The sequence below is a fragment of the Microbacterium xerophyticum genome (assembly GCF_053543555.1).
In genome coordinates, this window is record NZ_JBLVOB010000005.1 from 238,026 (window position 1) to 293,877 (window position 55,852).

Sequence of the window (55,852 nt, forward strand, 5' to 3'; positions counted from 1 at the left end):
ACTTCACGCTTCGGTCCGACATCTGGCGTGTCGGCCCCCCTGGTTGGTACAGTCCACAGTTCTGACGCGTTGACGAGTTGTCCACGGATCCTGGGATTGACCGGTTCCTCCGCCCGGCTGATGTCGGATGCTGGGCGGCATGTTCGATCCACAGCTCCTTCTCGCTCGCCTCGGCGGCATCGCCCACGGCACCACACTCCAGAAGCACGGTGTGAGCCGTCCGGAGTTGACGAAGGCTGTCCGCGCCGGACATCTCGATCGGCTGAGACCGGGCTTGTTCGTCACATCAGATCTGGACGACGATGTGCGGTGCGCCGCTGTCCATGGCGGAGCCTTGACGTGTGCAGTCGCCCTGCGGCTTCACGGCATCTGGGTGTTGAGTGACGACCGACAGCCGCACGTGTGGGTCGGGCGCCGCGGACGCGTGCATGAGCACAGCGCCTGCCGCTGCAAGACCCACTTCTTCCGTGGCCTTGTGCCTGTCGGGCTCGTGCCCGTGGAGACCGCACTGATCCACCTGCACCGGTGCGACGGTGACGAATCGTTCTTCGCGTCGCTCGAATCGGCGCTCCGCCTGCACAAGCTCTCACACGCGGCCTTGCTCAGGATCCGGGCCGCGTTGCCCTCGTACGCTCGCTGGCTCGTCGACTTCGCGCGCAGAGACGCAGACAGCGGACTCGAGTCGATTCTTCGGTTGCGCCTGCACATCCTCGGGCTGGTTCTCACCACCCAAGTCGTTCTGGGCGGCGTCGGGCGGGTCGACTTCGTGATCGGCGACCGGCTCATCCTCGAGGTCGACGGCAAGGAGAATCACGCCTCTGCTGAGCATCGTCATCGCGACCTGATACGGGATGCCGCGGCATCCGCTCTCGGATACGAGACTCTGCGATTCGACTACGCCCAGGTGATCCACGATTGGCCGTCGGTGCAGGCAGCAATCCTCGCAGCGTTGACCCGACTTCGCGACCACGCATGACACACGCCCAGGGAGCCGACACGCCACTTGTCGGACGCTTCGTATAAATCCGTCCTACATTTGGCGTGTCGGCCCCCGAGAGAGGCGGGCGACGCGGGCAGGCTCTCACCAGCTCAGTTGAGCTCCCCGCCCTCCAGCAGCTCCGTGACGAGGGCGGCGATCGCCGAGCGCTCCGAACGCATCAGCGTCACGTGCGCGAACAGGTCGTGGCCCTTCAGCGTCTCGATCACCGAGGCGATGCCGTCGTGGCGGCCGACGCGCAGGTTGTCGCGCTGTCCGACGTCGTGGGTGAGCACCACGCGCGAGTTCTGACCCATCCGGCTCAGCACCGTCAGCAGCACGTTGCGCTCCAGCGACTGCGCCTCGTCGACGATCACGAAGGCGTCGTGCAGCGAACGGCCGCGGATGTGCGTCAGCGGAAGCACCTCGAGGATGCCGCGTTCGACGACCTCCTCCATGACGTTCCCGGAGACCACCGAACCGAGCGTGTCGAAGACCGCCTGGCCCCACGGGCCCATCTTCTCGCCCTGGTCACCGGGGAGGTAGCCGAGCTCCTGCCCGCCCACGGCGAACAGCGGCCGGAACACGATGATCTTCTTCTGCTGCTGCCGCTCCAGCACCGCTTCCAGTCCCGCGCAGAGTGCGAGGGCGGACTTGCCGGTGCCGGCACGACCGCCGAGCGAGACGATGCCGACATCCGGGTCGGTGAGCAGGTCGATCGCGATGCGCTGCTCAGCCGAGCGGCCGTGCATCCCGAACAGCTCGCGATCACCGCGCACCAGCTTGTACTCGCCGTCGCCACTGATCCTCCCGAGCGCCGACCCGCGCTCCGAGTGGATGATGAGGCCCGTGTTGACCGGAAGCCCGCGCGCGTCCTCGCTTATTCCGACCTCGCTCTCGTACAGATCGCTGATCTCGTCGCCGGAGAGGTCGAGGTTCGCGATACCGGTCCAGCCGGAGTCCACGGCCTGCTCGGCGAGGTACTCCTCAGCGGACAAGCCGAGAGACGCCGCCTTGACGCGCATCGGGAGGTCCTTGGAGACGATCGTGACGTCCTGCCCGTCCTCTGCGAGATGCATGGCCACCGCGAGGATGCGGCTGTCGTTGTCGCCGAGACGGATGCCGCTGGGCAGTACCGAGCCGTCGGTGTTGTTCAGCTCGACACGCAGCGTCCCGCCCTCGCCGATCGGCACAGGGAAGTCGAGTCGTCCGTGCTCGATGCGCAGCTCATCCAGATGCCGAAGCGCCTGCCGTGCGAAATATCCGATCTCCGGATCGTGACGTTTGCCCTCGAGCTCCGTGATCACCACGACCGGAAGGACGATCGAGTGCTCGGCGAAGCGGAAGAACGCCTGCGGATCCGACAGCAGCACCGAAGTGTCGAGCACATAGGTGCGAAGGTCCTGATCCGGCGCCCCTGAGGATGCCCGACGCGAGGACTGACGGGTGGACTGCTGTGCTGTACGTGTGGTCACGACCCACTCCCGACCCGGGATGTTTCCCGGCTATGCCACGAGTCGACCAGGGGCCACGAGTCGTGATCCGAAGGCCGACTCGAACGGGCACCGTGCCCGATGCCTAGAACGTACGACCGCCCTGACGCCCCGCGCACGCGACACGCCCTGCGGGCATGTTAAGCGCAGATGAACTCTCGGCGGGCTCAGGCGCCGATCGTCCTGATCGCTTCGTCGAGCATGCGCAGCGTCTCGTCGCTCGTGCCGGCGTGGATTCCGAGCCGCACGGTGGTGCCGCGGGTCGTCGCCACGACCCCCGCGTTCGTGAGCGCGGCCGACAGCGCTGCCGGTTCCTCGGGTGTGAGCGTGATGATGCCGGCACGTCGATCCCTCGTGCGCGGCGTGATCACGGGGATGCCGTGACGATCCGCGATCTCGAACGCACGGTCGACGCGGTCGCCGATGGCGGCCTCGATCTCCGCGACTCCTGCGTCGCGCACGTCGCGCAGGCCGACGGCCAGGCGGGCCACGGCGAGCTGATCGGGGTTGTTCACCGCGTAGGCGCGCGCGGATGCCGCCGGCGCCGGCAGCTCGTCGACGGGCAGCCCGCCCTCCACGCCGGCGAAACCGGACAGCATCGGTGCGATGCGCTCGCGGGCCTTCGCCGAGAACGAGGTGAAGCCGGTGCCGCGCGCAGCACGCAGCCACTTGTAGCCGTGGCCCGCGACGACATCCGCCACGGCGTAGTCGTCGTCGACGACGCCGAACGACTGCACGGCATCGACGATCAGGAGACGATCCGGCCCCAGAACCTCGCGCAGAGCGGCCAGATCGACCCGATATCCGGTGCGGAAGTCGACATGACTGACGGCGAGCGCGGTCACGTCATCATCGAGAGCGTCGGCGACGGCATCCGGCGTCACGAAGGTGTGCTCCGGCTCGATCCAGCGCGGAGCCAACTCGCCGGCCGACGCCTGCGAAGCGCGTTCGAGCGTCATGCTGATGCTCGGGAACTCCGCCGACGAGGCGATGACCGTCCCCTTGAGGCCGTAGAGCGCGTGCATGAGTCCGTGCGTCGACGAGGGCTGCAACGTCACCGTCTCGGCGTCGACGTCGAGCAACTCGGCCGCGAGATCACGCGCTTCGTCGAACCGTTCGCTGACCAGCGCCAGTGACGACGGCCGGCCGCTGCCCAGCAGATCGGCGTCGGCGAACACCTCGGCGCGGACGGTCGGCGATATCGGCCCGAACGCCGCCCAGTTCAGATACCCGGGGTCGCCGTCGAATGTCGCGACGTACTCGTCGAAAGTGCTCACGCAAGGATTCTCCCACGCGGGCGCCCCTTCGACGGCTCAGCGCGTGAAGTTGCGGAAGCAGCCGCTCAGCGCCCGAAGCGCCGATCACGGTCGACGTAGTCGCGGATAGCCCGGAGGAAGTCGACCTGCCGCAGATCGGGACCGAGGGCTTCCACGAAATAGAACTCGCTGTGGGCGCTCTGCCACAGCAGGAAATCGCTGAGCCGCTGCTCACCGCTGGTGCGGATGACGAGGTCGGGATCGGGCTGGCCGCCGGTGTACAGATGCTCGCCGATCATCTCGGGCGTGAGGTGGGCCGCGAGGTCTTCCATCGTGCCGCCGGAGGCGTCGTGCTCGGCGATGATCGAGCGCACGGCATCGACGATCTCGTTGCGTCCGCCGTAGCCCACAGCGAGGTTCACGTGCAGTCCGGAGTGGCCGGTGGTCCGCTCCTCCGCGTCGCGCAGCACACGCGCGAGCTCATCGGGCAGGATGTCGGAGCGACCGACGTGCTTGACCCGCCAGTCGCCGTTCGCCGCGAGCGACTCGGCGAGCTCCGCGATGATCTCGATGAGGTCGGCGATCTCCCTCGAGTCGCGCTTTCGCAGGTTGTCGCTGGAGAGCAGATACAGCGACACGACACGCACTCCGATGTCATCGCACCAGCCCAGGAACTCCCGCATCTTCTCCGCACCTGCGCGATGGCCGTCGGCAGGGGATTCAAGACCGAGCTGCCGTGCCCAGCGCCGGTTGCCGTCGATCATCATGGCGACGTGATGCGGGACGGATGCCGGATCCAGCTGTCGCCGGAGCCTCTTGCCGTACAGCCGGTACAGCGGCCCCCGGCCCTCACTCGAACGTGCATTCACTCGCCTACGTTATCGCGAGCGTCCGTGCTCACCGTGTGAGCAGGCCGTGGACGCCGATATGTACAGCCAACGGAATGCGCCGCGGCTTAGAGTGAGCACGTGACCAACCCAGAGACGAACGCCGTCCCGGTCCCGAAGCTTCCCCTGCTGAAGGCCGCCACCGAGGACGCCGTCGTCGAGATCAAACCGACCTGGCGTGGATGGCTGCACGCCGGGACGTTCCCGGTCGCGATCGCCGCCGGCATCGTCCTGATCGTGCTGTCGGAAGGCGCCCCCGCGAAGTGGGCCTCCGCCGTCTTCATGGCGAGTTCTCTGCTGCTGTTCGGCAACTCCGCGCTATATCACCGCATCAACTGGGGTCCGAAGACCAAACTGGTGCTCAAGCGCATCGACCATGCCAACATCCTGCTGCTGATCGCGGGCACTTACACTCCGCTCGCCGTGAACGCCCTGCTGCCGGAGAAGGGCACCCTCCTGCTGATCCTGGTGTGGAGCGGGGCGCTGCTCGGCATCCTGTTCCGGGTGTTCTGGATCAACGCCCCGCGGTGGCTGTACGTCGCGCTGTATCTCGTGCTCGGCTGGGCGGCGGTGATGTACATGGTCGACCTGCTGAACGCGAACGTCGCGATGATGGTGCTGGTGTGCGTGGGCGGTCTGCTCTACACCGGCGGAGCCATCGTGTACGCGCTGAAGAAGCCCAACCCCTGGCCGGGCCATTTCGGATTCCACGAGATCTTCCACCTGTGCACCGTGCTGGCCTTCCTGTGCCACTGGACGGCGTGCCTGCTGATCTCGATCGCGCCGTACTCGCCGTCGCTCGGCCTTCCCGGCTGACAGCACCTTCCCCGGCTGATAGAAGTAGTACTGAACACCGCAACGACGAAGGAGATCCCATGGCCGAGGTCGAGAGCTTCACACTCGATCACACCGCTGTCCGCGCCCCGTACGTGCGTCTGATCCAGACCGAGCACGGCCCCAAGGGCGATGCGATCTCGAACTTCGACGTGCGCTTCGTGCAGCCGAACGAGGGCGAGATCCCCACGGCCGGTCTGCACACCATCGAGCATGTGCTCGCCGGTCTGCTGCGCGACCACCTCGAGGGCGTCATCGACATCTCGCCGTTCGGCTGCCGCACGGGCTTCCACCTGATCACGTGGGGCGAGCCGAGCGTGGCGGCGGTCGTCGCGGCCGTTCGTGTCGGCCTCACGGCGATCGCCGAGGACATCACGTGGGACGATGTGCCCGGTGTCGACGCGGTCAGCTGCGGCAACTACCGCGACCACAGTCTGCACAGCGCACGGGAGTGGTCCAAGCACATCCTCGAACAGGGCATCAGCCTCGACGCGTTCGAGCGCGTGGGAGTGTGATGTTCGACGAGCTCCGCTCGCGAGTGGTGTTCGTCACCGGTGGGGGCAGCGGCATCGGCGCCGGCATCGTCGACGCGTTCCTGGGCGAGGGCGCGACGGTGGTCAGCGCCGATCTGAGTGCGCCTGAAGGTCTGAATCAGACCGGTGAGCGCGCGTGGTCCGTCCGGCTCGACGTCAGCGATGAGAGCGCCGTCGAGAGCGTTCTGGATGCCGTCGCCGCCGCGGCGGGAACGATCGACGTCGTCGTGACGGCGGCGGGCACCTCGACCATCGGTTTCGCCGTCGAGACCACGAGCGCCGAATGGGACCGCAACATCGACGTCAACGCGAAGGGGTCGTTCCTCGTCGCCCGCGGCGTCGCGCGCAGGCTCGTCGAGGCCCGCACCTCCGGCCGGATCATCTTCATCTCCTCGCAGGCCGGCAAGAACGGCTATCGCGGCATGACGGCGTACGTCGCCTCCAAGCACGCGGTGCTGGGCGTCACGAAGACCATGGCCGTCGAGCTCGCACCGCGCGGTATCACGGTGAACGCGATCTGCCCCGGCATCATCGAGACGCCGATGAAGCACCGTGAGCGTATCGAGGGCGGCGCGATCCGCGGCATGACCGCCGAAGAGGTGGCCGCCGAGGACCGCTCGCAGGTGCCGCTCGGGCGCACCGGCACCGTGCACGACGTCGCAGGCGTCGCGCTCTTCCTCGCCAGTGATCTGGCGGGCTACATGACCGGGCAGGGACTCAACGTCACCGGCGGCATGACCATGCACTGAGCAGGCCTCAACGCCCGGACTCGTCGTTCCCGGATGCCGAGTCGCTGTCGTCGTCCGCATCCGCGGCGGTGCCGGCATCCGAGGCAGGCGCATCCTTGGCCGCGGCCTCCTCGGCATCGAGCTCCTCGCGCACCTCTTCGCGATAGCGCACGCGGCGGATGCGGCGATTCATGTCCCAGATCAGCAGCACGACCGCGACCACGACCAGCACGATCACGAGGAATCCGGCGGGTCCCGGCGTGACGGAATTCGGGTCGACGGTCATCGTCGGCGTCGGAATCGGAGTCTCAGTTCCGAACAGCACGATCATGTGTCCGCCTTTCCTGCGCAGGTCGCATAACCTGGAACCACAAGCCTAACGACCGAAAGCCCCCACCCGTGACGACTGCACTCGAGCTCGACGAACGATACGGTCGCGGACGCCGCACGCGGACGTCGTGGATCATCGGCGGGGCGATCGCTCTCGTGGTCGTGATCGTCGCGTCATGGATGACCATCGCGCAGTCGATGAACTCCGTGGACGCCGATGATCTGAGCTTCGAACTCGTCGACGAGCACACCGTCACCGTGCGTTTCCAGGTCACCGCACCGCAGGGACGAGACCTCGCCTGCGCCGTCGAAGCGCTCGACGAGGAGTTCGGTGTGGTCGGCTGGAAGATCGTCGAGATCCCCGCCTCGGGCGGCCACATGCAGCAACTGACAGCCACCGTGCCGACCGTCGCGGAAGCCACGACAGGTTTGGTGAACTCCTGCTGGGTCGCATAGACTCCCTGAGACGACCGACGCCCTGGCCAATTGCCGGGGCGTCTTGGCATATCCCCCGCGCCCTCGAGGGCGTTCGACAACACCGCCCTGAAGGGCGTTCGACTAAGGAGCACGCTGTGTCCACAGACGCTCAGGTACCCTTCCTCACGCAAGAGGCCTACGATCGGCTCGTCGCTGAGCTCGAGATGCTGTCCACGACCGGCCGCGACGAGATCGCGAAGCGCATCGAAGCCGCCCGTGAAGAGGGCGACCTCAAAGAGAACGGCGGCTACCACGCCGCGAAGGACGAGCAGGGCAAGCAAGAGGCGCGCATCCGCACGCTCGAGCAGCTTCTGAAGACGGCGAAGGTCGGCGAGGCCGTGGTCAGCCGCGGCATCGTCGAGCCCGGAACCGTCGTGACGGCGCTCGTCGCCGGTGGCGAAGAGGTCTTCCTGCTCGGCAGCCGCGAGATCGCGGCATCCGGAAGCGATGTCGACGTCTACAGCGAGGCCAGCCCGCTCGGTCAGGCGATCCTCGGCCTGAAGGTCGGCGAGAAGACCAGCTACGAGGCTCCTAACGGCAAGTCGATCTCGGTGGAGATCACGAACGTCGAGACCTACGCCGGCTGAGCCCGGCGCCGCCGCTCGCGATCAGTCCGGCACGACCATCGGGGCGTAGCCGGCCTGACGCAGCGTGTCGAGGGTGAGCTCAGTGTGCTCGGCTCCCCTGGTCTCGATGCTCATCTGCAGAATCACCTCGCTGATCTGCAGGCCCTGGCCGTGGCGGGTGTGCATGACCTCCATGACGTTCGCGCCGGCCTGCGAGACGAGCTCTGACACTCTGGCGAGCTGGCCTGGGCGATCGGGCAGCGGGATGCGGATGGTCAGATAACGGCCGGATGCCGCGAGCCCGTGCGACACGACGCGCTGCAGCAGCAGCGGGTCGATGTTCCCACCGGAGAGCACGGCCATGGTCTTGCCCGTGCCGGAGACCTTGCCCGCGAGGATGGCGGCCACGCCGACCGCACCCGCCGGTTCCACGACGACCTTCGCCTGCTCGAGCAGCACGAGGATCGCGCGGGCGATGTCATCGTCGGTGACCGTGACGACCTCGTCGACGAGATCCTGGATGATCTCGAAGGGCACGACCCCTGGCTTGGCGACCAGGATGCCGTCCGCGATGGTCGGATGCGTCTCGATCTCGACCGGATGCCCTTCGGCGAGTGAGGGAGGCATCGCTGCGGCGTTCTCGGCCTGCACGCCGATCACGCGGAGAGTGCGCCCCGCCTGCGCTGCGGCCGCCTTCGCCGCAGCCGCCACACCGGCGATCAGGCCGCCGCCGCCGATCCCCACGAGGATCGTGTCGACGTCGGGGGCGTCGGCGATCAGCTCGAGGCCGAGCGTTCCCTGGCCGACCACGACGTCGCGGTGGTCGAAGGGGTGGATCATCACCGCACCGGTGCGCTCCGCGAACTCGGCGGCGAGGCGCAGCGACGTCGCGACGGTCTCGCCTTCCAGCACGACCTCAGCGCCGTAGCCGCGGGTCGCGAGCAGCTTCGGGACCGGAACCCCGAGCGGCATGAAGATGGTGGCCGGGATGCCGAGGGCCTGAGCGGCGAGCGCGACGCCCTGTGCGTGGTTCCCCGCGGATGCCGCGACCACCCCCCGTGCGCGTTCTTCCGCGGTGAGGCGCGAGAGCCGGTACGCAGCGCCGCGGATCTTGAAGGATCCCGTGCGCTGGAGGTTCTCCATCTTCAGCACCACGGGTTCGCCGAGGATGTCGGACAGCGCCCTGGACGGCAGCGTCGGCGTGTGCGAGATCACTCGCTCCAGCCCCCGTGCGGCTTCCTCGAACTCGGCCAGACTGGGGACTGCACTCATGTATTCCTCCGTCGCCGCTCGCGCGGCACTGTACTCCAGATCAGATCACCGGTGGGCCTGCTGCCGGTCTTCCACGAACCGCTGCTGAGCGTCACCGCCACGACGTTCACGAACGCCGCGAGCGGCACCGCGAACAGAGCACCGGGGATGCCCGCGATCATCGAGCCGCCGGCGACCACCAGGACGACGGCGAGCGGGTGCACCTTGACGGCGGATCCCATCAGGATCGGCTGCAGGATGTGTCCTTCGACCTGCTGCACGCCGATCACGACGACCAGCATCCAGAACGCGTTGAGCGGATCGTTGTAGACCAGCGCGAGGAAGACGGCGACGGCGCCGGTGGCGACCGCACCGACGATCGGGATGAACGCGCCGAGGAAGACGAGCACGGCCACCGGGATCGCCAGGGGAACCCCGAGCAGGAAGGCGCCGATGCCGATGCCGATCGAGTCGATCGTGGCGACCAGCAGCTGCGTCTTGGCGTAGCTGACGACCGTGCGCCACCCGTTGCGGGCCGCCGCGTCGACGGCCGGTCGAGCGTCGCGAGGGAAGAGTTTCGTCGTCCAGCGCCAGATGCCCGCGCCGTCGGCGAGCAGGCAGATCAGGATGAAGATCGTCAGCAGCATGCCGACGACCACGTGGCCTGCCGTCGATCCGATGGCCAGGGCACCCGACCAGAGCAGTTGCGCCTGCTCCTGGATCAGCGCGAAGCCCTGATCGATGTAGTCCTGGATCTGGCCCGCGGACAGGTGCAGAGGCCCTTCCATCAGGTATTGCTGGAACTCCTCGAGGGCCTGCACGGTGCTCTTCTGCACCGACGGCCACTCGCGCGCCACCTGCCATCCGACCAGCCACAGCAGTCCGGCGACGATCGCGAGGGTGCCGATGAGCACGATGGTGATCGCGAGCCACCGTGGGAAGCGGTTGCGCAGCATGAGCTCGAACACCGGCCACAGCAGTGCCGTGATGAGGATGCCGATCAGCAGCGGGATCACGAGCAGCTTGAGCTGGATCACGAGCCAGATGATCACGCCGGCGGCCGCCGCGATCAGCAGCAGCCTCCACGCGTAACCGGCCGCGACGCGCAACGAGAGCGGTACGGCGTTGTCGGCCTCCGTCGTCATCGTGCGGTCTGTCGGCATGCGACCCCACAGAAGATCACGCTTGCGAGGGCGCTGCTCATCCGTCATGGCGTAAGTCTAGTTGCGGGGCTGGACGGATGCTGCGAGGGGTCGTCGTCCATGTCGGAGGCGGACGATACGCTGACGACGTGACCGAGACTCTCAGCGCCGTCCAGGCTCGACGCATCGCCCTGGCTGCTCAGGGGTTCACCCGGCGCCGCCCGACTGCGGTCGTCTCGGCCCGTCACGTGCATCGCACGATGCAGCAGCTCGGGGTGCTGCAGATCGATTCCGTCAACGTGTTCGCGCGCAGCCACTACCTGCCGCTGTTCTCCCGGCTCGGCTCCTATGATCCGGCATTGCTCGATCGGGTCTGCTTCTCGCGCACCACCCACTACGTCGAGTACCTCGCGCATGAGGCGACGTTCGTGCCGGTCGACGACTGGTCGCTGTGGCGGTTCCGTATGGAGGCGTTCCGCAACCGCTGGGAGCGCGATCCCGACTCGTGGCTGAGTCAGAACGCCCGCACGATCGCGTGGGTGAAGGACGAGCTGCGCACTCGAGGTCCGTTGCGACCGGCGCAGTTGCGAGCGGATGCACCGCGCGAGCGCGGCACATGGTGGGACTGGGACGATGTGAAGCTCGCTCTCGAGCATCTGTGGCGCACCGGAGATGTCGCCATCAGCGGTCGTCGCGGGTTCGAGCGGCAATACGCACTGGAAGAGCAGGTGATCCCGACCGAGGTGCGAGAGCGGGTCGTGCCGCGCGAGGACGCGATCCATGAGCTCGTCCGACGCGCCGCGGCCTCCTCCGGTGTGGCGACCGAATCCGATCTCGCCGACTATTACCGCATCCGCGATCGTGCGGCCATCCGGCGGGCGATCGACGATCTCGTCGACAGCGGTGAACTGCGGCCCGTGCAGGTGCGCGGATGGGAACGTGGCGGCCGTCCGGTGCCCGCATGGCTGCACCGCGACGCCGTGCTCCCCCGCCGGATCGATGCGGCGGCCATCCTGACCCCGTTCGATCCGGTGGTCTGGTTCCGTGAGCGCGCGCTGCGCGCATTCGACCTCGACTACCGCATCGAGATCTACGTGCCCGCGCACAAACGGCGCTACGGCTATTATTCGCTGCCAGTGCTGGTGGGCGACCGCATCGTTGCGCGCGTCGATCTGAAGGCCGACAGGGCATCGTCCACGCTGCAGGTGCAGTCGGCGTGGTGGGAGCCGCAGGCACGCGGAGAAGACGCAGAGCCGATCGCCCGTGAACTCGCGCTGGCCGCGTCGTGGCAGGGCCTGGAGAACGTCTCGGTCTCCGGCTGGGGCGATGCCGCAGATGCCGTCGCGGGCGCCCTGCACGTCGAACGCGGCGGCATCCTGCGTCATGTGCACGCGCGTCAGGAGTCGGCGTGAGGCAGCGGGTGTGAGCAGGCGCGCGCTGTGGATCACGATCGGGGCGGTCGCTGCGGCCGCGGTCGTGGCCGCAGTCGTTCTCGCGTGGGTGCTGGCGCCGCGAGCCAGCGCCGACGATCAGGCATTGGCGTACCTGCACGCATTGGCCGACGGCGATGTCGCGGCAGTGGAGGCCACCGGACTCGACGTGCCGGAGACGGCGGCAGCCGCGTTCGTCGACGCGGACGAGCATCTCTCGGCCGGCGTGATCGAGTCATCGACCGCGGACGAGCACACCGCGGTCGTCATCGTGTCCTACGAACTCGCCGGGACGCGGCAGGAGAGCACTCTGGAGTTCGCGCAGCGCGACGGACGCTGGGTGCCCGACGCCGCGACGGGTCTCGGCTCGGTGCGATTCGCCGTGCCCGTCAGCATCGGCGACATCATGCTGCCGGCCGAAGGGGCCGCACTGCTTCCCGCTGCGTACGAGGTGGCGGCGGCGCCTGCGGAGTTCCTCGACGGGGGCGCGACGATCGAGGTGCACCCAGGCAGCGCGCAGGAGGTCGACATCGAGGCCGCCCTCCGCCCGGAGGCCACCGCATCCGCTCAGGCGCAGCTCGACGACCATCTCGAGACCTGCACCGCGCCCGCTGCGCGCACTCCGTCGTCGTGCGGCATCGTGATCCCCTGGGCGGCCGATCTCGCCGCGGTGAGCGAGATCCGCTATCGCATCGAGAAGTCACCGGAGATCGTGCTCTCCCCGACGGAGTTCCATGCCGACGGCGGCGTGCTCGTCGCCACCGTCGCAGGAACCGCCCCCGACGGATCGGCGAAGTCGTTGACCTATCGGACGACCGACTGGAGCGTGCGCGGCGACGTGACGTTCACCGGCGACGACATCGTGCTGAGCGTCTGGTGACGCGTCAGAACTGCACGCGCGGAGGCTCGGAGATCGCCGCGTTGTCGGCGACCTCGAAGAACTCCCGCTCGGTGAAGCCGAGGCCTCGTGCGAACAGGTTGTTCGGGAACACCTTGATCTTGGTGTTCAGTTCGCGTACCCCGCCGTTGTAGAAGCGTCGGGCCGCCTGGATCTTGTCCTCGGTGTCGACGAGGGCGTGCTGCACCTGAAGGAAGTTCTGGCTCGCCTGCAGCTGCGGGTACGCCTCAGCGACCGCGAACAGGCTCTTCAGCGCCTGCTGCAGATGGCCCTCGGCTATTCCGGCCTCACCGGGGCTCGTCGCGGAGAGAGTCTCCGCCCGCGCACGTGTGACGTTCTCGAAGACGGCCTTCTCATGCGACGCGTACCCCTTGACCGTCTCGATGAGGTTGGGGATCAGATCGGCGCGTCTCTTGAGCTGCACCGTGATGCCGCTCCACGCCTCGTCGACGCGGACGTTCAATTGCACGAGGGAGTTGTAGGTCGCCCAGAAGTAGATGCCGATGAGCACCAGTACGCCAGCGACGATCAGAACTGGAATGAGCCATTCCATGGCACATGACCCCCTTCATGAGTTTTATTCATACTAACCACGGCGCCTGCGCGTGAACTGGGCGACGCGTCACTGTCCGAGCACGCGGTCGAGATATCTGTTCGCGAACCGCCGCTCCGGATCCAGTCGATCGCGCAGCGCGACGAAGTCGTCGAATCGCGGGTAGCGCTCGCGCAGGCGCGCCGCGTCCAGCGTGTGCAGTTTCCCCCAGTGCGGCCGTCCGCCGTACTCGAGGCAGATGCGTTCGACCGCCTCGAAGTACGCGGTGGGCTCGGCGCGCCAATAGCGGTGCACCGCGATGTATCCGCTCGCACGCTCGAAGGCGGTGGAGAGCCAGCGATCGTCGGCCGCGGCGAAGCGCACCTCGACGGGGAACTCGATCCGCCAGCGGCGATCCGCGATCAGCCGTCGAAGCGCCTGGAAGGCAGGAAGGACATTCTCGACCGGCAGTGCGTACTCCATCTCACGGAATCGCACCTTCCGGCTCTGGGTGAGCACGCGATGCGATCTGTCGATGTACTCCCTGTCTCCCGTCAACTTCACCGCGAGGCGGTTGAACGGCGGGGTGATGACCGGGACGACCTGACCGGCGGCGCACACCATCCGGTACACGCCGTTGGAGAGCAGGGTCTCGTCGATCCACCTGCCCGCTGCGGGCAGGGGCTTGCGCGGCGTCGACTCCGGCAACCGGGTCTGCCGCTTCGTGAGGGCGACCTCCGTGTGCGGGAACCAGTAGAACTCGAAATGATCGGATGCCGAGACCCGCTCATCGAGCGTCGACAGCACCTCCTCGAGCGGAGCCGGCTCGTCGACGGCATGCATCACGAAGGCGGGGACGCACTGCAGCGTCACATCGACGAGGATGCCGAGCGCGCCCAGTCCGAGAGCGACGGCCGGAAGCAGCTCTGCGTTCTCGGCGTCGCTCACCCTGAGGAACTCGCCGTCAGCGGTGATCAGCGTCGCGCCGACGACCTGCGTCGCGAGTCCGCCGAATCGTGCCCCCGTGCCATGAGTGCCCGACGAGATCGCCCCGGCGATCGACTGACGGTCGATGTCGCCGAGGTTCTCCATGGCGAGTCCGAGCGGAGCGAGCAGACGAGGGATCCGGTGCAGCCGGGTGCCGGCGAGCAGCGTCACGCGTGCGCGATCGCTGTCGACCGACACCAGTCCCTGCATGTCGTCGAGTTCGAGCAGCACCCCGGGAGCGACCGCGATTCCTGTGAAGCTGTGACCGGCGCCGACGGCCTTGATCGGGAGTCGGTGGGCGATCGCCGCCTGCACGGCGCGCTGCACGCCCTCCGGAGTGCGAGGACGCTCGACGCTGGCCGGTCTGACTTTCGCCGAGCGCGCCCAGTTCTGCCACGTGCCGCCGGGGCGGGTCATAGGAACGCCTTTCCCTCACCGCGGTACGTGAGCAGCTCATCGGTCACCTCTGTCCCGGCGACCAGGTGGTACGCGTCGATGCGCTCGGCCGGCTCACCGCTCTTCGCATGGCGGAACCAGACGCGGTCACCGATCTCGAGCGTTCGCGCCGCTGTCCCCTGCAGAGGGGTCTGCACCTCCCCTGCGGCCTCGCGCGGCATCGTCCGCAGGCCCTGCGGCCAGACCGCACGCGGTTGGCGCGAACCGATGGCAGGGCCGGACGCTATCCAGCCGCCGCCGAGCACCGTGGCGATGTCGGCAGCCGGTCGACGGACGACGTCGAAGGCGAACGCGCTCGCGGGCGCAGGGCGGAAGGAGCGGTACCCGTCGAACAGATGCCCCGCGAGCAGCCCGCTGCCGGCCGATGCCTCGGTCACCGACTCATCGCTGCCGGTGAACTCCAGCGACCCCGTCCCGCCGCCGTTGATGAACTCGAGCGGTGCGATGGAGGTGAGGGCGTCTGCGATCTCCGCGCGTCGGGTGCGGAGATCGGCGCGCGAGCGCGCCTGCACCATCCGTATCAACGGCGCATCCGAGCCGTTGTCCCCCTGGCCCGCGATCTGCGCCTCGTACATCTGCAGCCCCACGACGCGGAACCCCGGTCGACGAGAGATCGCTCGGGCGAACCCGGCCACATCGGCCGCGGTGAACAGCGGGGAGCGTCGCACGCCGATGTGTCCGAGGGCGGCCGACCGCCACGAGGCGTCGGCGTCTATCGCCACCCGCACCGTCGCACGCCTCCCCGGCGGCGCGATGGCGTCGATCAGGTCGAGATGGGCGAGGTCGTCCACCATGAGCGTGATGCGCGAAGCGGCCTCCTCGTCGTGCACCAGCTTCTCGAGGCTCGCCCGGTCGACGCTCGGATAGCCGAGCACGATGTCATCGTGGGTCTCTGCGAGCCACAGTGCTTCTGCGAGAGTGAAGGCGAGGATGCCGCGGAACCCGGGGATGCGCAGCACCGCGTCGAGCACGGCGCGCACGCGCACTGATTTCGAGGCGACACGGATCGGGATCCCCCCGGCGCGCACGAGTAGATCCATCGCATTGTGACGCAGCGCGTCGAGGTCGATCACGGCGACGGGTGCCGGAAGATGCGAGGTCGCTTCCGACAGCCTGGGCCACCACGACGCGGGGTTCTCCCAGTCGCGAGGGCGCGGGGCGGTACGGCTCAGGTCAGCAGTGAGGTCGAGCACTCCCCCACCCTATGACGTCGTCTCGCCCGTGACCGCGAAGCTAGGCTGTGAATGCGGGCCCCCATAGCCCAATGGCAGAGGCAGGCGACTTAAAATCGCTTCAGTCTGGGTTCGAGTCCCAGTGGGGGCACTTCTCGCCTGGGCTCGTCAGAGCGTATGAACTCCCGCCCCGTCGCTCAGCCGAGGACGGCGGCCGAACGGTCGGCCACGCGTCCACGGATGAAGAACGCCAGCATGAGCCCGACGGCGATGACCACGAAGTTGCCGAGGCCGGCGAGGCCGCCCAGCGCGCTCCCCGAGGGGTAGGTGGCGAGGAGAAAGATGCTGGGGTCAGTGGTGGCGTGCAGAAGCACGGGCCAGATCAGATTGCCCGTGACGCGCAGCGCCAGGTACATGAGGAGCCCGAAGAAGAAGGTGTAGACGAGCTGCAGGAGTGTCGGGATGAGCGCCTGGCCGCTGAGCAGGTTCACCGAATGCAAGAGCGCGAAGATCCCCGCAGAGACGAGTGCGACGACGATCTCGCGGTGGCCCGCCTTGCGCATGATGTTCACGACGAGCCCGCGCGTGAGCACCTCCTCGGCGAAACCGATGAGAAGTCCGATGACGATCCACACGGCGACGGTCACGAATCCGGCCGTGTCGTAGTCGATCGAGGCGAAGCGCAGGATGTTGAAGAGCAGAACCGCGCCCACAGCGATCCACATCCACCTGCCGCCCCGGATCGGCTGCGGACCGAAGAGCTCTCTGAACCACCCGAGCGACGCGGTGAAAGCAACCAGCAGCAATCCACCGATGGCGATCGACACGAGGAAACCGAGCAACAGGTACCTGGGGCTGCCCTCCTCGCCCAGATCTCCCCCGATGATCGCGCCGAGCAGCAGCGAGGCGCCCTCGTACAACGCGATGTACGCGATACCGAGGATGAGCGCCTTCCACCACGCTCCACGCTCCCAGAAGCGCTTCCATGGTCCTGCAGAAGTGATCTCAGCCATCGGGTCCCCCGGGTTCGGGCGACCCGAGGATGAGTCGCACTGCCACTTTAGCGATCGGGTGCACACCGCAGAGGCAGGATCGCGCGAGCGCGGGGAACGTCTCGTGGCAGACGAAACCGGCCCCAGCTGCGCGAAGCGCGGCATGGGCCGGTTGTGCGGGAAGCGTGTTCTACTTCGCAGCAGCCTTCGTCGTGGTCTTCTTCGCGGCAGGCTTCGTCGCGGATGCGGCCTTGCCGGTGGCGGTTTCGTCTGCGTCGGCCGCAGCAGCCTTGACGGGAGCCTTCTTCGCGGGTGCGGGCTTCGCCGCGGCAGCGGGCGCAGCATCCGCCGCGGGACGCGGACGTGCGGCGAACTCCTCGAAGACGTAGCGAGGGTTCTGCACGGTCTGCAGGTTCACCAGGTCACGGCCCAGCCACAGGTTGTTCCACCAGTCCCACAGCACGCGCCACTTGCGCTCCCACGTGGGCATAGCGAGCCCGTGGTAGCCGCGGTGCGCGATCCACGCCACGAAGCCCTTGAGCGCGAGATTGCCCGACTGGAACACGCCGTTGTAGAGGCCGAGGCCGGCGACCGCACCCAGGTTCTTGTGGAAGTAGTCCTTCGTCTCCTCGCCGCGCAGGACGGCAGTGAGGTTCTTCGCGAGCAGCTTCGCCTGACGCACCGCGTGCTGAGCGTTCGGCACGCAGTAACCGCCGACTCCACCGCCGGAGAGGTCGGGGACGGCCGAGACGTCACCGGCGGCCCATGCGCCTTCGACGAACTCCTCCGCCGTGCCGACGCGCAGGTCTGCGCGGGTCTGGATGCGTCCGCGCTCCTCCACGGGGAGGTCGCCGCCGCGCACCACCGTCGGGTTGGCCATGACACCGGCTGTCCAGACGATCAGGTCGGTCGGGATGACCTCGCCGGTGGAGATGGCGACGTTTCCGTCGACTGCTCCCTGCACCTGCGTGTCTAGGTGCACGTTGGCCCCGCGCTTGGCGAGGTCCTTCAGCACCCATTCGCTCGTCTTCAGCGAGACCTCGGGCATGATGCGCCCCATGGCCTCGATGAGGTGGAAGTGGGTGTCCTCGAAGCGCAGCTGCGGATACTTCGACAGCAGCGACGAGGCGAGCGAACGAAGTTCGGCGAACACCTCGATACCGGCGAAGCCACCGCCGACGACGACGGTGGTGAGCAGGCGGTCGCGTTCGGGACCGGCCGGCAGCGCAGCAGCCTTGTCGAAGTTCGACATCAGCTTGTCGCGCACTGCGACGGCCTCTTCGATCGTCTTCAGGCCGATCGCGTTGTCGGCGATCCCCGGAATCGGGAACGTGCGCGAGACCGCACCAGCGGTGACCACGATCTGGTCGTACGCGAACTCGTAGGGGTCACCGACCGGAGGAGTGATGGTCGCGACCTTGTTCGCGTGGTCGATGCCCGTCACCTTCGCGGTGAGGACATGGGTCCGCTTCAGGTGGCGACGGTGCGCGACGACCGCGTGACGTGCTTCGATCGAGCCGGCCGCGACCTCTGGAAGGAACGGCTGGTACGTCATGTACGGCAGCGGATCGACCATGGTCACATCGGCTTCGTTCTTACGGAGGTGCTTCTCGAGCTTCCAAGCCGTATAGAAGCCCGCGTAGCCGCCACCGACGATCAGAATCTTGGGCACAGTGCTGTTCTCAGGCACAGAGGGACAACTCCTAGTCAGGGTGCTGGCGTGCTTTGCTTGCGCGCCGATCGGATGCGCCGGGCAGCAGCGGTGACGCCTAGCGCGATAAGAATACCAGGGACGGTGAGTGCGATGAGCGGCAGCGTGCCGTATCGCAGTGAATCGGCGCTCGGAAGCAGCGGAGAACCCGGTTCGGTCGGCGGATCCGCCGCAGGCAGCGGGGCGATCTCGACCGGCGTGACCTCGGGCTCGGGAGCCGGCTCCGCGTCGGCACGACGATAAAGACGCACCCACTCCGCGAGATCCCCCATGGGGTTCTCATCGACGAGGGGCACGGATGCTGCGATCGCCGCAGACGCGTCCAGAAGCCCGTACCCGTACTGCGGGTCGGGCGTCTCCGTCACTCCCGGCACCGGCAGCGCCGTCTGGATGATCCGGTTGATCACGTTCGCGGCATCCAGATCGGGGTGCGCCGCGCGGATCAGTGCAGCGACTCCCGCGACGATGGGTGACGCGCCGCTCGTGCCGCGCCACTGGATCACCTCGCCGTCGGCGGAGACGCCGCGCAGTCCTTCGCTGGGTGCCGAGATGCCGATCGTGATCCCCTGCGTCGATGCCTCGATGCTGGCCGTGCCCGTCTGATCCACGCCGCCGACCGTGAGCACCCCGGGGATGGTGGCCGGCGCTCCGATGACATCGGTGCCGCTGCCCCGGTTGCCTGCGGCGACCACGACGACGACGTCGTGCTCGAAGGCATAGAGGAAGGCATCGTCCCAGCTCTTGTCCCAATCGAGGGTGTTCGTCGTGAAGGACATGTTGATGATGTCGGCGCCGTGGTCGACCGACCATCGGATGGCCTCCGGCACCTGCTCGACGAACGGCACCGCCGCTGCGGCACCGAATCCGACGGAGACGGAGAGCAGCTCCGCCTCCGGCGCCACGCCGATCATTCCGGTGCCGTCTGCCTTGCCGCGACCGGCAGCGAGCGACGCGACCCAGGAGCCGTGATCGCTGTCGATGGCGCCCACGGGGGTTCGCCCGTCTGGAGTGCCGCTGCCCGAGACGTCGGTGCCATCGACGACGGCATCGCCGAACACCGAGGGCACCTTGCCGATGCCGGTGTCGATGATCGCGATCGTCACTCCTTCACCGCGCGTGGTCTTCCACGCCTCGCGGATGCCTGCCCCGTCCAGCCAGTACTCCGACGCCCGTACCGGATCGCTCGGATTGTCCGGAACGGGCCCTGGAGTCGGCGTCGGGGTCGGAGTCGCCGTCGCGCCGGTGAGCAGAACGGATGCCGCCACCGCCGCGAGTGCGACGGTGCTGCGCAGCATCGTCTTCACCTTCATGCGGTCGCAGCTCCGGGGACTTCGCACTGGCACCGCTCGGGAGACCAGGAGGAACGTGCGAGTGCGACATCTCCGATCGGATTGACGCCGGGACCGGCCGCGAGCGCATGACCGGCCAGGGCATGCAGGCACTTGACCCGCGTGGGCATGCCGCCTGCTGAGATGCCGGCGATCTCTGCGACGTCACCGAACTGCGCGCGGTCGGCGATATAGGCCTCATGCGCTGCCGAGTACGACGCCGCGACATCCGCGTCCTCCAGCAGCGCTGCGAGCTCTGGCATCACCTGGGTGGCCTCGAGCGTCGACATCGCCGCAGTCGCCGCGGGATGGGTCAGATAGTAGAAGGTCGGGAACGGTGAGCCGTCCGGCAGACGCGGGCTCGTGGCCACCACAGTGGGGTTTCCGCACACGCACCGCGCCGCGACACCGACCACGCCGCGTGCAGGACGACCCAGCTGCGCGGATACGACGTCGATCTCGGCAGGTGTGGGCGGAGCGAAGGGCGGAGTCGGCACCTGCCCAGCCTACGGGAGGAGAGCCTGAGCGATCCCTCAGTGACCGCCCATTGGCGGGTCTGTCATTCGCCGGACGTGGCGTTCTGAGCGAGCCCTGCCCCCGCGATCGTGCGCAGAAGCTGCGGCATCCAATCGGCGGGTGTCTTCTCGAGCTCGTCGCTCACCGGCGTCTGCTCCTGTGGCAGGGACGCGGGGTCGAGGTCGTTGTCCACGAGGTAGACGACCTCGCCCGGCTTGACGTAGTAGAGACGCTCGCGTGCCTGGGTGGTGATGTAGGCCGGGTCCTCCCAGCGCTCCTGCTCCTGCTCGAGCGCCTCGATCTCTTCCGCGCTCACCTTCACCGATGCCTCGAGAGCAGCGATCTTCTGCCGCTGATCGATGTACGTGCCGAGCGTCGGCACCAGCACCCAGGCGCCGAGCACGACGAGGGAGAGCATGATGACCATGAATCCGGACAGACGGATGCCGGACGCCCACTCGCGTACGTCGACCTCACGGGCTGCCGTCCGGGATGTTCGGGACGAGCGCGGTTTCGCCGCACTCGGGACGGGCCGCGCGTTCGGACGGGATACGGAAGGGGGAGTCGGACGTCTCGCCATGACTCCCCCTTCCGTGATTCCGTCTCAGTCGCGCTCAGCCCTCAGGCGATCAGCCCTGCAGACGCGGGAACGCCGAGCGACCCGCGAACACCGCGGCGTCGCCGAGCTCCTCTTCGATGCGCAGAAGCTGATTGTACTTCGCGACGCGCTCGCTGCGAGCAGGCGCACCAGCCTTGATCTGACCGGAGTTCGTCGCCACCACGAGGTCGGCGATCGTCGTGTCCTCGGTCTCTCCTGAGCGGTGCGAGAGCATCGCGGTGTACCCCGAGCGGTGGGCGAGACTGACGGCATCGAACGTCTCGGTCAGCGTGCCGATCTGGTTGACCTTCACGAGCAGCGAGTTCGCGACGCCGCGCTTGATCCCGTCGGCCAGGCGGGCCGGGTTGGTGACGAACAGGTCGTCGCCGACGAGCTGCAGCTTCGAGCCCAGCGCGTCGGTGAGACCCTTCCAGCCGTCCCAGTCGTCCTCGGCGAGGCCGTCCTCGATCGTGATGATCGGGAAGTCGTTCACGAGGCCCACGTAGTACTCGGTGAGTGCTGCGGCGTCCCAGTCCTTGTTGTCGAGGCGGTAGACGCCGTCGTTGTAGAACTCGGTGGCTGCAGCATCCAGGCCGAGGGCGATGTCGGTGCCGGGGGTGAATCCGGCCTTCTCGATCGCCTTGATGAGGAACTCGAGGCCGTCACGGTTGCTGGGCAGATCGGGGGCGAAGCCGCCCTCGTCGCCGAGTCCGGTGGCGAAGCCCGCCGCCTTCAACTCGCCCTTGAGCACGTGGTAGGTCTCCACGCCCCAGCGCAGCGCCTCGCTGTAGGTCTCCGCGCCGATCGGGGCGAGGAAGAACTCCTGCATGTCGATGCCGTTGTCGGCGTGCGAGCCGCCGTTGATGACGTTGAACAGCGGGACGGGCAGAACGTGCGCGTTCGAACCGCCGAGGTAGCGGAACAGCGGGAGGTCGGCGCTGTCGGCTGCGGCCTTCGCGACGGCCAGGCTGACGCCGAGGATGGCGTTGGCGCCGGTGCGCTGCTTGTTCTCTGTACCGTCGGTCTCGTTGAGGATCTCGTCGACGATGCGCTGCTCGCTCGCCTCGACGCCCTCCAGTGCCGGGCCGAGCTCGTCGATGATGGCGTCGACGGCCTTCAGCACGCCCTTGCCGCCGTAACGGCTCTTGTCGCCGTCGCGCAGTTCATATGCCTCGAACGCGCCGGTGGATGCGCCGGAGGGGACGGCTGCACGCTGGACGATTCCGTCGTCGAGGAGCACCTCCACCTCGACGGTCGGGTTGCCGCGTGAATCCAGAATCTCGCGTGCGCCTACAGCCTCGATGAGTGCCACGTATGTGCTCCTTGCTCAGGGAAAGGGTTTGTGGTGGAGCGTCGTCGATCCACCGTCAGTCTAGTGCGCGGCATCCGTCGTTCACATGCGGGTCAGTCCTGGAGGGCGAGCTGCGCTGAGCGCACGTCCGTGATGATGATGTCCGCCATTCCGGAGCGCAGCACGGCGCTGACCGCGCGTTCTTTGCCCTCGCCACCGCCGATCGCGACCTTCAGGCCGATGTCACGCAGCTGCTCCTCCGCGATGCCGACGAATCGGCCCTCCAGCCCGGGTACCGTGCGACCGGTCTCATCGAGCAAAGATGTTCCGTACTCGGCGATGACCCCCTTCTCCGCGAAGCCGTCCAGCTCCCCCGTCTCGGTGAGGTGCTGCGCCAGCAGTGAGGCGCTCGGCCATCCGCCGATGGTGAGGAACGCCTTCTTCACGTGGTCGAAACGGGCGAGCGTGTGCTGTATCACCGGATGCTTGAGGATCGCGCGGGCCTCGGGCTCGATCAGGATCGGCGCGTAGAGCGGATAGGTCGCGCCGCCGGCTGCGCGGCCGACGTTGGAGATCACCTCGACGCCGTCTTCGAGTCGGGGCAGTCCGATGCCGGTGAGCTGCACGACGTCGGCGCAGGGAAGCTGTGCGATCGCACGAGAAGCGAGCACGAGGGTCCGCCCAGGCGTGAAGCCCACGACATCGTCCTCCTCGATGGTCTCGACGATGACGCGAGCCGTGACCGCGGCGATCGCCTCGCGCACCTTCAGCTCGTTGGTCGAATAGGTCGCCACGACGAGCGCGGACTGCAGACCGAACCGCTGTGCGAGCCGCGCTGAGAGCTCCACATCGACAGGGTCTGCGACCGTCGCGCGCACTTCGACCAGGCCGAGTTCGCGTGCCCTGCGCACCATGCGCGCGGTCGCGAATCGGGAGCGTCCGATCTCGTCGGCGATGTCGTTGACGGCGCGCCCGTGCGCGAGGTTCTGCAGCGCGACATAGACGTGGAGTACCTGCTGATCCAGGGGCAGCAATTTGCTCATAAGTGCACTCTACGACGACTTATGAGCGTTTCACCATAGCCTGGTGACGTTGTCGGCACCACGTCGGCCACGACAGGAACGGATGCTGCATGAATCGCCTCACCACTCTCGCTGCCGCTTTGAAGCGGGGAGAACCGATCCTGATCGGTGGCGCGCTGTTCGATATGGACGGCACGATCGTCGATTCGATCGCCGCCGTCGAGAGCGCCTGGCGGATCTGGGCAGCCGAGCACGGCGTCCCCGTCCCGTCTTCGACCATGCACGGCAAGACCGCGGGGGCCGTCGTCCTTGCATCCGGGCTCTCCGGCTCCGCACATGAACGGGCAGTGGCACGGCTCGCAGAGATCGAGGCGCGACCCGGGCAGAAGCTCACCTCGCTCCCCGGGGCGCAGCGGCTGCTCGCTGCCCTGCCCGACGGGCGCTGGGGCGTCGTGACCTCTGCGGCGCGAGATGTGGCCGTGGCCCGACTCGGAGCCACCGAGCTCACCGCTCCGGCGTTCAGAGTGACCGGCGACGACGTCACGCAGAGCAAACCAGCGGCAGAGCCGTTCCTGCTCGGCATCCAGCAGCTCGCCCAGCGGGGGCACGTCGGCGTCGTGATCGCGTTCGAGGACACCGTGGCCGGTGCGACCTCGGCCACGGCCGCCGGATGCCTGGTGATCGGCATACTCGGCACCGACACGCGCGAACAGTTGGAGGAATGCGCTCACGTCGTCGTGGACACCCTGGAGGCCGTCCGCATCGAAAGCACGGGCGATCGACTGCTCGTGCGACTCGACTGAAGGTTCGTCATGCTCATCGAGCTGTACTCGGCGACCACCCTCACTGAGATCGCATTGCTGGCCGTCGCCTTCGTTCTCTCGGCGATCATCGGCGTCGAGCGTCAACGCAAGCTGAAGAGCGCCGGCTTGCGCACGCACACTCTGGTCGGACTCGGCTCTGCAGTCTTCACACTCGTCTCGGCGTACGGCTTCAGCAACGTCGTCGGCGCTGAAGTGATCCTCGATCCGTCGCGCATCGCCGCGCAGATAGTCTCCGGCATCGGATTCCTCGGCGCCGGCGTGATCTTCGTGCGACGGGGCGCGGTCAGCGGCCTGACGACTGCGGCGTCGATCTGGGTGACCGCCGCGATCGGCATGGCATGCGGTGCAGGTATGCCGATCATCGCCGTAGCGGCCACGGCGCTGCATCTGCTGACGGTCGGCGTGCTCACGTTCGTCGGAAGGCTCATCAGCCCCGACATTCCCCATCCCGTCCTCACGATCCGTTACCGCCGCGGTAACAACGTCCTGAGGCAGGTGCTGGAGATGTCGGCTCGTCAGGGATACCACTCGGCGCTGGAGGAGGCGAGCAGCGACGACGAGTCGAAGCTGCGTGAACTGACGCTCCGCTTCACCGGCGACCTCTCCGAGTTCCCTGCGTTGGTCGGTCAGCTCTCCGAGATCGACGGGGTCGAATCAGTGATCTCCGGCACGGACGACGACGACTGACTCGATGCGAATGGGGTGGGAGCCGCCCGGCGCCCACCCCATTCATCGACCTCAACGCGCGGTCGCACCCTCCTCAGCGAGCACCTGGTCGCGCCATGCGATGGCCTGCGCCGGATCATCCGACGTGGCGCCGTCGACGCCCAGGCGGAGTGCCTCGCGCATCTGCTCGATCGTTCGCATCGGCCACACGTGCACCTCGATGTCGCGCGCATGAAGCTGCTCGACGAGTTCGCGTGTGAGTCCGGCGAATCCGCTCGCGAAGCGCGTGACCTTCGCGTGATCGAGGAGCGCCCAGAGTCCGCCCTCGTACTCCTGCGCCTTGACCAACTCGGTGACGATGATCTGTCGACCGATGTGCGGCATCGCCTCAGCGGCGTGACGCACGGCATCCGCATCGAATCCCGTGAGCACCGTGCGCGCAGCATCCTCAGGGCGTTCTTCGAAGAATCGGGCGAGATGAGGCACGACGGCCGGATCCTTGATCTCGAGCTGGATGAACGTGCGCGTCGCGTCATACATCTCTGCGAGCGTCACCACTCCCCTGCCCGAATCGAGCGTGGCCCGCTGCAATTGCGCGAGCGTGAGCTCTGCCGCCGGCCCGAGGCCCCGTGCCGAGTCATCGCCGGCCGTGCGGTCCAGCGTCGCATCATGCAGCAGAAACAGCTGCTCGTCCTTGCTGAGGCGCACGTCGAGCTCGATCTCGTCGACGCCGATCTCCTCGGCGAGCGCGTATGACGCCAGGCTGTTCTCCGGCAGATGGGCCATCGCACCGCGATGTCCGACGACGAGCAGGCTCATCATGCACCCACCTTCGCGTCGTACTTCGCGCGGACCTTCTCGAGTGCGGGCTCGAGGTTTGCCTGCACCGTCTTGAGCGTCTTCTCCGCGTCGGCGTTCCCGGAGTAGACCGCCTGGATCGCTCCCTTCATCTCCGGCACAGCCTCCGGCACGAACTTGCGCACGACGTCCGGGCCCTGAGCGATCTCCAACTGATCGATCGCGACCTGATAGTTCGGGTTCTCATCCGCCTTGGCCTTGACCTTCGCCGACTCCAACGCCGCCTTCGTGGTGGGCATGTAGCCGGTGCCGAGCGTCCATTCGATCGCCGCATCGCCCGAGGAGAGGAACTTCAGCACCTCCCAGGCCGCCTTCTTCCGGTCGTCCGAGGCGTAGCCGAGAATCGACAACCCTCCCCCGCCCGTGGGAACGCCGGTACCGTCCTCCTTGGGGAGGAAGCCGCAACCGAACTCGAACTCGGCCGATGCCGCGATGCCGGTCAGAGCCCCCGTCGACTCGGTGATCGACGCGGTCGCGCCGGCGATGAAGTCGCCACCGGGGTCCGCCGAGAGGTATCCGGACTTGTCGTCGTGGATGAACGCGCGGTCGAACTCCAGGGCGTTGACCGTCCCCTCCGATGTGAACCTCATGTCCAGCCCGTCCGAGTAGCCCCCGCCGAACGCCCACGACGAGCCCTGGAAGTACCAGTCGTCGTTTCCGGTGTACCCGCGCATCGCCACCTTCGTCCCGTTGCGCGAGTATCCGGCCAGTGCCTTGCCCCACTCCCGGTACTCGGAGTACGTCTTGGGGGAACGGTCGGGCAGCCCCACCTCCGCGAAGATGTCGCGGTTGAAGTAGAACAGCGGTGTCGAGCGCCCGAACGGCACCCACCAGATCTTGTCCTTGAGCGTGCCCTCCTTGAGGAACTGCTCGTGGAAGGAATCCGTCCCGAACGAGTCGTCGAAATAGCCGGAGAGCGGCTCGAGGGCGTCGTTGAGATAGAAGCGGTTCCAGACGATGTCGCTCATCACCGACAGATCCGGCACCTGCTTGGCCTGAAGACTCGCCGCGAGCTTCGATTCGACCTTGTCGTAGCCCTCGAAGATCTGCACCTCGCAGAAGATCGCTTCCTGCGACTCGTTGAAGGCGTCGATGTTCGCCTGAAGGATCTCGGCGTTGTGCGCGGTGAACGGACTCCACATCACGACGCGCTGACGATCCTTGTACTGCTTGGGCGTGTCACCGCTGGGCTGACCGTACACGGTTCCGCCGCCGCCGCCGGTGAAGCACCCTGCCAGCAGGGGCGCGCTCGCCGCGAGCAGGCCTCCGGCGAGAACTTGACGCCGAGTGACGTTGAGAGAGGCGAGTCCGCTGCGCGGCGCAGGCTGCCGATCGAACAGGTGCATGATTCTCCTTATGTGGGGGGTGGGGAAGGTTGCAGGCGTGGGGCGTCAGCGGCCGCTTCCGGCTGCTGCGCCCGTGAGACCGGTGACGATGAAGCGCTGGGCGAAGAGGAAGACCACGAGCATGGGCAGCACGACCACGAGCGTGCCCGACATCAGCACGCCCCACGAGGTGAGGCCGTCATTCGCCTTCAGATACATGAGGCCGATCGGGAGAGTGCGCATATTGACCGAGTTGGTGATGATGAGCGGCCACACGAAGTTGTTCCACTCATCGATCACCGCGATCAGTCCGACCGTGGCCACGGCCGGGATCGACATCGGAAGTGCGAAGGAGAACAGTTTTCTCAGGTGTCCTGCTCCGTCGACTTCCGCGGCCTCGAACACCTCCTTCGGCAGCGACAGGAAGTGCTGGCGCAGCAGGAAGGTTCCGAATGCGGATGCCACGCCGGGCAGGATCAACCCTGCGTAGGTATTGATCAGCCCCATGTTCCCGATGGTGATGTAGTTCACCAGCAGCGTGACGTGTCCGGGAACCATCAGGGCGCCGAGCATCACGAGGAACAGCACATTCTTGCCGGGGAAGGGCAGATACGCGAATGCGTACGCCGTGAACACCGCGAGCACGATCTTCGCGGTCGCACCGATGACCGTGACGACCACCGAGTTCGTGATGAAGGCGTCGAACGGCGCGAGCTCCCACGCGGCGACGAGGTTGTCCCAGGTGAACTGGGTGGGCAGCCACTTCATAGGCCAGGTGTAGATCTCGCCGTTGGTCTTGAAGGCCGTCGTGACGAGGATGTAGAGCGGGAGGACGAAGGCCAGCCCCGCGGCGATCAGCAGCAGGTACCCCCACCACGTTCGCGCCAGATTCGCCTTCCTACGATGCCGCCTGCGATCACGGGTCGTCATGGCGTCCGCAGGCAGGGTGTCGTCCTTGGCCGGCTGGTCCCGAAGCGCAGTCATGATCGCGGCCATCAGTAGTGCACCTTCTTCTCGATGAACTTGAATTGCAGTGCAGTGATGACCATGAGGATCACGAACATGACTGTTCCCGCTGCTGCCGAGTACCCGACGTTCGAGCGTTGGAACGCCTGGTCGTAGATGAACCAGCTGAGCGTCGTGGTCGCGGATGCCGGGCCGCCGCCCGTCATCACAGCGATGATGTCGAACGCCTGGAACGCGCTGATCGTCTGGGTGATGACCAGGAAGAACGTCGTCGGCGAGAGCAGGGGCAGCGTGATCCTGCAGAACGTCTGCCACCGGTTCGCCCCGTCGATACGCGCGGCCTCGAGGACTTCGGACGGGAGCCCCTGCATGGCGGCGAGGTAGACGATCGCGACGAAGCCGACGCCCTTCCAGATCGACACGATGAGCAGCGCAGCCAGCGCCCAGTTCGCATCCGTCGTCCAGGCCGGTGAGTCCAGCCCGAACATGTTGAAGGCGACTCTGGCGAGGCCGTAGTTCTGATCGAAGATGAACAGCCACACCGCAGCGATCGCGGCGCCGGAGATCACGTGAGGTGCGAAGACGATGCCTGTCACCGCCGTCGTGCCCGGCAGCTTCATGGAGAACAACGCGGCCAGGCCGAGGCCGAGCACCAGACTGACCCCGACCACCACCACGACCCACACGACGGTGATCCACAGCACGTGCTGGAAGGACTCCGAGGCGAACAGTGCCGTGTAGTTCGAGAAGCCGACGAAGAACGGCTCCGGTGATATGAAGTCCCAGCTGGTGAGGCTGAGATAGAGGTTCTCGATGATCGGCCAATAGGCGAACACCGCGATCAGAGCGAGGTTGGGGAATGCGAACAGCGCGAAGAGGGCGTACCCACGGCGCCGACGGCGCCGGATGGCGGGCGAACTCCGCTTCGAAGACACGCGAAGCGGCGCCTCGGGAGGCGTGACGGTTGCGGAGGACATCAGCGAGTCGGGATGCCGTTGGGGTAGACGACCGCTTTCAGCGAATCGGGTACGTCTGCGGCCAGAGTGAGCGCTGCCTCGGCGTCGGCGAGCTCGAAACGGTGCGTGACGAGTGATTCCACATCGACTCGTCCGCTCGCCACGAACGCGATGGCGGTCGGCCAGGTATGCGCATAGCGATTCACGAGGGAGATCGAGATCTCCTTGACGTTCAGTCGTGACAATGCCAGTGCGACGTCCTGCTTCGGCAGCCCCACCATCGCCGCCCTCCCGCCATTGCGCAGGCGCCAGAGTCCTGCAGCGAGGGCTCCGGGCGCACCGGAGCACTCGAGGAGAACATCGGCGTCCTCATGACCTGGACCCTCCGGCAGAGCTCCTGCCTTCTCGGTGCGGAAGCCGAGCTTCTCGGCGACGCTGAGACGGAAGTCGGAGATGTCGGAGACGACGACGTCGGCTGCGCCTTCGGCGCGCGCGACCTGAGCTGCGAGGATCCCGACCGGACCGGCCCCGGTCACACGCACGCGATCGCCGGGGAGGAGCCCGGCGCGCCGGCACGCCCAGAGGCCGACGGAGAGCGGCTCGCACAGCGCCGCGGCCTCGAAAGACATCGAGTCGGGGATCGCGAACAGATTGCGCGCATCGATCGCGAGGTTCTGCACGAGCGCGCCGTCATACGGCGGCGTGGCGAGGAAGATGAAGTCCGGGCACAGGTGATACCTGCCGGCGAGGCACTCCTCGCAGTTGCGGCACGGCGTGCCGGGTTCGATGGCGACACGGTCGCCGGTCGCGACATTCGTCACGCCGTCACCGGTCGCGACGACCGTTCCGGATGCCTCGTGACCGAGGATGATCGGTCCCGTCACCTTCCAGTCACCGATGTAGCCGACCCGGTAGTACGCCGTGTCCGAGCCGCAGATGCCCACGGCTTCGACTCTGACGATCGCTTGACCGGGAAGCGGATCAGGAAGCGGCACCTCCTGCAGCTCGATCGCTCCGAGCGTGGGCATGACCGCCGCGAGATTCGCCATCGTTGGTGTCCTTCCGTCAGGCGCTGATGCGCCCGTTCGATCAGAAGTCACGCTAACCGGATGACGTGCACGAGAAACCGCGCTGCTCAAAGGAGCGCTCCTTGATCACATAGGAGCGAATATTCACGTCCGATGAAGCGTCAGTACACCTGTCGTTCAGACGACGACGGCAAGGGCGACGCCATCCCAGCCCTTGAGACCGACGGTCTGCAGCGCCGTCGCATCGAAGCGGGGATCCTCCCCCAGCATCCGCAGCGCATCTCGGGTGCCGATCACACGCGGGTCGGTGGTGTCGTCTCGGACGATCTCCCCTTCCCGCCCGATGTTGTCGAGAACGATCACCGTGCCTGCACGGCCGAGCTGAGCCGCCCAGTCGAGATAGATCGTGTTCGACTCCTTGTCGGCGTCGATGAAGACGAGGTCGAACGGCTCGGAGCCCTCGAGCGTCGGCAGCACATCCGCGCCACGACCGATGCGGATCGCCACGCGCTCGCCCACTCCCGCAGCGTCGATGCTGGCGCGAGCGATCGCCGCGTTGCCCGGCTCCGCCTCGATCGTCGTCACCGTGCCGTCCTCGCCGACTGCCCTCGCGAGCCAGATCGTGGAGTAGCCGCCCAGAGTGCCGATCTCGAGCACTCTGCGCGCGCCGCACATCCGCGTGACGAGGTTCAGGAGCTTGCCGCTGACCGGGGCCACCTCGATGTCCGGCAGCCCGGCGGCGCGCTGCGCGGCGAGCGCGGCCTCCAGCGCGGAGTCGTGCCCCACGAGGGTCTCGGCGAGGTATTCATCGGTGCGGCGCCAGTTGTCGGCGTTCGATTCAGCCATGGCTCCACCCAACTCCCCCGCTCCGGTGGCGTCAATAGCCGGATGCCGCGCGGTGAGGCGTCACCGCGCGTCGACCTCGCGTCGAGGTGCCGACAGCATCCGCCCCACGGCGCCCTCGAGTTCGGGCTGCCTGCGGAACTGACCGGTGGCGATCAGCACCGTCACGACGAGTGCGCAGGTGATCCAGCCCGCGGCACCCAGGATTCCGGCGAGCGCAGGGTCGATGGTCGTCCCCGCCGCGTGGAACCAGATGATCATCCCGCCTGCGGCGTTCATCGCACCGTGCGCGAACACTGCCGGCCACAGCGACGCCGACCGCAAGCGCAGCCACCCGAGCAGCACACCCCACGCGACGCACCCTGCCGTCATCAGGAGCAGCCCCGTGATGTCCGTCCGGCCGAAGTTGTATCCCAGCAGGATCACTGGCGCGTGCCACAGCCCCCAGACCGCACCGCTGACGAGCAGAGCCGGCCAGGTGCCGTACTGACGCAGGGCGGGCACGAGGAACCCCCGCCAACCGAGCTCCTCGCCGAACGCGAGCACAGCGTTGATCGTGGCGGCGGCGATCGGGAGCAGCGCCAGCTGCGACAGGATCACGACGATCACGGGCGGAGCGGGCACCCCGACGGGAAGAGACGCCTCGAGCTGCGCTGCGAACCCCGAGAAATGGACGAGGTCCACCGACACCCACCCGAGCAGCGCGGCGACGACGACGCTGAGCGCCACGAGCAGTATGGGTCCGAACAGACCGAGCACCGTCATCCAGATCACGCGCTTCGCCGGACGCAGCGGCCATATACCGAGCAAGCGCAACCGCTCACCCGCGGGCACCGGCCTCATCACGAGCATCACGATCACGACGGCGAGCGCGGGCGTGAACATCATCACGGAGATCAGCACCGACGAGAGCGGATGCGCGAGACCGCGATCGACCCACATCGGCAGGGCTACGAGCCACGCCAGCGCGCAGGCGAGCAGCACGAACGCGATCGTGGCGGAGGGTCGGATGCGAGTCATGAGCGGGCCTCTTTCATGGCGGTGGTGAGAACGGATGCCGCGGTACGGGCATCATCGATCGTGACGACGAACACGCGCCCGCTGCTGCGTGTGACCTGCAGTGCCTCACCGGTGCGCAGCACGATGCCCATGCGTCCGTCGACGGCGATGCGCAGTCCCCATCCGCCGAACTCCGCCATCGGATCGACCTGCACGACCTGGATGTCGGTGATCTCCGAGGCGGCGACGTTCCACCGCGGCCAGCCGATGATGGAACGCACCCGCAGACCCGCCGCATTGACGCGCACGCGGAAGACGAGGGTCACCGCGATGAGTGCGACGAGCAGCAGCGTGACGATCGCGAGGATCCACCAGGAGCCGTCGCCGATCATGAACACCCAGACCGTGGTGGCGCAGAGGATGAGCACAGACGCCACAAGGCTGATGATGCCGGGCCTCCCCATCGCCGCCGTCCCGAACCAGGCGACCCTCTCGCCCGGCGCGAGCCGCAGATCAGGCGAAGCCGCATCGGAGGCCTGCGTCGTCGACCTGATCACATTCGGTTGCACGAACCAGCCGATGAGCCCGAGCACGAGCAGAGCCCCGAACCCGAGCGCCAGCACTGCGCCGATGTTCAGCCCGGTGCTGATCGATTCGCGCTGCATCGCCACGGAACCGACGAAGACGACGCAGAGCAGCGCCGACGTGCCCGCCGAGATCGCGGCGAGCAACCGGCACGTGACGCCCCAGGAACTCTTCATCAGCGTCAGGATCGGCAGCGTCAACAGCAGAGGGATCCCCAGTCCGAGCACGACCTGGACCCAGACGTACAGCACGGGGCTGGAGTAGCCGTTGGGGCCTTCCGGACCCCAATGAGTGACGATGGTCTCAGGAAGGTCGGGCAACCAGGCGACGATGAACCCCGCGGCGATCGCCGTCTGCACGACCGGAAGCACGAGTCCGACGAGGAGGAACGCGCGACGAGCGCGACGGATGTCTTGAGTGATGGCGGCGGTGTTCATGATTCGATCTCCGTGACGAGGGCGGCGAGGGTGGCGGGTGAGATCCCGAGGGAGGAGGCTCGGCGCACGAGCGCGACGACCTCGTCGGCCAGCTCGGCGAGCGGCGCGGCCGAAGCGGACACGACCGCTCCTCTCCCACGGCGCAGATCTATCAGCGCTTCGTCGCGCAGCTGCTGGTACGCGCGCAGCACGGTGTGCAGATTGATATCCAGGGCGTCCGCCACTTCTCGCGCCGACGGCAGCCGATCACCGGGGACGAGGCGCCCGGCGAGGATGTCGCCGCGCACCGAGGACGCGACCTGTTCGAATAACGGCCTCGAACTCTCCGCATCAATTCTGATCAGCACATCCGACCCTCTCGTTCAATTAGCCTAATTCTAGTTGAAATAGAATAATTGTCGCAACCCTCCATGACTCTTCGTCCGACGCAGCAGGCTGGACGACACTGGCGTCATGCGCATCACTCCCCGTCGCCTCGCCACCGGCATGAGCCTGTGGGCTCCGAATCTGTTCAGCGGCATCCGCATCCGTCGTTTCAGCGAGGACTGGACGCACGCCACCGTCGAGCTGCACGTGAACGTCATCACCCGCAACTACGTCAAGACGGCGTTCGGCGGTTCGATGTCGGCAATGACCGACCCGTACTTCTTCATGCTCGTGATGCATCAGCTCGGGCGCGACTACGTCGTCTGGGACACCCGCGGGCAGATCGAGTTCGTGAAGCCGGGCCGCGGCGTTCTGACGGCGGAGTTCCACGTCTCTCCGGAGAAGGTGGCCGAACTCCGCGAACGCGCCGCGGGCGGCGCGAAGGTCCTCGAGTGGTTCGAGACCGTGATCACCGACCGTGACGGCGACGTCGTCGCGAAGGTGCGCCGTGAGGTCTACATCCGCGAGAAGAAGCGCGTCACGGCGGCTCGCCAGGCCTGAACCCCATCCGTTCACCATCGCGTGTCACGATGACCGTGTGGAACTCGCACGTCGCCTGACGCTCACCGATGCCGTCGCCATCGGCCTGGGATCGATGATCGGTGCAGGTGTGTTCTCCGCGTGGGGACCCGCGATCGACGTCGCAGGCTCGGGGCTGCTCGCAGCTCTCGCGATCGCCGCGGTCGTCGCGTTCTGCAATGCGACCTCGTCCGCGCAGCTCGCGGCGGTGCATCCCGTCTCGGGTGGCACCTACGCCTACGCCAGGGCGGAGATCGGCCCGTGGTGGGGTTTCGTCGCCGGCTGGTGCTTCGTGATCGGCAAGATCGCCAGCTGCGCCGCCATGGCGTTGACGTTCGCCGCATACGCCGCACCAGAGGGCTGGCAGGTGCCGGTGGCGATCATCGCGGTCGCCGCCCTCGCCACGGTGAACTGCTTCGGTGTGACACGGACAGCGGCGCTCACCCGCATCCTCGTGATCGTCTCGCTGATCGGCCTGGCCGTGGTGGTCGCCGGCGGTTTCGCCGCATCGCCAACCGCAGCTCCCGCTCCCCTCCCCGACCTCACCGCCTACGGCGTGCTGCAGGGCGCGGGCCTCCTGTTCTTCGCGTTCGCCGGCTACGCACGGATCGCCACGATGGGCGAAGAGGTCGTCGATCCCGCGCGCACCATCCCGCGCGCGATCGCGATCGCGCTGTCCGGTGCGGTCGTCGTCTACGCGTTGATCGCCGTGGTCGTGATGCTCACCCTCGGGGCGGATGCCGGTTCCACGTCCGCGCCGCTCGCCGCTGTGGTCGATGCCGCCGGTTGGACGGCGCTCGTCCCTGTCGTGCGCGTGGCCGCGGCGGCGGCATCCCTCGGCGCGTTGCTGGCGCTGATCACCGGAATCGGCCGCACGACTCTCGCGATGGCCAGGGAATCCGACCTGCCGCGCTTCCTCGCGGCCGTCCATCCGCGGTGGCAGGTGCCGCAGCGCGCCGAGATCGCGATCGCCCTGATCGTGATCGTCATCGTGCTGTTCGCCGACCTGCGCAACGCGATCGGATTCTCCTCGTTCGGAGTGCTGCTGTACTACCTGATCGCGAACGCCTCGGCATTCCGGCAGACGGGAGCGGCCCGGCGCTACCCGCGTGCGCTGCAGGTGATCGGCGTGCTCGGCTGCCTGGTCCTCGTCAACACGTTGCCGATCCTCGCATCGTTGATCGGCACGGGAGTCGTGCTCATCGGGGTGGCGTATCGGATGCTGCGGCTGCGCTCTCTGCGTCGCTGAGTGACACGCGTGCGCGCACTCAGGACGAGCGGTAAGCACTCGGCGCCATACCCAGCACCGCGCGGAAGTCGTTCGTGAGATGCGAGTGATCGGCATATCCGAGGTCAGCGGCGAGCGTTGACAGGTCGATGTCCGGCTGTTCCCGCACCCGCTGGGCTGCCTCTTGCAGCCGTCGACGTCGGATCATCGCTGAGGGCGGCAGGCCCACGTGCCGGTGCGCGAGGCGTTGCAGCGTCCGCAACGACATCGACAGGCGCGCCGCTGCGTCCTCGGCGCTGGTGATCGCGGCATCCGCCATCAGCAATCTCGCCATCTCGTTCGCCTGATGAGCAGCCGGTGCGACCTGGCCGATCTGCTCGACGAGCCAGTCGGCGAACACCTGCGCCGCGCGCTCGCGATGCGGGCCATCACCGGTCTCCATCGCCTGCGTCACCGCGGCGAGCAGATCGGGAGCTTCGAACGTCGTCGAGTCGTCACGGAGCGCCGACGGATCGTCGACGAGGGCTGCCACGGACGCCGGCTTCAGCAGCGCTCCCACGGCCCATCCTCGGCCCACCAGATCGCGATGCGTCGCCACAGTGGAGGCGCCGACGAGCTCGACGCCGCCCGGCTCCACGACGAGATTGAGTGCAGGATAGGCGACGACATGCTGGCGCGATGTGCGACCCGGTTCGATGCTCCACTCAGGGATCCAGAACCATTCGACGAGTTCTGCGGCTTCTGCCGGCGGCGGGAGCCGGTGGAATTCCGGCATCCGCGCCGGATACAGAATCCCCCGCCGAGCGTCGATCATGCTCTGACCGTAGTCGCAGCATCCGACAACGTGTCGTGAATCTCCAAGCGCCGTCCCTGGCATGCTTCGTAGCGTGAAAGCATGAACATCACATCAGGCCTCACAGGCGCTCACACCACGAACGGCCGTCCGAACAACGCGAGTTCCCTCACCCCGTTCCTCGCGATCCCCGGGGCAGCCGGCGCGATCGAGTTCTACCGCGATGTCTTCGGTGCGACGGTCATCGACGTCACAGAGATGGGCGGAGTCGTCGTCCATGCGGATCTCGACTTCGGGTTCGGTCTGCTCCAGCTCGGCGAGCCCAGCCCGGACTACCACCTCGTACCTCCGCCTGCGGGTGAAGGCGACTGCTATTCGCTCGGGCTGTACGTATCCGACGTCGACGCGGTGTGCGAGCGCGCGGAGGCTGCGGGAGCGACCGTGAGGGAGGCGCCGTCCGATTTCGTCTCGGGCGACCGCTTCGCAAGCATCCGCGATCCCTTCGGCGTGCGCTGGTCGCTGATGAGCCGCGTCGAGGACCTCAGTCCCGAAGAGAGCGCCAGGCGCGTCGAGGAGTGGGCGGCCTCATTCAGTGCGGAGCAGTCTGCGGGGTGAGTTCCGCTCCGGCGACGAGTGCCGTGACCACCGCCGGCAGCAGCGCGTCGGCAGTGGCACGATACCCAGCGGCGCTGGGGTGGAACCGATCGAGGCTGAACATCTCCTCCGGCTGCTCGTGGAAGGTCGGGCCCAGCACCTGTCGCAGATCGACGGGTACGGCGCCGGTGCGCCACGCGACCTTGGTCTGCTCCAGCGCGAGGCGGCGCGACATCCTCGACAGCAGAGCCCGCAGCGGTTGCGGCACCGGCTGGAGCGTGCCGAGATCGGGGCAGGTGCCGACGACGACGGCTGTGCCCGCAGCCTTGAGCCGGAGTATCGCCTGCTCCAGCCGTTCGCCCGCCGCAGACGGCGAGATCGTATGGGTGACGTCGTTGCCGCCCACCACGATCACCGCGACGTCGGCACGGTACCCCTCGGGGAGGGCGTCGAGCTGACCGGAGAGCGCGGACGATTCCGAGCCGACGACCGCGCCCGTACGCAGCCGCACGGGCGACTGCATCCGCTTCGCCAGCCCTTTCGCGATGCGCCCGCCCAGTGTCTGCTTGCGATGCTCCGCGCCGAGGCCCGCCGCCAGCGAATCACCCAGCAGCAGCAGTTCGATCGGTCGACCGTCGAGTGCGCGTTTCCACACCCGGTCGGCGACCAGGGACTGCTCGCCGAGCGGCTTGCCTATGCGCCGCCGCGCGACAGCGGCCTGGTGGACGAGCAACGACCGTCCGCCCAGCACGATCGCGGATGCCACCGCCGTCGCCACGGCGATCGCGGTGCGCACCCCTGCCATGTCACCATCACACCGCGCGGGAATGAACGCGGTGTGAACGTACGCACACCTGTCAGGTGAAATCACGGATGTCAGTGGAAAATGCCCGGTTTCGGCTGACATCCGTGATCCGGACTGACAGGTGTGCAGCGGGCGGCACTGTGCAGCGGCAGCACTGTGCAGCGGCGGCTCGTTCGATGCGCTCAGGACAGCGGCTTGAGCTCCAGTGATCCGACCTCGGTGCCGGCGGAGACCGTCGCGAAGGCGGTGTAGCCGTCGGCGGCCGACCGCTCGAGCAGCGCCTTGAAGTTCTTGACCCTGCGCTCCAGGCGCACGCGCGAGCCCGAACGGACCAGCGCAGCCTTGTGCGCGACGAGCTCGGCCACCGGCACGTCGGCATCATGCACGAGCACGACGGCCTGCGTATCGGCATCCGCTCCGAGCTCGACCAGATCGACCAGCCGCTCGAAGCCTAGCGAGAACCCGACCGCAGGCACCTGCTGGCCGAGGAAGCGTCCGATCATGCCGTCGTAACGGCCGCCACCGCCCAGCGAGTACGGCACCGAGGGGTGCGCCAGTTCGAAGATCGTGCCGGTGTAGTAGCCCATGCCGCGCACCAGGAACGGGTCGAACACGAGCGGGATGTCGCCCTCGATCCCCCGTCCTGCCGCGACGGCCTCGCCGATCCCGACGAGGTGGTCGACGATCTCGTCCGGAGCGTTCTCCGGGAGGGCCTTGCGGATCTGGCGTTCGCCGAACGGGTGGAACTCCATGGTCTGCGGGCGACGCAGGAACGTCTCGAACGCGTCGACGGCGGATGCTGTGGCATCCCGATCCCGGAGTTCCTTGACGATCCCGTCGGGACCGATCTTGTCGAGCTTGTCGATCGTGATGAGCACGCCAGGACGCTCGTCGGCTGTGAAGCCGAAGGCATCCAGCATCCAGTCGAGCACTCGCCGGTCGTTGATGCGCACGCTCGCGCCGTCGAGGCCGAGTGCGTCCACGGCATCCAGCGAAGCGACCATCAGTTCGGCTTCGGCGCGCGAGGAGTCGTCGCCCATGATGTCGATGTCGCACTGCACGAACTGCCGGTAGCGACCCTTCTGCGGGCGCTCGGCACGCCACACGGGACCGATCTGGATCGCACGGAAGACCCCCGGCAGCTGCCCGCGGTTGCTCGCGAAGAAACGTGCGAGCGGCACGGTGAGGTCGTACCGGAGGCCGAGGTCGCTCAGCGCGGCGGGGTCGTCGGCACCTTCACGGACAGCATCGGCGTCCATCCCGCGGCGCAGCACGTTGTAGGCGAGCTTCTCGTTGTCGCCGCCCATGCCGGAATGCAGACGCGAGTACTCCTCCAGCGCCGGCGTCTCGATCTCGTCGAACCCGTGCGCCAGGTAGCGCTCGCGGATCACGGAGAGCACACGCTCACGGCGGGCCTTGTCGGCGGGGAGGATGTCGCGCATGCCGCGCGGCGCGTTCACAGTAGCCACGAGTACATCTTTCCAGGTCTTGCAGGTTTCCAGATCGGCACACTCACCCATCGCCGCTCCACGGCGCACGGATGGGAAAACCCAGACCGCCTGGCGTCACCTCAGCCGGCTTCGGCCTCACGCACGTCGTCTTCGAGCAGGCGCAGGCGCTCGCGCAGCGCACGCTCGGCATCCCAGCCGTTCTCCCGGGCCGTGGCCGCGAGCATCAGCAGCAGATCGCCGAGCTCCTCCTCGGATTCCGGCGCAGCCCCGACCTCGGCGGCGTCGTGAGCGGCGAGCGCGACATCGTCACCGGCTCCGACCCGCGCGGCGCGGCCGAGCACTTTCTGCGCGAGCGCGAGCGCCGGCATCCCGTGCGGTACGCCGTCGAGAACGCTGGTGCGCGAGCGCTTCTCGGCGGCCTTCGCGGCGTTCCAGTGCACCAGCACCTCTTCGGGCGTGCTCGCGACCGCGTCGGCGAAGACATGCGGATGCCGCCTCACCATCTTCTCCGTCAGCGTCTGCGCCACATCGTCGATGTCGAACGGGTCATCCGGATCCTGCGCGGCGATCGCCGCATGGAACAGCACCTGCCAGAGCAGGTCGCCCAGTTCTTCACGGAGGTCGGCGCGCGTGCCGTCCTCGACGGCGTCGATGAGCTCGTGCGATTCCTCGATCAGGTACGGCACGAGGTCGCGATGCGTGATCTGCTGCGACCACGGGCACTTCTTGCGCACGGCGCGCATGGTCTCGGCGGCGGTGCGCAGCGGATCAGGATTCTCGGTCATGGTGCTTCCTCGTCGAAATGGTCACGAGACGGTCGTCGTGGAGCGGCGGTACCACGCGGCACGCCATGAGACGACGACGCCCGACAGCACCAGGGCGATCAACGAGCCCACCAGTACGCCGAGGATCGCCTGATCGCGCACGGCAGGATCATCCGCGAAGGCGAGGTTCGCCAGCAGCAGCGACACTGTGAAGCCGATGCCGCCGAGCGCGCCGGCGGCGAGCAGATCGGTGATCGTCAGGGCAGGGGCCTTGTCCTTCGATCCGATCCTCATGGCGAGCCATCCGAAGACCGTGATGCCGATGATCTTGCCCACCGGCAGGGCGATCGCGATGCCGAAGAACGCGGGCGAGAGCTCGGACGGCGACACCGCGGGGATTACGACGAAGGCGGCGGCGAACGCGAAGATCGGCAGGATCGCGCCGTTGACCCACGGCTCGAGCGCATGCCGCGTCGGCATCGCCGGGGACTGCGCGATGGCCAGCCCCAGCAGCACGCCCGCGATCGTGGCGTGGATGCCGGACGAGATCATGAGGCCCCAGACGAGGACGCCCACGATCACCATCGCGACGACGACCAGCCATGAGTGCCTGGTCGGCAGCGTCCGTGACAGTGCGCCGAACACGACGACACCGACGATGGCCAGCAGCAGGTACAGCCAGTTCAGGTCGTGGGCGAAGAGCACCGCGATGAAGATGATGCCAATGATGTCGTCGAGTATCGCCAGGGCGAGCAGGAAGACCCGCACCGCAGAGGGCAGCCCCTTGCCGAAAACAGCGAGCACACCGAGCGCGAAGGCGATGTCCGTCGCCGTCGGGATCGGCCAGCCAGAGGAGGTCTGCTCGCCACCGGCGACGATCAGATAGATGATGATCGGCACGAGCACGCCGCCGGCAGCGGCGATCGAGGGCTGCAGAGCCTTTCGGAATGAGTTCAACTCGCCGCGGGTGAGTTCGTACTGCAGCTCCATCGCGACCACGAAGAAGAAGATCGCGAGCAGGCCGTCCGAGATCCAGTGCGCGACCGAGAGGTCGATCGACGTGCCGGGCACCGCGATGTGGAACCCCAGCACCGCGTCGATCGGACCGAACGCCGGCGTGTTCGCGAGCACGAGTCCGAGCGCCGCCGCGAGAAGAAGGAGCACTGCGGGGAACTGCTGCGTGCGAAGAAGATTTCGGGAGTCGGCCATCGGAGCAATGCTATCCGCCGCCTCGGCTTCACCGGATGTCACGTGGTCATGACCGCCTCCTGCACGGCTATAACCTCGAATGGTGACTCCTGAGCCCACCAACACAGAGGCCATCCGCGTCATCGGTCGATTCGAAGCCGGACGCGGGATCCCAGACGAGATGCGTGCAGATGTCCGCATGCTCGGCGCACTGCTCGGGCAGGTGCTGCGCGAGTGCGGCAGCGCCGGTCTGTTCGACGACGTCGAGCGGCTGCGGTTGGCGACCATCCAGGCGTACGACGAGGAGAGCGCCGAGGCCTTCGAACGCGCATCGGCGATCGCGGATTCGTTCACCGTCCAGCGAGCCGACGAAGTGGCCCGCGCCTTCACGTGCTACTTCCATCTCGTCAACCTCGCCGAAGAGCACCAGCGCGTGCGCATCCTTCGCGAGCGTGCAGGACAGCCTGGCCGGGAGGATGCCACGGACACCGTCGCGACCGCGTACGCGCAGTTGCGACGCGAGATCGGCGACGAGGAGGCCACTCGTCGCCTGCAGGACCTGCGGTTCCACCCCGTGTTCACCGCGCACCCGACGGAGGCCCGTCGTCGCGCCGTGTCCGCCAGCATCCGCCGCCTCTCCGAACTGCTCACGCAGCACGACAGCGCGAGCGACGGCGGTGCGGAGCAGCACAGGGCCCGCCGCCGCATGCTCGAGGAGGTCGACACGCTCTGGCGCACGGCGCCGCTGCGCGCTCAGAAGCCGTCGCCCACCGATGAGGTGCGCACGGTCATGTCGGTGTTCGACGAGACCCTGTTCACCACGGTCCCCCACGTCTATCGCCGCATCGACGACGCTCTGCGCGGCGACGACTCCGGCGCGAGCGCTCCGGTGGTCCCCGCGTTCGTGCGGGTCGGCTCGTGGGTCGGCGGCGACCGCGACGGCAACCCCTTCGTCACGGCGTCCGTCACGCGCGAAGCCGCGCAGATCGCCTCCGACCATGTGCTGCGCGGTCTCGAACGGGCTGTCGAGCGCATCGGCCGCGGCCTCACTCTCGACGCCGAGGGCACGCCGCCCTCCGCCGCGGTGGTCGCGCTGTGGGAGTCCTTCATCGAGACCGACGAGAACGCCGCGGCCGAGATCGCCGCGCGCTCTCCGGAAGAGCCGCACCGCCGCGTTCTGCTCGCACTCGCGAACCGGGTCGCACGCACCCGTTCGGGAGCGGACGGCGCATACACGGACCCCGAGCAGCTGCTCGCCGACCTGCGCACCGTGCAGGCCTCGCTCGCGGCATCCGGGGCGAACCGCCATGCGTTCGGCGGCGTCCAGCACCTGATCTGGCAGGTCGAGACCTACGGGTTCCACCTCACCGAGCTCGAGGTGCGCCAGCACTCGCAGGTGCACCGCGAGGCACTCGCCGAGCTCGATGCGGGCGCGGAGCCCAGCGAGAAGACGCTCGAGGTCCTCGACGTCTTCCGTGCGGTCGCCGACATCCAGCGCACCTACGGGCCGCGCGCGGCAGGACGCTACGTCGTCTCGTTCACGCAGTCCGCCGAGGACCTCGCCAACGTGCACCGCCTCGCGCGGCATGCGCTCGGTGACGATGTGCCGGTACTGGACGTCGTGCCGCTCTTCGAGACGTTCGCCGACCTGCAGGCCGCTCCCGGCATCCTCGCGGAGGTCGTCGGCTTCCCCGAGTTCCGCTCGCGCATGGCCGCCACCGGCAATCGCCTCGAGGTCATGCTCGGCTACTCCGATTCCTCGAAGGACGTCGGCCCTGTGGCCGCGAACCTGGCACTGTACGAGGCGCAGGAGAAGATCGCCCTCTGGGCGAAGGATGCCGGTATCGCTCTGACACTCTTCCACGGGCGCGGCGGCGCGCTGGGTCGAGGCGGCGGGCCGGCGAACTCCGCGATCCTCGCGCAGCCGCCGCACTCCGTCGACGGCCGGTTCAAGCTCACCGAGCAGGGCGAGACCATCTTCGCCCGCTACGGCGAACCGGCGATCGCGATGCGCCACATCGATCAGGTCGCCGCGGCGACGCTGCTCGCATCGTCTCCTGGCGTCGAGGAGCGCACGAGCGGCGCAGCCGCACGCTTCGCCGACGTCGCGCGGGTGATGGACGAGGCCTCCCGTGAGAAGTTCTTCGCTCTGGTGAAGGCCGACGGCTTCGCGCCCTGGTTCGCCACCGTCACACCTCTCGAGGAGATCGGGCTGCTCGCCCTCGGTTCGCGTCCAGCGCGCCGCGGCCTCTCGGTGGAATCGCTCGAAGACCTCCGCGCCATCCCATGGGTGTTCGCGTGGACGCAGGCGCGCATCAACCTCGCCGGCTGGTTCGGTCTGGGAACCGCGCTCGAGAGCGTCGGCGACGAGGCGCTGCTCAAGGACGCCTACCGCGACTGGCCGCTGCTTCGCACCATGATCGACAACGTCGCGATGAGCCTCGCGAAGACCGACGAGCGCATCGCCCGTCGCTATCTCGCGCTCGGCGACCGCGATGATCTCGCACAGCTGGTGCTCGACGAGCTCACGCTGACGAAGGAGTGGGTCATCCGCCTCACCGGCGGCGACGCGCTGCTCGAGAACAAGCCGATCCTGCAGCGGGCGGTGACGCTGCGCAGCCCGTACGTGGACGCGCTGTCGCTGCTGCAGCTGCGTGCGCTGAGGGAGCTGCGCTCCGCAGCATCCGGGTCGGGCGCCGACGACGAACAGCGCCGTCTGCTGCTGCTGTCAGTCAGCGGCGTCGCCGCCGGCCTGCAGAACACCGGATGATCACCGCCTGGTGCGCATCACGGAAACACGCGCGGTAAGGTGAAATCTCGTGCCCGACCCGGCACGCCTTCTCGCGCGACACGATCGCCCCCTCAGCCACACTCTTCAGAAAGCCGTCCCGCGTGACCGCAACCCACACCGAATTCCACCCGCTCACCGCGTCCGTCCAGCCCGTGTTCGACACGGTGCTCGCCCGCAGCCCGCACGAACCCGAGTTCCAGCAGGCCGTGCACGAGGTGCTCGGAACGATCTCCCCGGTGCTCGAGCAGCACCCGGAGTACGTCGAGGCCGGCATCCTGGACCGGATCGTGGAGCCCGAGCGCCAGATCATGTTCCGCGTGCCGTGGGTGGACGACGCAGGGAAGATGCAGGTCAACCGCGGCTACCGCATCCAGTTCTCGTCGGTGCTCGGCCCGTACAAGGGCGGACTGCGTTTCCACCCTTCGGTGAACCTGTCGATCATCAAGTTCCTCGGTTTCGAGCAGATCTTCAAGAACGCGCTCACCGGTCAGGGCATCGGCGGCGCGAAGGGCGGGTCGGACTTCGATCCGCACGGTCGTTCCGACGCCGAGGTCATGCGCTTCTGCCAGTCATTCATGAGCGAGCTGTACCGTCACCTCGGCGAGCACACCGACGTCCCCGCGGGCGACATCGGTGTCGGCGGCCGCGAGATCGGCTACCTGTTCGGCTCGTACCGCAAGATCACGAACCGTCACGAGTCGGGCATGTTCACCGGCAAGGGCACCGGCTGGGGTGGCGCCGAGGTGCGCACCGAGGCCACCGGCTACGGCGCGGTGTTCTTCGCTCAGGAGATGCTCGCCGTTCACAACGAGTCGCTCGAGGGCAAGCGCGTCGGCATCTCCGGTTCCGGAAACGTCGCGATCTACGCCATCCAGAAGGCCACTCAGCTCGGCGCGACGGCGGTCACGGCATCCGATTCCTCGGGGTACATCGTCGATGACGCCGGTATCGACCTGGATCTGCTGCGCCAGATCAAAGAGGTCGAGCGCGGCCGCATCGTGGAGTACGCGAACCGGCGCGCGAGCGCTCGATTCGTGGAGAACGGCAGTGTGTGGGAGGTTCCGGTCGACATCGCGGTGCCCTCCGCCACGCAGAACGAGGTCAGTCTGGCCGACGCCGAGGCCCTCATCGCGAATGGCGTGCGCGCCGTCTCCGAGGGCGCCAACATGCCCTGCGTTCCGGATGCGGTCGCCGCGTTCCAGAAGGCGGGCGTACTGTTCGCCCCGGGCAAGGCCGCGAACGCCGGTGGTGTCGCGACCTCTGCGCTGGAGATGAGCCAGAACGCATCGCGTCAGCGCTGGACCTTCGGCGACAGCGAGAACAAGCTGCGCGAGATCATGGCCGACATCCACGACGCCGCGTTCCGGGCCGCCGAGAAGTACGACGTTCCCGGGGATTACGTCACCGGCGCGAACATCGCCGGCTTCCAGCGGGTCGCGACGGCGATGCTGGCTCAGGGCGTCATCTGAGTCTCTGCTCTGTCTGTTCGCCGAGGCCCCCGCTGGTTATCCGCGCCCTCTCTGAGGCGCGTCATCCAAAGGGGGCCTCGGCGCTCAGGAGGGGCCCCGGCGCAGGTGGATGGGCTCACGCCGGATGGTCATCCGCGTGCCGCGCCAGCGAACGCCCATAGCGCTCGGTGAGCTGCACCATGACATCCGGGGTGTCGCGGTCCACGCCGAACACGTAGCCGGGGAAGTCCAGTTCGCGCTGCGCCGCCCAGATCTCCTCGTGCTTGTCCGGGGACAGCAGGAGCAGCGGATCGCCGACCGCCACCCAGCCGATCGGGACGACCGTGTCCTCAGGGAGCGTCGTACGCAGGTGCACGACCGCGTTGATGCGCACCTCGGCCCGTGCGCCGATCTTGGCACCGTTGAACACCCGCGTTCCGGTCGCGAGGAACACCTCGTCGCCGATCACCGCACCGGACACGGACGCCCCGGGGCCGATCAGCACGTGATCGCCGATGTGCACAGGGTTCGCCGAGCTGGCGCGCACGATCGCGTTCTCCATCACGATGACGTTCTCACCGAGCGTGATCGGCCCGCCCTCCGCGGTGATGACGGCGCCGTGCAGCACCTGGCAGTCCGCTCCGATCTCCACATCACCGGAGATGACGGCGGTGGGCGCGATGACGGCGGTCTCGTGGATCCGGGGCCGAGCCCCGAGGTGCTCGTACAGCATGCGGTCATGCTAGCGCTGCCGACGAGCCGGCGCACCCGCACCGCTCAGGCGGACCGTCGCGCCTCGAGGAGATGTCTCGAGGAGTGCGCGACGAACGGACCGTCGCGCTCGATCAGCTCGTGCAGGTCGCGGAGCCGGTCGCGGTAGCGCTCCACGGTGAAGTCGGGCACCCACCAGACGAGCTTGCGCAGCAGGTAGACCACGGCAGCGACGTCACGGATCTCGATGCGCAGCGTCGCGCGGCGCACATCGACGATCTCGAGTCCCGCAGCCTCGGCGGCCTCGATCTCGTCGTCGGGGTGACGCCCTCGTCGCTGCTCCGGCAACGGGCCGAGGAAGAACTCGATCAGCTCGAACCCGCTCGCCGGTCCCACATGCTGGGCGAGATAGGTTCCGCCGATGCGAAGCACCCGTGCGATCTCGGCCCAGCGCGGGGCGACAGGATGCCGACTGGTGACGAGGTCGAACGCGCCGTCGGCGAACGGCAACGGGTCGTCCTGTCCTGTGCGCACCACGACGACTCCACGCGGGTGCAGCAGCGACGTGGCCTTCGCGGCGTTCGGGAGCCAGGACTCCGTCGCGACCGCGATCGACGGGAAGGTCTGCGCCTCGGCCAGCACTTCGCCACCACCGGTGTCGAGGTCGAGCGATGCGGATGCCGTGGCCAGTCGCTCGGCGAGGAGCCCGGCGTAGCCCCACGGCGGTCGCTCCTCGCTCGCGCGCCCCTCGAGCCAGTCGAAATCCCACCCCGTGACGTCGGCTTCGGAGCCCAGGGCGACCAGTTCATCGAAATCAGCCATACGAACCAGTCTCCCCGTACGGCATCCTCGACGCAGCCGTCACGAAGCGGCGGGCGCGGCGGCCTTCGCGGGCTCGGGGAACAGCGCCGTGAACAGCTGGTCGACCCACTCCAGCAGCCCCGCGTCCGTCGGCGGCTCGCCACCCGGGCGCGGCAGCGGCACGACCAGTGCCTCTCCCCCGCCGACGAGCTTCGCCGCGGGGTACAGCCGCTGCAGACGCACCTTCATCGAATCCTCGAGACGTGCGGGCGCCACGCGGAGGTTCGAGCCCATCGCCACGACGTCCGCGAGACCGGCACGTGCCGCACGCCGACGCAGGCGAGCGATGGCGACCAGCCCCTCCACTTCTTCGGGCGGGGTGCCGTATCGATCGGTGAGCTCTTCGATCACGAGATCGATCGCGTCATCCTTCGCGGTCGCGGCCGCCGCGGCGGACAGCTTCTGGTACGCCTCGAGACGCAGGCGCTCGCTGTCGATGTAGGTCTCGGGGATGCGGGCATCCACCGGCAGCTCCATCCGCAGCTCGTTGCCGGTCTCGACGTCCTCGCCACGGAACGTCGCGACCGCCTCACCGACCATGCGCAGATACAGATCGAACCCGACCCCGGCGATGTGCCCCGCCTGCTCGCCGCCGAGCATGTTGCCCGCGCCGCGCAGTTCGAGGTCCTTCAGCGCCACCTGCATACCGCTGCCGAGATCATTGTTGACCGCGATCGTCTGCAGGCGGTCGGCCGCCGTCTCGGAGAGCGGCTTCGAGTCGTCGTACAGGAAGTACGCGTACGCCCGCTCGCGTCCTCGGCCCACGCGTCCACGCAACTGATGCAGCTGGCTGAGGCCGTACTTGTCGGCCTTGTCGATGATGATCGTGTTCGCGTTCGAGATGTCCAGCCCGGTCTCGACGATCGTCGTCGACACGAGCACGTCGAACTTGCGCTCCCAGAAGTCGTCGACGACCTGCTCGAGCTGGTGCTCGCCCATCTGACCGTGAGCCACGGCGATGCGCGCCTCCGGCACCAGCTCCGCGAGCTCAGAGGCCACGCGCTGGATCGACTGCACGCGGTTGTGCACGAAGAACACTTGGCCCTCGCGCAGGATCTCGCGCCGGATCGCCGCGGCCATCTGCTTATCGCTGCGCGGGCCGACGAACGAGAGGATCGGATGCCGGTCCTCCGGCGGCGTCGCGAGCGTCGACATCTCACGGATGCCGGTGACCGCCATCTCGAGCGTACGTGGGATGGGCGTCGCGCTCATCGCGAGGATGTCGACGTTCGTCTTCAGCTTCTTCAGCTTGTCCTTGTGCTCGACGCCGAACCGCTGCTCCTCATCGATGATGAGCAGCCCGAGGTCCTTGAACATGACCTGATCCGTGAGGATGCGGTGCGTGCCGATGACCATGTCGACCGACCCGTCGAGCAGCCCCTCGAGCGTGAGTCGTGCGTCCTTGTCGGTCTGGAACCGCGACAGCGACCTGACCTTCACCGGGAACCCGGCGAAGCGCTCGGAGAAGGTCTCGAAGTGCTGCTTGACCAGCAGCGTCGTCGGGACGAGCATCGCGACCTGCTTGCCGTCCTGGATCGCCTTGAACGCCGCGCGCACCGCGACCTCGGTTTTGCCGAAGCCCACATCGCCCGACAGCAGCCGGTCCATCGGGATCGGCCGTTCCATGTCGGCCTTGATCTCGTCGATGGTCTGCAGCTGGTCGGGGGTCTCGGCGAACGGGAACGCCTCTTCCAACTCTCGCTGCCACGGGGTGTCCGGCCCGAAGGCGTGGCCCTTCGCCGACATGCGCGCCGAGTACAGCTTCACGAGTTCGACGGCGATGTCGCGCACGGCGCGACGCGCCTTGCCCTTGGCAGCCGACCAGTCGCTGCCGCCCATCTTCGAGAGCGTCGGTGCCTCTCCTCCGACGTACTTCGAGAGCAGATCGAGCTGGTCCGTGGGCACGTACAGCTTGTCGCCGGGGTATCCGCGCTTGGACGGCGCGTACTCCAGCACCAGGTAGTCGCGCGTGGTCTTCGTGGCGTTGCGCCCGCCGGTGGACACCTCGCGCTGCGTCATCTCGACGAACTTCGCGATGCCGTGCGTCGAGTGCACGACGTAGTCGCCGTTCTTGAGCTGCAGCGGATCGACGACGTTCTTGCGGCGAGACGCGAGCTTCTTCACGATGCGCTGATCGCCGCCGATCGTGCGGCCGTAGAACTCGTTGTCGGTGAGGACCGCGAGCTTCGCCTCCGGCACCTGGAAGCCCGACTCGAGGGCGCCGAGCACGAGCGTCGCGACACCGGGCTCCGGCGCGTCGGGGAGGGAATCCACGACGCGTGCCGCGAGGCCGCGGTCGGAGAGCACGTCTCTCGCGCGGTCCACCAGGCCGGCCCCGGATGCCACGACCACGACCCGCCATCCGTCGGCGAGCCTGCCGTCGACGAAGTCGATCGCGCCGTCGACGTTCCCGTGGAACGAGGGGATGATCGAGGCGTCGATGTTCGCCGCATCGTCGTCATCGGTCGCGAACGGGCTGAATCGCCACCAGACGCCGTCGCGTTCGCGCACGATCTCACGCAGCCGCGCGACGCTGACGAAGTCTCCGGCGCCGAGGTCGATGGGCGCGGAGGCGCCCGAGGTCGCGGCGCTCCAGGCGGCATCGAGGAACTCGCGGTTCGTCTCGCCGAGGCTCTGCGCCCTGGCGCTCGATCGCTCGGGGTCGACGAGCGCGACGGCGGTGCCCTCGGGGAAGTACTCGGCGAGCGCCTTGAGCGGACCGGACACCGCGGGCAGCAGCGATTCCATCCCCTCGACAGGGATGCCCTCCGCCATCTTCTCCAGCATCCCGGCGATCGCGGGGAATCCGGAGATCAGCGAGCGCGCACGGTCGCGCACGTCGGCGGTGAGCAGCAGCTCCCTGGTCGCCGGCAGCTCGACGCGGTCGACGTCGCCGGGGAGCGAGCGCTGATCCGCCACGGAGAAGGCGCGGATCTGGTCGATCTCGTCGCCGAAGAACTCGACGCGGTACGGATGCTCCGACGTCGGTGGGAAGACGTCGAGGATGCCGCCGCGCACGGCGAACTCGCCGCGGCGCGAGACCATGTCGACGCGGGAATAGGCGCGCTCGACGAGCTGCTCGACGGCGTCGTCGAGCTCGAGGTCTCTCCCGCCCAGCACGAGGGAGAGCGGCGCGGTGTCGCCCAGATTGGCGGCGATCGGCTGCAGGGCAGCGCGCACCGAGGCGACCACGATGAGGGGACGCTCGCCGGACCACGTGGTGATGCGGCGAAGCGTGTCGAGGCGCCGGCCGACCGTGTCGGGACTCGGGCTGAGCCGCTCATGCGGCAGGGTCTCCCATGCGGGGAAGCTGAGGATCTCGGCATCCGGCACATAGGAGTCGAGAGCCGCCGCGAGCGATTCCGCGCGACGACCGGTCGGCGCGACCACGAGCAGGGATGCCGGACGCCCCGAGCCGGCGCGTTTGTCGAGCAGTCCCGCGATCGTCGGAGCGTCGAGCCCGTCGACGAGTCCGAGATCGGCATCGGTCTGCGCCCAGGTGAGGGCGTCGTGGTACAGAGACGCCTCTTCCAAGGCGCGCAGAATCCCGGGAACAGTCACCTGATGAGTGTAATGCGCGCCTCTGACATCCGGCCGGGGTGCGTTCGCCGACGGGCCGCACGCCGTAGGATTCCGTGATGGAACCCGTCACCCTCCGCACCGACCGCCTTGTCCTCCGCCCGCCGACGACGGATGACGTCGACGCGATCACGACCGCGTGCCAGGACCCCGAGATCCCCCGATGGACGACGGTTCCGAGCCCGTACACGCGTGAGAACGGCGAGGGCTTCGTGACGCTGGTGGCCCAGTGGTGGGCATCGGGTGAGGAGACGGTCTGGGCCGTCTTCCACGACGACGTGCTCATCGGCATGATCGGTCTGCACCACATCGCGCCGCACGCGGGCGGCGGCTCGGCGGAGCTCGGCTACTGGGCGACGGCGCATGCACGCGGAAAGGGCTTCATGGTCGAGGCCGCTCGCGCGGTGATCGACTGGGGGTTCGCCGAGTCGGATCTCGCGCGCATCCATTGGCAGGCCGTCGCCGGCAACGTGCCTTCGGCCCGCACTGCGCGTGCGCTGGGGTTCCGTTACGAGGGACTCCAGCGGCAGGCGCTCACAAGCCCGCGCGGCCGCGACGACGGCTGGGTCGCCGGCCTGCTCGCAACCGACGATCGCATGCCGGTGGCCTGGCCGTTGCCGCTCGACTGATCCTTACCCAGCGCGTCGCACGCTCCTCGCCCCAGGCCCCGCCGCGCAACTCCGGAGCTTTCTGCAGATTCCGGTGCTGGAGGCGCACCTCGGCACCGATTCGGGCATTTTCTCCGGAGTTGTGCGGCGTCGGGTGGCAGGATGAGGACATGCCGGAGATGCCTGAGGTGCAGGGGCTGGTCGCGTTCCTCGGCGAGCGCGCGGTCGGCCGGACCATCACGCGCACGAGCGTGGGCGCCATCGCGGCGCTGAAGACCTTCGATCCGCCGAACACCGCGTTGCACGGCGCAGAGATCACGGCATCCGCTCGCCGTGGCAAGTTCATCGTGCTGTCGTGCGGAGACGACCTCCATCTCGTGTTCCATCTCGCGAAGGCCGGCTGGCTGCGCTGGTACGAGATGCTCCCGACGACGCTGATCAAACCCGGAAAGTCGCCGATCGCCCTGCGCGTCGCGCTGAATGACGACAGCGGTTTCGATCTCACGGAAGCAGGGACGAAGAAGTCGCTCGCCGTCTACGTCGTGCGCGATCCTGAAGAGGTGCCGGGCATCGCGCGGCTCGGGCCCGATCCCCTGGAAGACGCTTTCGATCGCGATGCGTTCGCCGCTCTGCTGGAAGGCCGCCGGATGCAGATCAAGGGCCTGCTGCGCGATCAATCCGTCATCGCCGGCATCGGCAACGCCTACTCCGACGAGATCCTGCACGCCGCGCGCATGTCGCCGTATGCGATCGCCGGCACCCTCGACGAGCAAGAGGTCGACCGCCTGTATTCGGCGATGCGCATGACGCTGACGGATGCCGTGGCCGAGGCTGCAGGCAAACCACCTGCCGACCTCAAGGATGCCAAGCGCCGCGGCATGCAGGTGCACGCGCGTCGAGGCGAGCCGTGCCCCGTGTGCGGCGACACCGTGCGCAGCGTGTTCTTCGCCGACAGGTCGCTGGAATACTGCCCCACCTGCCAGACCGGCGGCAAGCCGCTCGCCGACCGTCGGCTGTCCCGACTGTTGAAGTAGACGCGCACGGTCACGGAATGAAATGCGCGTGCATACGTTGACTACACTGGGCATCAACGTGCTCCGGGGTCGGTGTGAATCCGAACCGGCGGTGACAGTCCGCGAGCGTCGAGGGAAACCGAGATGCCGATCCGGTGGAATTCCGGTACCGACGGTGATGTGAGACCGAGTTCTCACTAGTCCGGAAGGGAGGCAGCACGATGCGCGAGAGCGCGCCGTCTGTCATCCCCGGAGCGAGAGCAGAAGGACGACGGATGGCAGTGCACGAGGCGGAACGCCGCGCGATGACGCGTGCGCTCGAGCTCGCCACGCGCGGACCCCGCGGGGCCAACCCTCAGGTGGGCGCCGTCATCCTGTCCCCCTCGGGCGAGATCATCGCCGAGGGCTGGCATCACGGAGCCGGCACGCCGCACGCCGAAGTCGATGCACTGTCGAAGCTCGACGGAGACGCCGCACGCGGCGCGACGGCCGTCGTCACTCTTGAACCGTGCAATCACACCGGCCGCACCGGACCGTGCGCCGTCGCGCTCATCGAGGCCGGCATCTCACGGGTGGTCTACGCGCTCGACGATCCCGGTGCCGTCTCCGGCGGCGGCTCCGAGCGTCTTCGCAGCGCTGGCGTCGAGGTCGAGGCCGGCGAGCAGGCCGACGGCGCCCGAGCACTCATCTCGGACTGGCTGACCGCGCAGCGCCTCGGACGCCCGCAGATCATCGTGAAGTGGGCGCAGAGCCTCGACGGCCGCGCCGCGGCGGCCGACGGATCGAGCCAGTGGATCACCGGACCCGCCGCCCGCGCCGACGTGCACCGTCGTCGGGCTGCGGCCGACGCGATCATCGTCGGCACCGGCACCGTACTCGCAGATGATCCCGCTCTCACCGCCCGAGACGGGGACGCGCTGTACGAGCACCAGCCGATCCCCGTGGTGATCGGCTCGCGCGAGACGCCGGCGGATGCCGCGCTGCGGCGCCACCCGAAAGAGTCCGTGTTCTACGCGACCCATGACCTGCACTCCGTCGTCGCCGATCTGCATGGCCGCGGCATCCAGCGCGCATTCGTCGAGGGCGGTCCGACTCTGGCCAGCGCGTTCATCGCGGCAGGACTGGCAGACCGCGTGCTCGCCTACATCGCCCCGGTGCTGCTGGGCGGCGGCCGCCTCGCGCTCACCGAGATCGGGGTGCCGACGATCGACGCCGCACGACGTCTGCACGTCGAGGAGTGGGTGCCGCTCGGCGCGGACCTGCTGGCGGTCGCCGGATTCGAAGAAGACAAAGAGGGGGTCCGCTGATGTTCACCGGAATCATCGAGGAGATCGGCGAGATCACCGCCATCGCGCCGGCCGGCGACGGATGGCGGCTGACGGTGCGTGCGCCGAAGGCTGCGCAGGACGCCGTGCACGGCGAGTCGATCGCCGTCTCCGGCGTGTGCCTGACCGTGGTCGCCTCCACGCCCGACACCTTCGACGCGGACGTCATGAAGCAGACGCTCGACGTGTCGGCTCTGGCGACGGCATCCGTCGGCACCCGCGTCAACATCGAGAAGGCCATGCCCGTCGGAGCGCGCCTCGGGGGTCACATCGTGCAGGGCCACGTCGACGGGGTCGGCGAGGTCGTCGACGTGCGCCCCGGCGACGCGTGGAGCGTGCTGCGCATCAACCTGCCGGCAGATCTCGCACCGCTCGTCGTCGACAAGGGCTCCATCTCCGTCGACGGCACCTCCCTGACCGTCAGCGCCGTGAGCGAGCCGTCCGCCGCACAGGCCTGGTTCGAGATCTCCCTGATCCCCGAGACCCTCGTCGCCACCACTCTCGGATCCCGTGCGGTCGGCGATCGCGTCAATCTTGAAACCGACATCCTCGCCCGTCATGTCGAGCGCCTGCTCGCCTTCCGGGCTGTCTCGGAAGGAGGCTCGCGATGAGCCTTGCCACCATCGAAGAAGCTCTCGAGTCGCTGCGCGCCGGTCGTCCGGTCATCGTCGCCGACGACGAGAACCGCGAGAACGAGGGCGACGTGATCCTCTCGGCCGAACTCGCCACGCCCGAATGGGTCGCGTGGACGGTGCGCTGGTCGTCCGGATTCATCTGTGCACCGATGCCCGCCGACCTGGCCGACAGCCTCAACCTCCCGCCCATGGTGGAGGCCAATGAGGACGCCCGCTCGACCGCCTACACGGTGAGCGTGGATGCCGCGGAGGGCGTCACCACCGGCATCAGCGCATCCGACCGCGCGCACACGCTGAACGTGCTGGCCAACCCGGCATCGACCGCGACGAGTGTGATCCGCCCCGGGCATGTTCTGCCGCTGCGGGCCGTCGACGGCGGCGTACGCGAGCGCAGCGGGCACACCGAGGCGGCTGTCGACCTGATGAAGCTGGCCGGTCTGCAGCCGGTCGGCGCGATCGCGGAGGTCGTCGCGGAGGACGGCAGCATGATGCGTCTGCCCGGTCTGAAGGAGCTCGGCGCACGCGACGGCGTGCCCGTGATCACGATCGAGCAGCTCATCGCGCACCTGAACGAGATCGACCCGCAGGACGGTCCGGTCGTATCCTCCCGCGCCGGCAAGCGGCGGGTGCGCCTGCGGGCCGACGCGACGGTTCCCACCGATCACGGCACCTTCCGCTTCCTCGCCTACAAGGATCGTGTCACCGGCACCGATCACATCGCCGTCGTCTCCGGCGAGCTCGGCGAGACCGCGCTGGTCCGTGTGCATTCGGAATGCCTGACCGGCGAGGCGTTCGGATCGCTCAAGTGCGAATGCGGGCCTCAGCTCGATGCCGCGCTCGACGCGATCGAGCAGGAGGGCGGCGTCGTCATCTACATGCGCGGGCACGAGGGCCGAGGCATCGGCCTGATCAACAAGCTGCGGGCATACAGCCTGCAGGAGGAAGGGCTCGACACGGTCGACGCGAACCTCGCCCTGGGGCTGCCGGCGGATGCCCGCGAGTACGCAGCGGCCGCCGGCATCCTCAGCGACCTCGGCATCTCGAAGGTGCGCCTGCTGACCAACAACACCGACAAGGTGAAGCAGCTGCGCGAGCTCGGACTCGACGTCGCCGAGCAGGTGGCGCTGATCGTCGGCGTAGGGCCGAACAACCACCAGTACCTCGAGACCAAGCGCGATCGCATGGGCCACATCATCGGCGAGGCCGAGCTGGCCGAGGCCCTCGCCCACGGAAAGGACAAGGCATGAGCGGCGCAGGAGCCCCCGCACCCGGCGAGCAGATCGACGCGACCGGACTGAACGTCGTCATCATCGCCGGCACCTGGCACGAGGTCATCACGAACGGGATGATCGCGGGCGCGGAGCGCGTACTCAACGCCGCCCACGCGACTCATCGGCTCGTGCGGGTGCCCGGCTCGTTCGAGCTCGCCGTCGCCGCACAGGCCGCCTTCGCAGGCGGGGCGGATGCCGTGGTCGCCCTCGGCGTCATCGTCAGGGGCGGCACCCCGCACTTCGAGTACGTCTCGTCGGCGACCACCGACGGCCTCACCCGAGTGGCGCTGGACGCGGGCAAGCCGGTCGGCTTCGGGGTACTGACCGTGGACGACGAGCAGCAGGGACTCGATCGCGCCGGCATCGAGGGGTCCAAGGAGGACAAGGGCGCCGAGGCGGCGGATGCCGCACTGCGCACTGCTCTGGTGATTCGCGAGCTGCGCGGCTGAGGTTCGCCTTCCTGGCGGCCCCGCACGGACGGGGCTAGCGTGTCGGGCATGGAGACTCTGCGTCTGGTCGTCGTTCTCATCCACCTCATCGGCTTCGCCGTGCTGTTCGGGTCCTGGGCCGTCCAGGCCTTCGGCGGCCAGAAGCAGTTCGGCAAGATCATGGAGTACGGACTGCTCATCGCCGGAGTCGCCGGACTCGCACTCGCTGCGCCATGGGGTCTGCCGGAAGGCGCCGAGCCGAACTACATCAAGATCGGCACCAAGCTCGTCATCCTGGTGGCGATCGGCGCCCTGGTCGGCTCCGGGCTGAGTCGGCAGAAGCGCGGAGCGTCGGTCGCGCCGGCGGTGTTCTGGCTCGTCGGCATTCTGACGGTGACGAACGCCGCGATCGCTCTGCTCTGGCGCTGAGTCGCGCTAGTGCGACGCGCGCGGGGGTGCGGTGCTCCCGCGCACCACGAGTTCGGTGCTGACCAGCGGCGTCTGAACGTGCTCTCCGCTGT

Annotated in this window: 56 protein-coding genes, 1 tRNA gene and 1 riboswitch (1 of these 58 running past the window's edge); of the genes, 23 read left to right on the forward strand and 34 right to left on the reverse strand. The window is 67.9% G+C overall.

The features are described from left to right. The first annotated feature begins 139 nt into the window (after window positions 1-139). A complete protein-coding gene (locus tag ACNPNP_RS05670) occupies window positions 140-976 on the forward strand; it encodes a DUF559 domain-containing protein (protein ID WP_448965078.1) in 837 nt (278 codons plus the stop codon). A gap of 113 nt (window positions 977-1,089) precedes the next feature. On the opposite strand, the gene ACNPNP_RS05675 is transcribed toward ACNPNP_RS05670, so the two are convergent. The 3 genes from ACNPNP_RS05675 to ACNPNP_RS05685 all read right to left on the reverse strand — a co-directional run bounded on the left by ACNPNP_RS05675 (window position 1,090) and on the right by ACNPNP_RS05685 (window position 4,594). Then, entirely contained in the window at window positions 1,090-2,451 is a 1,362-nt protein-coding gene (locus tag ACNPNP_RS05675) for a PhoH family protein (protein ID WP_448965079.1), read from the reverse strand. A gap of 185 nt (window positions 2,452-2,636) precedes the next feature. Further along, window positions 2,637-3,746, reverse strand: coding sequence for an aminotransferase class V-fold PLP-dependent enzyme (locus ACNPNP_RS05680; RefSeq protein WP_448965080.1), 1,110 nt, complete (start codon window positions 3,744-3,746; stop codon window positions 2,637-2,639). A 65-nt stretch (window positions 3,747-3,811) separates the two neighbouring features. Continuing rightward, window positions 3,812-4,594 (reverse strand): isoprenyl transferase, encoded by a 783-nt coding sequence (locus tag ACNPNP_RS05685; RefSeq protein ID WP_448965081.1) that lies wholly within the window; start codon window positions 4,592-4,594, stop codon window positions 3,812-3,814. 99 nt (window positions 4,595-4,693) lie between these two features. On the opposite strand from ACNPNP_RS05685, the gene trhA reads away from it, so the two are divergent. Genes trhA through ACNPNP_RS05700 form a run of 3 tightly spaced genes read left to right on the forward strand, consistent with a single transcriptional unit; the run spans window position 4,694 to window position 6,728 of the window. After that, entirely contained in the window at window positions 4,694-5,428 is a 735-nt protein-coding gene (gene trhA / locus ACNPNP_RS05690) for a PAQR family membrane homeostasis protein TrhA (RefSeq protein ID WP_448965082.1), read from the forward strand. 59 nt (window positions 5,429-5,487) lie between these two features. Further along, entirely contained in the window at window positions 5,488-5,961 is a 474-nt protein-coding gene (locus ACNPNP_RS05695) for an S-ribosylhomocysteine lyase (RefSeq protein ID WP_448965083.1), read from the forward strand. Then, on the forward strand, window positions 5,961-6,728 hold the full coding sequence (locus ACNPNP_RS05700; RefSeq protein ID WP_448965084.1) for an SDR family NAD(P)-dependent oxidoreductase: 768 nt from the start codon (window positions 5,961-5,963) through the stop codon (window positions 6,726-6,728). The genes ACNPNP_RS05695 and ACNPNP_RS05700 overlap by 1 nt, the downstream gene beginning before the upstream one ends. Window positions 6,729-6,735: 7 nt before the next feature. Here ACNPNP_RS05700 and ACNPNP_RS05705 read toward each other — a convergent pair whose 3' ends face one another. Continuing rightward, the gene (locus ACNPNP_RS05705; protein WP_448965085.1) at window positions 6,736-7,038 is read right to left on the reverse strand and encodes a hypothetical protein; all 303 of its coding nucleotides are present in this window, start codon (window positions 7,036-7,038) and stop codon (window positions 6,736-6,738) included. 68 nt (window positions 7,039-7,106) lie between these two features. Here ACNPNP_RS05705 and ACNPNP_RS05710 point away from each other — a divergent pair, with 68 nt between their 5' ends. Both ACNPNP_RS05710 and greA read left to right on the forward strand, forming a co-directional pair. Next, window positions 7,107-7,493, forward strand: a complete 387-nt coding sequence (locus tag ACNPNP_RS05710; RefSeq protein ID WP_448965086.1) for a DUF4307 domain-containing protein — start codon at window positions 7,107-7,109, stop codon at window positions 7,491-7,493. 116 nt (window positions 7,494-7,609) lie between these two features. Next, window positions 7,610-8,101 (forward strand): transcription elongation factor GreA, encoded by a 492-nt coding sequence (gene greA / locus ACNPNP_RS05715; RefSeq protein WP_448965087.1) that lies wholly within the window; start codon window positions 7,610-7,612, stop codon window positions 8,099-8,101. A 21-nt stretch (window positions 8,102-8,122) separates the two neighbouring features. Here greA and ilvA read toward each other — a convergent pair whose 3' ends face one another. Together ilvA and ACNPNP_RS05725 are read right to left on the reverse strand one after the other, a co-directional pair. After that, complete coding sequence (gene ilvA, locus ACNPNP_RS05720; RefSeq protein ID WP_448965088.1) at window positions 8,123-9,352, reverse strand: threonine ammonia-lyase; 1,230 nt, start codon at window positions 9,350-9,352, stop codon at window positions 8,123-8,125. Continuing rightward, window positions 9,349-10,542, reverse strand: a complete 1,194-nt coding sequence (locus ACNPNP_RS05725) for an AI-2E family transporter (protein WP_448965089.1) — start codon at window positions 10,540-10,542, stop codon at window positions 9,349-9,351. Before ACNPNP_RS05725 ends, ilvA begins: the two co-directional genes overlap by 4 nt. 80 nt (window positions 10,543-10,622) lie before the next feature. Between ACNPNP_RS05725 and ACNPNP_RS05730 the strand changes: the two genes are divergently transcribed. Both ACNPNP_RS05730 and ACNPNP_RS05735 read left to right on the forward strand, forming a co-directional pair. Beyond that, window positions 10,623-11,885, forward strand: a complete 1,263-nt coding sequence (locus ACNPNP_RS05730; protein WP_448965090.1) for a winged helix-turn-helix domain-containing protein — start codon at window positions 10,623-10,625, stop codon at window positions 11,883-11,885. A 10-nt stretch (window positions 11,886-11,895) separates the two neighbouring features. Beyond that, on the forward strand, window positions 11,896-12,783 hold the full coding sequence (locus ACNPNP_RS05735; protein ID WP_448965091.1) for a hypothetical protein: 888 nt from the start codon (window positions 11,896-11,898) through the stop codon (window positions 12,781-12,783). 4 nt (window positions 12,784-12,787) lie between these two features. On the opposite strand, the gene ACNPNP_RS05740 is transcribed toward ACNPNP_RS05735, so the two are convergent. From ACNPNP_RS05740 to ACNPNP_RS05750, 3 genes are all read right to left on the reverse strand, one after another. Beyond that, a complete protein-coding gene (locus ACNPNP_RS05740; RefSeq protein ID WP_448965092.1) occupies window positions 12,788-13,354 on the reverse strand; it encodes a LemA family protein in 567 nt (188 codons plus the stop codon). 69 nt (window positions 13,355-13,423) lie between these two features. Then, the gene (locus ACNPNP_RS05745) at window positions 13,424-14,737 is read right to left on the reverse strand and encodes a D-arabinono-1,4-lactone oxidase (RefSeq protein WP_448965093.1); all 1,314 of its coding nucleotides are present in this window, start codon (window positions 14,735-14,737) and stop codon (window positions 13,424-13,426) included. Beyond that, window positions 14,734-15,969, reverse strand: a complete 1,236-nt coding sequence (locus tag ACNPNP_RS05750; RefSeq protein ID WP_448965094.1) for an alanine racemase — start codon at window positions 15,967-15,969, stop codon at window positions 14,734-14,736. Before ACNPNP_RS05750 ends, ACNPNP_RS05745 begins: the two co-directional genes overlap by 4 nt. 57 nt (window positions 15,970-16,026) lie before the next feature. Here ACNPNP_RS05750 and ACNPNP_RS05755 point away from each other — a divergent pair. Continuing rightward, a tRNA-Leu gene (locus ACNPNP_RS05755) sits at window positions 16,027-16,099 on the forward strand. 46 nt (window positions 16,100-16,145) lie between these two features. Here the strand turns inward: ACNPNP_RS05755 and ACNPNP_RS05760 are convergent. The 7 genes from ACNPNP_RS05760 to ACNPNP_RS05790 all read right to left on the reverse strand — a co-directional run bounded on the left by ACNPNP_RS05760 (window position 16,146) and on the right by ACNPNP_RS05790 (window position 23,427). Beyond that, complete coding sequence (locus ACNPNP_RS05760; RefSeq protein WP_448965095.1) at window positions 16,146-16,961, reverse strand: CPBP family intramembrane glutamic endopeptidase; 816 nt, start codon at window positions 16,959-16,961, stop codon at window positions 16,146-16,148. A 169-nt stretch (window positions 16,962-17,130) separates the two neighbouring features. Further along, window positions 17,131-18,612, reverse strand: coding sequence for an NAD(P)/FAD-dependent oxidoreductase (locus tag ACNPNP_RS05765; RefSeq protein WP_448965096.1), 1,482 nt, complete (start codon window positions 18,610-18,612; stop codon window positions 17,131-17,133). Window positions 18,613-18,647: 35 nt separating this feature from the next. Then, complete coding sequence (locus ACNPNP_RS05770) at window positions 18,648-19,961, reverse strand: S8 family serine peptidase (protein WP_448965097.1); 1,314 nt, start codon at window positions 19,959-19,961, stop codon at window positions 18,648-18,650. After that, entirely contained in the window at window positions 19,958-20,476 is a 519-nt protein-coding gene (locus tag ACNPNP_RS05775; RefSeq protein ID WP_448965098.1) for a DUF501 domain-containing protein, read from the reverse strand. The genes ACNPNP_RS05770 and ACNPNP_RS05775 overlap by 4 nt, the downstream gene beginning before the upstream one ends. 62 nt (window positions 20,477-20,538) lie before the next feature. Further along, the gene (locus ACNPNP_RS05780) at window positions 20,539-21,075 is read right to left on the reverse strand and encodes an FtsB family cell division protein (protein ID WP_448965099.1); all 537 of its coding nucleotides are present in this window, start codon (window positions 21,073-21,075) and stop codon (window positions 20,539-20,541) included. Between the two features lie 49 nt (window positions 21,076-21,124). Further along, a complete protein-coding gene (eno, locus tag ACNPNP_RS05785; RefSeq protein ID WP_448965100.1) occupies window positions 21,125-22,405 on the reverse strand; it encodes a phosphopyruvate hydratase in 1,281 nt (426 codons plus the stop codon). 92 nt (window positions 22,406-22,497) lie between these two features. Continuing rightward, window positions 22,498-23,427: a sugar-binding transcriptional regulator gene (locus ACNPNP_RS05790; protein WP_448965101.1), complete on the reverse strand. Its 930-nt coding sequence runs from the start codon at window positions 23,425-23,427 to the stop codon at window positions 22,498-22,500. Window positions 23,428-23,516: 89 nt separating this feature from the next. On the opposite strand from ACNPNP_RS05790, the gene ACNPNP_RS05795 reads away from it, so the two are divergent. Beyond that, window positions 23,517-24,209 carry an HAD family hydrolase gene (locus ACNPNP_RS05795; RefSeq protein WP_448965102.1) on the forward strand — a complete coding sequence of 231 codons (693 nt, stop codon included), beginning with the start codon at window positions 23,517-23,519 and terminating at the stop codon, window positions 24,207-24,209. A 9-nt stretch (window positions 24,210-24,218) separates the two neighbouring features. After that, the gene (locus ACNPNP_RS05800; RefSeq protein WP_448965103.1) at window positions 24,219-24,917 is read left to right on the forward strand and encodes an MgtC/SapB family protein; all 699 of its coding nucleotides are present in this window, start codon (window positions 24,219-24,221) and stop codon (window positions 24,915-24,917) included. 51 nt (window positions 24,918-24,968) lie between these two features. On the opposite strand, the gene ACNPNP_RS05805 is transcribed toward ACNPNP_RS05800, so the two are convergent. The 9 genes from ACNPNP_RS05805 to ACNPNP_RS05845 form a co-directional block, all read right to left on the reverse strand. Then, window positions 24,969-25,718, reverse strand: a complete 750-nt coding sequence (locus tag ACNPNP_RS05805) for a glycerophosphodiester phosphodiesterase (RefSeq protein ID WP_448965104.1) — start codon at window positions 25,716-25,718, stop codon at window positions 24,969-24,971. Continuing rightward, a complete protein-coding gene (locus ACNPNP_RS05810) occupies window positions 25,715-27,100 on the reverse strand; it encodes an ABC transporter substrate-binding protein (RefSeq protein ID WP_448965105.1) in 1,386 nt (461 codons plus the stop codon). The genes ACNPNP_RS05805 and ACNPNP_RS05810 overlap by 4 nt, the downstream gene beginning before the upstream one ends. A 45-nt stretch (window positions 27,101-27,145) precedes the next feature. Further along, window positions 27,146-28,075, reverse strand: a complete 930-nt coding sequence (locus tag ACNPNP_RS05815; protein WP_448965106.1) for a carbohydrate ABC transporter permease — start codon at window positions 28,073-28,075, stop codon at window positions 27,146-27,148. Next, the gene (locus tag ACNPNP_RS05820; RefSeq protein ID WP_441896674.1) at window positions 28,075-28,980 is read right to left on the reverse strand and encodes a carbohydrate ABC transporter permease; all 906 of its coding nucleotides are present in this window, start codon (window positions 28,978-28,980) and stop codon (window positions 28,075-28,077) included. Before ACNPNP_RS05820 ends, ACNPNP_RS05815 begins: the two co-directional genes overlap by 1 nt. Before the next feature lie 41 nt (window positions 28,981-29,021). Continuing rightward, window positions 29,022-30,050, reverse strand: a complete 1,029-nt coding sequence (locus ACNPNP_RS05825) for an NAD(P)-dependent alcohol dehydrogenase (protein WP_441896676.1) — start codon at window positions 30,048-30,050, stop codon at window positions 29,022-29,024. Between the two features lie 156 nt (window positions 30,051-30,206). Continuing rightward, window positions 30,207-30,875, reverse strand: a complete 669-nt coding sequence (locus ACNPNP_RS05830) for an O-methyltransferase (protein ID WP_448965107.1) — start codon at window positions 30,873-30,875, stop codon at window positions 30,207-30,209. 60 nt (window positions 30,876-30,935) lie between these two features. Then, entirely contained in the window at window positions 30,936-31,892 is a 957-nt protein-coding gene (locus tag ACNPNP_RS05835) for a CPBP family intramembrane glutamic endopeptidase (protein ID WP_448965108.1), read from the reverse strand. Further along, window positions 31,889-32,893, reverse strand: coding sequence for an SdpI family protein (locus ACNPNP_RS05840; protein WP_448965109.1), 1,005 nt, complete (start codon window positions 32,891-32,893; stop codon window positions 31,889-31,891). Before ACNPNP_RS05840 ends, ACNPNP_RS05835 begins: the two co-directional genes overlap by 4 nt. Continuing rightward, window positions 32,890-33,240 (reverse strand): GntR family transcriptional regulator, encoded by a 351-nt coding sequence (locus tag ACNPNP_RS05845; RefSeq protein ID WP_448965110.1) that lies wholly within the window; start codon window positions 33,238-33,240, stop codon window positions 32,890-32,892. The genes ACNPNP_RS05840 and ACNPNP_RS05845 overlap by 4 nt, the downstream gene beginning before the upstream one ends. Window positions 33,241-33,346: 106 nt before the next feature. Between ACNPNP_RS05845 and ACNPNP_RS05850 the strand changes: the two genes are divergently transcribed. Together ACNPNP_RS05850 and ACNPNP_RS05855 are read left to right on the forward strand one after the other, a co-directional pair. Continuing rightward, window positions 33,347-33,820: a DUF4442 domain-containing protein gene (locus ACNPNP_RS05850; protein WP_448965111.1), complete on the forward strand. Its 474-nt coding sequence runs from the start codon at window positions 33,347-33,349 to the stop codon at window positions 33,818-33,820. A 94-nt stretch (window positions 33,821-33,914) separates the two neighbouring features. Beyond that, complete coding sequence (locus ACNPNP_RS05855) at window positions 33,915-35,087, forward strand: APC family permease (protein ID WP_448965252.1); 1,173 nt, start codon at window positions 33,915-33,917, stop codon at window positions 35,085-35,087. 19 nt (window positions 35,088-35,106) lie between these two features. Here the strand turns inward: ACNPNP_RS05855 and ACNPNP_RS05860 are convergent, their stop codons facing one another. Next, window positions 35,107-35,880 carry an AraC family transcriptional regulator gene (locus tag ACNPNP_RS05860; RefSeq protein ID WP_448965112.1) on the reverse strand — a complete coding sequence of 258 codons (774 nt, stop codon included), beginning with the start codon at window positions 35,878-35,880 and terminating at the stop codon, window positions 35,107-35,109. Between the two features lie 81 nt (window positions 35,881-35,961). On the opposite strand from ACNPNP_RS05860, the gene ACNPNP_RS05865 reads away from it, so the two are divergent. Further along, a complete protein-coding gene (locus ACNPNP_RS05865; protein WP_448965113.1) occupies window positions 35,962-36,474 on the forward strand; it encodes a VOC family protein in 513 nt (170 codons plus the stop codon). Here the strand turns inward: ACNPNP_RS05865 and ACNPNP_RS05870 are convergent. From ACNPNP_RS05870 to nhaA, 4 genes are all read right to left on the reverse strand, one after another. Then, window positions 36,449-37,258 carry an SGNH/GDSL hydrolase family protein gene (locus tag ACNPNP_RS05870; RefSeq protein ID WP_448965114.1) on the reverse strand — a complete coding sequence of 270 codons (810 nt, stop codon included), beginning with the start codon at window positions 37,256-37,258 and terminating at the stop codon, window positions 36,449-36,451. The genes ACNPNP_RS05865 and ACNPNP_RS05870 overlap by 26 nt on opposite strands. 182 nt (window positions 37,259-37,440) lie before the next feature. Continuing rightward, window positions 37,441-38,700: a histidine--tRNA ligase gene (locus ACNPNP_RS05875; protein ID WP_448965253.1), complete on the reverse strand. Its 1,260-nt coding sequence runs from the start codon at window positions 38,698-38,700 to the stop codon at window positions 37,441-37,443. 128 nt (window positions 38,701-38,828) lie between these two features. After that, entirely contained in the window at window positions 38,829-39,494 is a 666-nt protein-coding gene (locus ACNPNP_RS05880; protein WP_448965115.1) for a nucleoside triphosphate pyrophosphohydrolase, read from the reverse strand. A 21-nt stretch (window positions 39,495-39,515) separates the two neighbouring features. Then, a complete protein-coding gene (nhaA, locus tag ACNPNP_RS05885) occupies window positions 39,516-40,682 on the reverse strand; it encodes a Na+/H+ antiporter NhaA (RefSeq protein ID WP_448965116.1) in 1,167 nt (388 codons plus the stop codon). Window positions 40,683-40,842: 160 nt separating this feature from the next. Here nhaA and ACNPNP_RS05890 point away from each other — a divergent pair, with 160 nt between their 5' ends. Both ACNPNP_RS05890 and gdhA read left to right on the forward strand, forming a co-directional pair. Next, on the forward strand, window positions 40,843-43,431 hold the full coding sequence (locus ACNPNP_RS05890; protein WP_448965254.1) for a phosphoenolpyruvate carboxylase: 2,589 nt from the start codon (window positions 40,843-40,845) through the stop codon (window positions 43,429-43,431). 122 nt (window positions 43,432-43,553) lie between these two features. Beyond that, complete coding sequence (gene gdhA, locus ACNPNP_RS05895) at window positions 43,554-44,921, forward strand: NADP-specific glutamate dehydrogenase (protein WP_448965117.1); 1,368 nt, start codon at window positions 43,554-43,556, stop codon at window positions 44,919-44,921. Window positions 44,922-45,036: 115 nt separating this feature from the next. On the opposite strand, the gene ACNPNP_RS05900 is transcribed toward gdhA, so the two are convergent. Genes ACNPNP_RS05900 through mfd form a run of 3 tightly spaced genes read right to left on the reverse strand, consistent with a single transcriptional unit; the run spans window position 45,037 to window position 50,033 of the window. Next, window positions 45,037-45,633, reverse strand: coding sequence for a gamma carbonic anhydrase family protein (locus ACNPNP_RS05900; RefSeq protein WP_448965118.1), 597 nt, complete (start codon window positions 45,631-45,633; stop codon window positions 45,037-45,039). Window positions 45,634-45,677: 44 nt separating this feature from the next. Beyond that, window positions 45,678-46,433 carry a methyltransferase domain-containing protein gene (locus ACNPNP_RS05905; RefSeq protein WP_448965119.1) on the reverse strand — a complete coding sequence of 252 codons (756 nt, stop codon included), beginning with the start codon at window positions 46,431-46,433 and terminating at the stop codon, window positions 45,678-45,680. Between the two features lie 39 nt (window positions 46,434-46,472). Beyond that, entirely contained in the window at window positions 46,473-50,033 is a 3,561-nt protein-coding gene (gene mfd / locus ACNPNP_RS05910; protein WP_448965120.1) for a transcription-repair coupling factor, read from the reverse strand. A gap of 77 nt (window positions 50,034-50,110) precedes the next feature. Between mfd and ACNPNP_RS05915 the strand changes: the two genes are divergently transcribed. The 7 genes from ACNPNP_RS05915 (at window position 50,111) to ACNPNP_RS05945 (ending at window position 55,760) form a co-directional block, all read left to right on the forward strand. Continuing rightward, window positions 50,111-50,680 (forward strand): GNAT family N-acetyltransferase, encoded by a 570-nt coding sequence (locus ACNPNP_RS05915; protein WP_448965121.1) that lies wholly within the window; start codon window positions 50,111-50,113, stop codon window positions 50,678-50,680. Window positions 50,681-50,829: 149 nt separating this feature from the next. Beyond that, complete coding sequence (locus ACNPNP_RS05920; protein ID WP_448965122.1) at window positions 50,830-51,693, forward strand: Fpg/Nei family DNA glycosylase; 864 nt, start codon at window positions 50,830-50,832, stop codon at window positions 51,691-51,693. A gap of 55 nt (window positions 51,694-51,748) precedes the next feature. Then, window positions 51,749-51,895, forward strand: a riboswitch (FMN riboswitch). A 52-nt stretch (window positions 51,896-51,947) separates the two neighbouring features. After that, window positions 51,948-52,979, forward strand: coding sequence for a bifunctional diaminohydroxyphosphoribosylaminopyrimidine deaminase/5-amino-6-(5-phosphoribosylamino)uracil reductase RibD (gene ribD, locus ACNPNP_RS05925; protein ID WP_448965123.1), 1,032 nt, complete (start codon window positions 51,948-51,950; stop codon window positions 52,977-52,979). Further along, the gene (locus tag ACNPNP_RS05930; protein WP_448965124.1) at window positions 52,979-53,608 is read left to right on the forward strand and encodes a riboflavin synthase; all 630 of its coding nucleotides are present in this window, start codon (window positions 52,979-52,981) and stop codon (window positions 53,606-53,608) included. Before ribD ends, ACNPNP_RS05930 begins: the two co-directional genes overlap by 1 nt. After that, window positions 53,605-54,879, forward strand: a complete 1,275-nt coding sequence (gene ribA, locus ACNPNP_RS05935; RefSeq protein WP_448965125.1) for a GTP cyclohydrolase II — start codon at window positions 53,605-53,607, stop codon at window positions 54,877-54,879. Before ACNPNP_RS05930 ends, ribA begins: the two co-directional genes overlap by 4 nt. Then, window positions 54,876-55,352 carry a 6,7-dimethyl-8-ribityllumazine synthase gene (gene ribH, locus ACNPNP_RS05940; RefSeq protein WP_448965126.1) on the forward strand — a complete coding sequence of 159 codons (477 nt, stop codon included), beginning with the start codon at window positions 54,876-54,878 and terminating at the stop codon, window positions 55,350-55,352. The genes ribA and ribH overlap by 4 nt, the downstream gene beginning before the upstream one ends. Before the next feature lie 48 nt (window positions 55,353-55,400). Beyond that, complete coding sequence (locus tag ACNPNP_RS05945; protein ID WP_448965127.1) at window positions 55,401-55,760, forward strand: Fe-S protein; 360 nt, start codon at window positions 55,401-55,403, stop codon at window positions 55,758-55,760. 6 nt (window positions 55,761-55,766) lie between these two features. Here the strand turns inward: ACNPNP_RS05945 and ACNPNP_RS05950 are convergent, their stop codons facing one another. After that, window positions 55,767-55,852, reverse strand: the 3' end of a protein-coding gene (locus ACNPNP_RS05950) for a LacI family DNA-binding transcriptional regulator (protein ID WP_448965128.1). It continues 904 nt past the right edge of the window; only the last 86 of its 990 coding nucleotides appear in the window; the start codon falls outside the window, past its right edge — the gene reads right to left on this strand; its stop codon occupies window positions 55,767-55,769.

Coding starts and splice junctions, on each gene's coding strand:
- ACNPNP_RS05670 (WP_448965078.1), top strand. CDS start 140: ATGTTCGATCCACAGCTCCTTCTCGCTCGCCTCGGCGGCATCGCCCAC.
- ACNPNP_RS05695 (WP_448965083.1), top strand. CDS start 5,488: ATGGCCGAGGTCGAGAGCTTCACACTCGATCACACCGCTGTCCGCGCC.
- ACNPNP_RS05700 (WP_448965084.1), top strand. CDS start 5,961: ATGTTCGACGAGCTCCGCTCGCGAGTGGTGTTCGTCACCGGTGGGGGC.
- ACNPNP_RS05705 (WP_448965085.1), bottom strand. CDS start 7,038: ATGATCGTGCTGTTCGGAACTGAGACTCCGATTCCGACGCCGACGATG.
- ilvA (WP_448965088.1), bottom strand. CDS start 9,352: ATGAGTGCAGTCCCCAGTCTGGCCGAGTTCGAGGAAGCCGCACGGGGG.
- ACNPNP_RS05725 (WP_448965089.1), bottom strand. CDS start 10,542: ATGACGGATGAGCAGCGCCCTCGCAAGCGTGATCTTCTGTGGGGTCGC.
- ACNPNP_RS05740 (WP_448965092.1), bottom strand. CDS start 13,354: ATGGAATGGCTCATTCCAGTTCTGATCGTCGCTGGCGTACTGGTGCTC.
- ACNPNP_RS05745 (WP_448965093.1), bottom strand. CDS start 14,737: ATGACCCGCCCCGGCGGCACGTGGCAGAACTGGGCGCGCTCGGCGAAA.
- ACNPNP_RS05760 (WP_448965095.1), bottom strand. CDS start 16,961: ATGGCTGAGATCACTTCTGCAGGACCATGGAAGCGCTTCTGGGAGCGT.
- ACNPNP_RS05770 (WP_448965097.1), bottom strand. CDS start 19,961: ATGAAGGTGAAGACGATGCTGCGCAGCACCGTCGCACTCGCGGCGGTG.
- ACNPNP_RS05780 (WP_448965099.1), bottom strand. CDS start 21,075: ATGGCGAGACGTCCGACTCCCCCTTCCGTATCCCGTCCGAACGCGCGG.
- ACNPNP_RS05790 (WP_448965101.1), bottom strand. CDS start 23,427: ATGAGCAAATTGCTGCCCCTGGATCAGCAGGTACTCCACGTCTATGTC.
- ACNPNP_RS05795 (WP_448965102.1), top strand. CDS start 23,517: ATGAATCGCCTCACCACTCTCGCTGCCGCTTTGAAGCGGGGAGAACCG.
- ACNPNP_RS05800 (WP_448965103.1), top strand. CDS start 24,219: ATGCTCATCGAGCTGTACTCGGCGACCACCCTCACTGAGATCGCATTG.
- ACNPNP_RS05805 (WP_448965104.1), bottom strand. CDS start 25,718: ATGATGAGCCTGCTCGTCGTCGGACATCGCGGTGCGATGGCCCATCTG.
- ACNPNP_RS05810 (WP_448965105.1), bottom strand. CDS start 27,100: ATGCACCTGTTCGATCGGCAGCCTGCGCCGCGCAGCGGACTCGCCTCT.
- ACNPNP_RS05815 (WP_448965106.1), bottom strand. CDS start 28,075: ATGGCCGCGATCATGACTGCGCTTCGGGACCAGCCGGCCAAGGACGAC.
- ACNPNP_RS05825 (WP_441896676.1), bottom strand. CDS start 30,050: ATGGCGAATCTCGCGGCGGTCATGCCCACGCTCGGAGCGATCGAGCTG.
- ACNPNP_RS05830 (WP_448965107.1), bottom strand. CDS start 30,875: ATGGCTGAATCGAACGCCGACAACTGGCGCCGCACCGATGAATACCTC.
- ACNPNP_RS05835 (WP_448965108.1), bottom strand. CDS start 31,892: ATGACTCGCATCCGACCCTCCGCCACGATCGCGTTCGTGCTGCTCGCC.
- ACNPNP_RS05840 (WP_448965109.1), bottom strand. CDS start 32,893: ATGAACACCGCCGCCATCACTCAAGACATCCGTCGCGCTCGTCGCGCG.
- ACNPNP_RS05850 (WP_448965111.1), top strand. CDS start 33,347: ATGCGCATCACTCCCCGTCGCCTCGCCACCGGCATGAGCCTGTGGGCT.
- ACNPNP_RS05855 (WP_448965252.1), top strand. CDS start 33,915: ATGATCGGTGCAGGTGTGTTCTCCGCGTGGGGACCCGCGATCGACGTC.
- ACNPNP_RS05860 (WP_448965112.1), bottom strand. CDS start 35,880: ATGATCGACGCTCGGCGGGGGATTCTGTATCCGGCGCGGATGCCGGAA.
- ACNPNP_RS05865 (WP_448965113.1), top strand. CDS start 35,962: ATGAACATCACATCAGGCCTCACAGGCGCTCACACCACGAACGGCCGT.
- ACNPNP_RS05870 (WP_448965114.1), bottom strand. CDS start 37,258: ATGGCAGGGGTGCGCACCGCGATCGCCGTGGCGACGGCGGTGGCATCC.
- ACNPNP_RS05875 (WP_448965253.1), bottom strand. CDS start 38,700: ATGCGCGACATCCTCCCCGCCGACAAGGCCCGCCGTGAGCGTGTGCTC.
- ACNPNP_RS05880 (WP_448965115.1), bottom strand. CDS start 39,494: ATGACCGAGAATCCTGATCCGCTGCGCACCGCCGCCGAGACCATGCGC.
- nhaA (WP_448965116.1), bottom strand. CDS start 40,682: ATGGCCGACTCCCGAAATCTTCTTCGCACGCAGCAGTTCCCCGCAGTG.
- ACNPNP_RS05890 (WP_448965254.1), top strand. CDS start 40,843: ATGCGTGCAGATGTCCGCATGCTCGGCGCACTGCTCGGGCAGGTGCTG.
- ACNPNP_RS05900 (WP_448965118.1), bottom strand. CDS start 45,633: ATGCTGTACGAGCACCTCGGGGCTCGGCCCCGGATCCACGAGACCGCC.
- ACNPNP_RS05905 (WP_448965119.1), bottom strand. CDS start 46,433: ATGGCTGATTTCGATGAACTGGTCGCCCTGGGCTCCGAAGCCGACGTC.
- ACNPNP_RS05915 (WP_448965121.1), top strand. CDS start 50,111: ATGGAACCCGTCACCCTCCGCACCGACCGCCTTGTCCTCCGCCCGCCG.
- ACNPNP_RS05920 (WP_448965122.1), top strand. CDS start 50,830: ATGCCGGAGATGCCTGAGGTGCAGGGGCTGGTCGCGTTCCTCGGCGAG.
- ribD (WP_448965123.1), top strand. CDS start 51,948: ATGGCAGTGCACGAGGCGGAACGCCGCGCGATGACGCGTGCGCTCGAG.
- ACNPNP_RS05930 (WP_448965124.1), top strand. CDS start 52,979: ATGTTCACCGGAATCATCGAGGAGATCGGCGAGATCACCGCCATCGCG.
- ribA (WP_448965125.1), top strand. CDS start 53,605: ATGAGCCTTGCCACCATCGAAGAAGCTCTCGAGTCGCTGCGCGCCGGT.
- ribH (WP_448965126.1), top strand. CDS start 54,876: ATGAGCGGCGCAGGAGCCCCCGCACCCGGCGAGCAGATCGACGCGACC.
- ACNPNP_RS05945 (WP_448965127.1), top strand. CDS start 55,401: ATGGAGACTCTGCGTCTGGTCGTCGTTCTCATCCACCTCATCGGCTTC.